A 56,393-nucleotide genomic window follows, 5' to 3' on the forward strand; every position below is an offset into this window, starting at 1 on the left:
CCTCCTGCCCCAGGCAGGAGGCCCGCCCCGCACCCACACCGTTGAACCAGCCCACCTGGGGGCCGTCCGCCCAAGCGAGCGGCCCCCAGGCGCTGTCACCTTGGTGGCGGCGAACTCGCCATGTCTGGGGCCCAGCCGGCTCTTCGTGTGCGACGACACGGTGAACACGAAGGGCTCCCGGGCTGGAGACAGTTGCCCTGGGCATGGGGCACCGCCGGGTCGCGGCCCATCTGGAGCTGTTCGGCATCGTCGGGGCCGTCGAAGGCGTCGTTGATTACAGCTGTCGGCAACGGGAGACGCCCGGAGCCGTACCAGTTGCTCTATCGCCCTGGTCTGCGGGCCGAACCCGTCGCGGTGTGCTCAGCCCCTCAGCCCTTCCCAGCAGGCAGCCCTCACCTATTGCCCGATAGCGTTCGGTTCGAATGCTTTGAAGCAGACAGCCCGGCCCGAACTGCAGATCTCAGCGTCCATCGGGAGACTCCTGCCCTCCGGGAATTCGTACGCGAGGAACGTAAACGTCCTGCCCGAGGGGAACCTCACGGTGGCTTCCTGCAGCGGGGTTGCGTGCTCCGGCGTACCGCCGGTGTAGGCGAAGGGCCCGCTGGTGTTCTCGACGACGCTGACGGTGAGCCACAACCGGTGCGGCTGGGATGAGCTGCCAAGGCCGTGCGGAGCAGCTCTTCCCACGTGCACGTATCCCTGCGGCTTCCGCTTCGCTGCAAGCCCGAAGCACTGCGTGCCGGCCGCCCCCTCGCGCATCGTCACCAGGCAGTAGGTGTTGGCGTCTGGCATCCAGACAGCATCGCCCGTATCCGCCGCCTGGCCGCGCCGGAGAACCGCCACCTCTGACGTCGCCGGAACAGGCCGACCCGTGGGAAATAGCGCTCCCTTTCTGTATGCCTTGACCAGCTCCGTGTCCTCCACGGTGAACGCCGCCGCGCCCAGTGGCGTGGCGGGACCGGGCTCGGGCGGCTCGGGAGAACTCGAGGAAGCGGGAGCAGAGGAAGGGGGAGGAGAACTGAGAGGAGGGTCAACCTCCGTGCAACCGGTCACCATCAACAGCAGTACGCCGACACTCGCAAGAAGCCCGCGCTTCATCGATCACCCCCCGGTTGCAGGGATCATAGCTGCATGCAGCCGTTGTGACTTAGCGTCAAAGATGACCAGTGCACCAAACCAATGTCGGGTCCGAACTGCCGGCTTGCCGCCACTTCAGTACTCAGGCCCGCCGGCTCATCCGCCGGCTCGCCGAGTGAAGTGCTCGGTCGCAGGCAGTTTTCATGGCGGCCTCACCACAGGCATTTGCCGGCTGGACGGGACGCCGTGGTCACGACGCAGGTGCGGCGGGGACACGCACTCCTCGGCGGCGCCCTTCAGCACCAAAACGGCGCCACCCCTTTAGCAAAGCCCCCACATCACAGCAAACATCTGGTCACGAGACACAGCGACTACTGAAGACGAAACGCCAAGCCACTGAAGAACCGCCGCCGGACATCATCCACGAGCTCGCCCGATGCCGGTGCTGGTCGCGGCGGGCCGGCTACCCCGCGGGCCTCGGGCGGCGGGGCATGGCGTCGAGGACCGCCCAGACGCGGCGGCCGTCGTCGGCGAGGTCGTCGCCGCAGCTCTCCACGGTAGCCAGGGCGTGGAGTTCGGCGAAGACGTCTCCTTCGGGGAGGGATCCGGCCTGGTGGCTGAGCGCGACCACGAGGATCTTGTCCGCCTGGTCGGCGACGTGCACGCTGACGCGGCGTCCGCCGTCCCGTACGGCCGCGTCGACGAGGAACCGTACGGCGGCCCGCAGATCGGGCTCGTCCAGTCCCGGGTAGCCCCAGCCGCGCACCGTTGTCACGGCCTGGTCGGCGGCCTTTTTCGCGGCCCACTGGTCCGCCCGATAGGTCAGGGCCGCGGTCTGCCGGTTCCGGATCTGCATCCGCGGGCGGGGCAGGCTCAGCTGGGTCGTCGATTTGGTGGCCGGCTGCGGCCTGGGAGCCTCCACCGGCTTCTTCTGCGGGGGCGGCGTCTTCGGCGGGTACGACGGCGGGACCTTGGGGCCCTTGGCCTCTGGAACGGTCAACTCGTCCTCCGGAAATCACACATGCGCGTAGCTCTGTCCCATCTTGGCAGTCCCCATGGGTGCGGGGGACGAAACGAGGCCTTCGGTGGTGCTGGCCCTGTTGCCTCTCCCCCGGCCCCTTGGGCGCATGGACGTCGTAAATGCCGGTGCAGGTGAAGCGAGGCTGCTTCTGCGCCTCACAGGGTCCAACGCAAGACGTGCAGGAAGTCGTCGTCGTCCATGGGGTGATCCGCCGAGCACCTCGGCGGCTCGGGGTTCGCGCCGTGCGCCAGCTCAGCCTGAAGCAGGAGATGATCCCTGGTCTCCGCGCATCCTCGGCACCGGTACGCAATGTAGAAGCTCGTAACGATCCCCGTGTATCGGCCGGGGGTCATGAACAGCGCCGAGGAGAGGGCTACCGGCACCTCTTCGATGGTCACTGTGGCACCACGACGCTCGTGAGCCGCGACGAAGGCGGCGAGCCCGGCAGAGCCGAGACCTTCCATCCCGCTGACCGATCGAAGGTTGATCCTGACGCTCGTGGCTCCGACCAACTCCCGTCCGCGGGGCAGCGTGGCTTCTCGGAACCCCGACCCGATGAAACCGGTGACGAAGACCACGGCCTCACCGCCGGTCCTCTCGACACTGATCCGCACAACGCGCTCCGTTCCTCCGGTCACGCCATCCAAGGCCGAGCAGGATTATCGCCAGGTCGCCGGTCCGGCCCGCGAGGGGCAGGCAAGCCAACGGGCCGCGGTGCTCCGCGCTGGCCGAGGTAGTGCGGGCGGCCATCACAATGTCTGGGTCATGACCATCGTGTCGCACTCGTCGGGATCCCCCAAGACGTGGTGCAGCCTGGGACGCTGCTTGGTTCCTGTGACCCGCAACGACATGCCCGTACTCCCCCCGTCGCGCAGCTCGAGATTGACGTGCACCTCCATCCAGTCCTTGTCGGACGGGTCCCTCTCCAGTCCCCACATGCCCTTGCCGGTTGTCGGGAGTGTGGGGTAATTGCTGATGTTTCCGACGGAGTCGTAGTCGGGGTGGTCCATGCAGTCGGCGACCGAGAGGGTCCCATCCTCTGAGAGAGTCAAAGCGCCTCTCGGAAGACCGGCGTAGGTCCCGACGACGTCGGCGGCGGCCACGTCCTTCAACGGTTTGCCCTCGCAGCCCAGATAGACGTCTGACCATGCGCACGAGGTCAGGCCGGCGGCTGCCGCCACGACCAAGGCCAGCGGCATGGCCCATCTGGCCTCGCTGAATATCGCCTTCACCGGACGACGTGACATCTCTTACCCCTCTTGTCATCGCGATTCCGCCCCAGCGGGTCGCCTCTCCATCGGTTGAACGCGTTCAACATAGCGGGTCGTCTGTTTCGCAGGTACGCGGGGTCGGCGTGCGGCGATGCACTCGGCGCCGCTGCCGAAGATGTGACTTGAACGCGTTCAAGTGATGTGTGAGCATGACCGCCGAAGGCTGCGGATCGACATGGATCCGGCCTCGCCGCCGACATCACAGCCGTCGGCAAACATGACTGCCCGTCTGGAGCCGACGCTGCCCTGCGGGCGTGAGAGGGATGAAATGATCCTGTGGCTTGCGTTGCTGCTCGTAGCGGTGGCTCTCACGATCTGGGCGCCCTTCGCCGCGGCTTGGGCCTCCATCGAGCTGACCCGCCACATGCCCGGTCTTGCTCGGATCGGCATCACGGTGCTCGCCGTGGCCGGGTCCTTGTGGTGGTTGGCGTTTCCTTCGCTCGGGTGGGCGACATTCGCAGCCCTGGTGACGTGGGTTGCGGTCGCCATGGCGACCGCCGAAGCGAGGCAGCGGCGGCGGGCTCGCCTCACCGTCGTGCCCCCCGTCTGGCAGCAGACGCAGACCTACGGCTCCCACGGCTCCAACGGCTCCCACTGAACGAATCCCGGGGGTGACGCCGTCCAAGGACGGCGTCGTCCGCGCCCTGTCATGGACTGTGACAGCGTGGTGTGGCGCGTGTGGGGCCACCGGCCCGCCGGAACGATGTCGCTCCCGGGGGCGATAACCCCCTTGGGGTGCGACGCACCGGGACTATGGTCGGGCGGGCAAGGCGAGGGCGAGGGCGAGGGAGCGGCCGTACGTGGGAAGCGGAACAGAAACGCCGGAGGAACCTTTCGGCTACGCGGTCGTGGCCAGCGTACGCCGGGAGCTCGCGTACGGGCCCGGCGCAGTGGAGACCAAGCGCGGAACAAAGCACTTCCCGCCGGGCGGGAAGGTCTGGCTCGTACTGCCCCGGTGGGACTGGGGGCACGGGCGCGTCATCGCCGTCGGCCGGCATCGCGGGTCACCGCGACAGGCGTGCGTCATCGTGCCCGTCTGGCACCTGGAGAACTTCCGCGTGCGGGGCCTCTACAGCCCGACCGTGGCGCGCCGGTTGAACGGGGCGTGGTCTTCCATGGGGTTGTGGGATTCCGCTGACGCAGCCCGCCCGTGGGTGGAGCGTTGGAGCTCCGGTGCAGGGCTGTACGAACAGGATCCCCGAGCGGCAGACCACCATTCCCCACGCTGACGTGGGCGCTTCGATCTCTGACGCGGGTCCGTCTTGACCGGAGTCGGGCCCTCACCGGGGTGCCCACGCGTCCGAAGTCGAAGCGCTGGGGATCAGCCGTTACGACCCCCACGAGAAGACATGGTCAGAACCCATGCCGTTCAATCAGTGGATCGGCCTTCCGTCGGGCGTTTGTCGGCGGACGATCTGTGCGATGGCATGGAACAGCTCGGCAGACATCGGGATCACCCTCTCCCGGTCGCTCTTGGAGGGCGCCACCACCAGGAGGGCGACGACCTCGCCGTTCGGCCGTTGGTATTGGCGGACGCTCAGGTGCGTCAATTCAGTGAGTTCCTCGACTCGGATGCCGCTGTGCGGCAGGAGTTCGACGGTTGCCCACTCCCAGAAAACGGTGTCTTCGGTCATGGTCAGGTCGAGTACGTCGGTCCGCTGCGGAGTCTGTGCGGCTGTAGCGCCGTCCGTTGACCGTGTACCAGACAGACCTCATTTCGACCGCGGAAGGGAACGAGCACTTCTTCGTCTCCTATACCAGCGGAAGCGTTCTCTCCTCGCAGGCGGTGATCGACGACCAATACCGATACGACCCAAACGCCGCCAGCGCCGCCTTCCGGCCGTGGACCACTTCCATCAAGTCGGGTTCCTTCTACTCCCAAAGCACCCTCGGGCTCAGAATGCACACGGCAGGGCGGGCACCACCCCACCGCGGTCCGCCGTGCTGGGCAAGCCGCCGTCCGGGGGCGGCTTGCCCAGGCGCCGTCGGGTCAGGTGGTGGGGGTGAGGCCGGTGGGGACTTGCCACTGGTAACGGCGGCCCTTGTTGGTCATGCGCAGACCCTGCTTGAGGACGGCCAGACCGAGTTCGTTGGACGCCTTGGCGAGGAGGGGCACGGTGTCGCCGGCCTTGCCGTAGCCGAGGCTGAGCGGGGACTGGCCCGCGAGGGCGAGTTTCGTCAGGTCGGCGGGTGGGACGGAGACCGTGTCGGCGGCCTTGTCTCCGATGATGTGGCGGATCAGGGAGGGACCCACGCCGGCGAACAGCGGGGTGGGCAGGACTTCGCGGATGAAGTCGAGTACGCCCTTGGTCAGGACGGTGCCTGCTTCGGAGGAGCGCTGGTGACGGTGCAGGACCGCCTCCACCAGGGCGGTGCCCTCCGCGAAGGACACGGGGTTGACCCGTTCGTCCACTCCGAGGACGTGCCCGACGATCCGCCACAGGTGGAAGAAGGCGTCCCGGTCCTGGACGGGGAGTTCCACGCCGAGCTTGGCCAGGCCCTGGGGGATGATGACGGAGAAGCTCATCAAGGTGGCGGCCAGGTCTTCCTGGTTGACCGGCAGGCCCCAGGCGGTGTCCCAGTCCTCCTTGCGGACGAGGTGGTAGCGCATCGTGGCGTGCAGGAGGCGGATCTTCTGCGCGGAACGCACCCCGTGCGCGGACGGCGCCAGGCTGCCGGTCTCCAGGACGTCGATGACGAACTGTGAGGTTTCCATCAGCCTGCGGTACACGCCCTGGGTCAGACGCGTGGAGCGGTAGAGGACCTGCGCGCCGTCGGCGCAGCCGTAGCAGAGCGGCAGGGAGCCGCACAGCAGGGTGGTCACGAAGTGGCCCTGGTAGCGGCCGAACAGGCCCTGGCCCCGGGTGATCAGGGCCGGGTCCGCCCAGTCGGGCAGGACCGCGCTGCGAATGAAGTACTCCTCGAGCTTCGGGGGCAGTCCGGCCGGAACCGCCTGGGCGTTCCCTTCCAGCGATAGCAGGGCCTCACGCACCTGATCCTGCCGGCCGAGTTCGTAGATCTCCTCGATCGCAGCGTCCGCCAGCGGATCGCCGGCCTTCCGCAGCGGGTCCAGCACTTCATCGGTCCACTTCGTCGTGGGCATACGCGTCTCCACACACAGATCGCGGGGAACAGAAGGGGAATGCGGCAGCACGGACGGAAGCACATCGCCGCCCGCCGCACGCAGGACCACCGTTCTATCCCCCGGCCTACCCCCGCGGCAGGGCTGCTCACCCGCACGGAGCAGGCAGAAACGACACCCCACCACCCGCACAGACGGCACCACCGCGTCCGGGGAGTCGGCGTCATACGGCTCAGCCGACAGCCTCCAGTCCGGGTCCGTCGAGTTCGTGTCCCCCATGAACCACAACAACGGCGCCGTGCCCCGCCCCAGTTCCCGTCGCCCGGTAGATCCGCAGTCTCTTGCCCTCGCTCAGCGCACCGTTCCTCTCGCACACATCCACACTGCCGCTACGCGGCTTGTCGAAGTACGAGTACGCCTCAGGGAACTCCCAGCGGCACGAGCCCGCGGCCGCGGTCAGCCCCTGCCTGCCCGCCGGGCAGCTTCCCCGGCGGGCACCTCCAGGCGCAGCCGCGGCCGTCCAGGACTCCAGCCACTCAAGCGCCTTGGCCAGGTCCGTCGTCATCGGAACGAGCGTCCACGGGCCGTCAGGGCATGGTCGGTTAACAGTGCCTCCAGCACCGTGCGCCACTCCGAGTAGGGACGCGTCAAGAGCTCTACCCCGTCCTGCTGCAAGTACGGGCAGCAGTTGGCCCCCGTAGACCTCGCGGTGGTCGATGAGGCCCACAGGACTTCGGGCTCGACGGGTAAGGCGTGGGCCGACATCCGCAACCAGAGCGTCATCCCGGTGCACCGCGCCGCTCCGGCCGGCCGGCCGGTGCTTGACCTGAACCTTGGTTGACGTACGAGAGTCGTGTCATCGAACGGCAAGACGAGGAGGTTCCGATGACACTGCCCAGGATCCTGGTGACCGGCGCGACTGGAAAGGTCGGCGGCTCGGTGGTGACCCAACTGCACGCGAGGGGCGTGCCCGTGCGGGCGCTGGTGAGAAGGGATGCGGACTTCCCGGAGGGTGTGCAGGCGGTACGCGGCGATCTCGGTGATCCCGCGTCGCTGGGCACGGCTTTGGAGGGCGTCGATGCGGTCTTCCTGGTGTGGCCGTTCCTTAGCGCGGAGGGCGCGTCGGACGTGATCGAGACGATCGGGAAGCGCGCCCGACGGGTGGTGTACCTGTCATCCGCGGGGGTCGGGAGCGAGAAGGAGAAGCCGGGCGAGGCGATCACCATGTTCCATACGGAGCTGGAGCGGCTGATCGAGGCATCGGGCCTGGAGTGGACGGCGCTGCGGCCCACCGGGTTCGCGAGCAACACGCTGGGCTGGGCGGAGGAAGTCCGTACTACCGGTGCGGTACGGGCGCCGCTGGCAAGGCTGGCTCGTCCGCTGATCCACGAGGCGGACATTGCTGCGGTAGCCGTTCAGGCGCTGACGACCGATGCCCTGCTCGGCGCCCGCCCCCTGATCACCGGCCTCGAACTGATCACCCAGGAACGGCAGGTGGCTCTGATCAGCGAGACGATTGGGCGGCCGGTCCGGTTCGAGGAGGTCGCAATGGACGAGGCCATCGAGCAGATGAAGGCCGCAGGCTACCCGGCAGAGCTGGTGGAGGCCGTATTGCCGGCCCAGGCGAAGATGCTCGACAATCCGGAGCCGGTCAACGATGAGGTGGAGCGCATCACGGGCACCCCGGCCCGATCATTCCGGGAGTGGGTGGTGGACCACGCGGCGGACTTCCGCTGAGAGGGCAGGCCAGTGGCGCCGCTGTCCGGCCATGGGGCAGCGCAGGTGAAGCCGCGTGTGTTCCCCGAGTGGCGCAAGGACGGTCAGTCGTTCAAGGTGAATGGGTGAGCCAGGTGAGCCCGCCCGGCTCAGTTTGCCGCCGCCGCGTTTGGCCACATCCGAGGGCTTGCCCGCCCTGATGTCCCAGGTCCGCCCTGTCTCTGAAGACGGCATCAGTTCCTCGCGGAGGTCACTATGCATACCTCGCCACGACGTCTGGCAGCCACAGCTGTGCTCGCGGCTGTGCTTGCCACGGGGGCGTCGACGACCGCCTCAGCACAGCCCACGCCTTCTCCGTCCCCGAAGTACAAAGTCGGCGAAGCCATCACACCTCCCGACCGGCCCCTGCCCCAGTGTGCCGCCGGCACCGGCAACGCCTACGTCATCCTCGACGAGGGACATGCGATCGTCATCGATGGCACCGCCCACTTCGTCCAAGCCGTCCTCACCCGCGGACAGACCTACACCGACGGAACCTTCAAGGTGACGTTCAACCAAGACGGCAAGACCATCACCCACACCTCCGACGGAAGCAGCGAACCCGTCACCGAGACCTGCGAGCCCGCCCGTTGACAGCCTCCCCCCGGTAGGAAACCGGCTGGATGCTGGGACCGGTTGTCGACCTCGACGAACAACAGCGGGACCTGGTCCTGCGGGGCGGGTGAGCACGATGTCGGCCTGGGCGCCGCCTTGCCTGGCGCACTCCACGTGCCGGTGGCGGTGACGGGCAGCGGGACCTCGGTCGCGTACGGGGCGATCGCGCTGACACCGGCGGGCGGCGTCGACGGGGGCCTGTGCGGCCGCCTGGGCTTCAGCCGGCTCCTCGGTGAGCAGCCGACCCAAGTCGTCCTGAATCCGCGCTCGCTCACCGCTGAACCGTGCCTGCCTCCTCAGCGCCCACTCGGGCCGTCAGCCGTTGGTCGCCTCGTCGCGGCTTCGGGAGAACAGGTCTCCGGGTCTCCGGGTGTGTAGAAGCTGAGATTGATGCGCGCTCCGGGGGCTGCGACGGGTTCGGCGAGGCAGGTCGTGAGCCGGCCGGGCCCGTGAACCGCGTGGCGGACGGGAAGCTCGGAGCCGTCGAAATAGGGGATCGGGGCCGCAGCGTGCTCTCGATAGAGCGGTCCGGACACGGGGTCGTTGAGGACGTCGTGTACGAGACGGCCGATCGCCGGGTTCTCCGGGCGCAGCTCCACGCTGTGCTTCAGGTGGGGCATCATCGCCGGCACCCAGTGGGTCTCCCAGTGCATCAGGACATCGGTGCGGGCCTCGGGGTCGAGGAGCATCCAGCGCATGATGTTGGCGGGGGCTTGGCCGCGGGGGAAGAGGCGTCGGTAGTCCTCGTTGTGGGCCACGACGTTCCATTCGGCGTCGCTGACGTACGCCAACGCACCGTGGATGTGGTTGGTGACCCGCTGCCACGCCCCGGCTATGGACGTCCCCGAGCTGCCGTGCAGGACATGAGGGGGGCTCTCCTTGCGGGTGATCAGCCACAGGAACGCCCACTCCTGCTCGTCCAGCCGCAGCGTCCTGGCGACTGCGGTGAGCAGATCAGCACCAGGGCCGGCGAGCTGACCGTTCTCGAACCGGTTGTACGTGCCCGGAGTGCGCATGAGCAGCACGTCCATCTGCTCCTGACTCAGACCGGCGGCCCGCCGACCGGGACCAGGCCCTCGCTTGGGGAAACCCATGCTCACAGGATCGATCGCGGCTCGGCGCGCCTGCAGGATCCCCTTGAGGCGGCCTCGGTCGCTGGCCGACGGCTTCATCCGGCACCTTCCACTCGGGCTGCGCCCGGGCGGCAGCCAGGGCGGCCCAATTATCTGCACTCACCGACCCTGGAAAGGATGATCACACAGCGCCATACTCACCTCGGAGCCGCCCGCCGCCCACTCCGTGGAGTGCGTTACCCCGCACGGCGGTTCGGACCGCCTGGACCAGGCAGGGCCCGAAGGTCCGGCCGGCGGCGCGACGTCCGCTCCGCTGGTGCCCGGTCCCAGAACACGTCTCACCGTCCCCGAGCGCCCCGTTCCCTGACCGGCAGGCGCCAAGGGGCCGACAGTAAACCCTCGTGGAGATCACCTTCATGCATCCAAGCCCACGCCGACGACGCCTGCTCGCCGCTGTTCCCGTGCTGCTGCTCGCCGCGCTCCTGTCACCGGCGGTGACCGCGAGCGCCTCCCCCGCAGCACCCGAGGTCCCGGAAGCTGCCCGGATCGAGCTGGTTCTCGACCTGTCCGGATCGATGAACCAGAACGACGCCGGCGGCCAGACCCGCCTCGCCGCCGCCAAGCAGGCGGTCACCCGGATCATCGAGACCGCCCCCGAACAGGCCCCGCTGGGACTGCGCGTCTACGGCGCCACGTATCCCGGAGAGGACAAGAAGCAAGGCTGCGCCGACACGCAGCAGGTCCTGCCGGTCGCTGTGATGGACCGGGCGGCGCGTGCCGACGCCAAGCAGCGGGTCGACGGCTTCAAGGCGGTCGGGTTCACACCGATCGGCGTGTCGCTGCGCGAAGCGGCCAAGGACCTCGGCACGAGCGGCAAGCGCCGCATCATCCTGGTCTCGGACGGTGACGACACGTGTGCGCCGCCGCCTCCGTGCGAGGTCGCCCGCGAGCTCAAGGCACAGGGCGTCGACCTCGCCGTGGACGTGGTCGGGTTCCGGACGCCCTCCTCGGCACGCGCGCAGTTGAAGTGCATCGCCGACGTGACCAACGGGTCGTACGCGGACGCCGACGACGCCGACTCGCTGACCGCCAATCTGGGCACCCTGTTCCGTAAGGCGTGGCGTACCTACCACGCCACCGGAAAGCCGGTCGCGGGCTCCCTCAACGGCTGCCAGGACGCTCCGCTGGTCACGCCGGGCCAGTACCTGGACAAGTTCACCGGGGGGCGCGACCTCTACTACAAGGTCAAGAAGCGGCCGGACCAGCGGCTCCAGGTGAGCGCCACCGCCGTCGCCGAGGAGGGGTACTCGCGCGGCTCCATCATCACCGTCGCCGCCGGGCCTGCGAGCGACGGCAAACCGTACCGCTGGCTCCGGGAGTTCGAGCAGTCGATGGGCTGGGCGAACATCATCTCCGCCGGTGGTCGCAGCAAGCCCGCAGCGGGCGACGAGACGCCCGCGCCGGACGACACCGGCTGCATCCTGGTCGAGAACCAGGTGACCCGGTCCGGCGACAAGCCGATGCCCGTCGAGCTTCTCGTCGGCATCGCCGACAACACGACCCAGGCGGCCGGCCCGCGGGTTCCGCAGCCCCGCACCGGGGCCGACGCGGAGGGCGGCTTCTCCTTCAACAGCGCCACCCCGATCGGACCGGGCACGCACCGGCAGTCCATCGCCGTCGGTGAGGCCCCCTTCTGGCGCGTGGAGCTGAAGGCGGGCCAGAAGTTGACGGTCAAGGCCGGCGTGGACATCCCCGGCGACTTCCCCAACTCCACCGTCACGGGGTGGGGCCTCACCGTCTACAACGCCCAGCGCAACCCGACGCAGTGCAACGGGGAGCACAGCTCCACCGAGCTCTTCGCCGGCCGGACCGGGCACATCGAGCGCGTCTGCGGTCCCTGGAACATCACCGAGCAGGACGACACGAAGAGCCCCGACTCCAAGGGATACGACGTGCCCGGTACCTACTACATCCAGGCGCAGGTCGCCGAGCCGGCCGACAAGGCGAAGGGCATCGTCGTACCGATCTCGCTGACCGTCGACGTGTCCGGCACTCCGCGTTCCGGAAACAGCCCGGTGTTCTTCTTCGGTGACGAGGCCGCCCAGGGCCCCGCGCCGTCCGGTGCGGACGGGAGCGGCGAACAGGGCGGGACCGCCGGCCCGACGGCTGCCGCGAAGGACGAGGAGTCGCCCGTGGGCAAGCTCGCGCTCCTGGCCGGCGCCGGCGCCGGGGTTCTCCTGCTCGGCGGCATCGCCTTCTACGCCCTCAGGCGCCGCGGGGCAGCCTGACACCGGCGCCGGTCGTCCGCCTCGGGCTGAGCAGTGGACCACCGTGTCGACGCCGCGGGGGCAGCCGGGATACGGCTGCCTCCGCGGTTGGCACGTACGGCGACCCGGTTGCGCATACCTGTGTCCGCTTTGACGTTGCGCCCTGCGACCCGCGCCGATCTTCCTGCGGTGCTCGCCCTGCTCGCAGACGAGGAGGACGTGGTGGATCCGGTGATGGTCACGGTCACGGAGGCGTACGAGCGCGCCTTCGCGGCGATTGACTCGGACCCGCGCAACGAGATGCTGGTCCTGCTCGATGACTCCGACGACCAGGGCGCGGGCGCGGCCGGCACCGTGGTGGGCTGCCTGCAGGCAACGTACATCCCCGGTCTCGGCAAAGGCGGCGCGGAGCGGGCCCTGATCGAGGCGGTGCGGATCCGTGCGGACCGGCGTGGTGGTGGGCTCGGCCGGATCGTGATGGAGCGCGCGGTCATCCGGGCACGCGCGAGGGGCTGGGAGCTTGTCCAGTTGACCAGCAACAAGGAGCGGGAGGACGCGCACCGTTTCTATGCGGGGCTGGGCTTCACGAGCAGTCACGAAGGGTTCAAGCTCGCGCTGTAGGCTCTGCCGCCTGCGGTGATCGTGCGGGGCGGAGGCTGCGGAGCCACATCACCGCCCCGCGCAGGTGGCGCTTGGCGAGGTAGCTCTCGAGCGTCTCGTCGTAGCTGGTGGCGAGCCCACGCCATGCCTTGATCTTGTTGATGCAGCGTTCCACACCGTTGCGTTCCTTGTAGAACTCGGTGTCGTGGGAGACCGGGCGCCCTGCCCCTGTCTCGGCGACCGCGCCCGGCCGGGTGCGCGGGCGGCCGACCGGCCTCCCTCACGCGTGCCCGGCACCGGCGGCTTCGCGCGGGCGAGGTGGCCGACCGCCGAAGCTGTCACCCGCGGCCCGACACCGCAACGAAACGCCCCCAGGGCTTCCGTCAGCCGGTCCGCCGCCCACCCCGCACCCACCGGACCCCGTGATCAGGAATCGCATCAGGGGCTCCTACGAAAGGACGGGCCCCGGGGGGCGCGCCTTGACGCCCCTCAACCGACGGGTACCTGCTGGTTCCGCCCCTGCTCCGGCTGCCCGGGATGCGGCGCCGAGCCCGGACTGAATCCTCTGACGATCAGCCACCCGGCCAGCGCCAGCTCCCAGGCGAACACCGGAAGCGCGGCGGCTGCCCCCGCCACTGACAGCTGTGCGTAGGCTCCGAACATCACCGCGACGGCCGAGGCGCAGATCAGCGGCCCGCCGACCAGCCCGAGCACGGCGATGAAGCGCGGCACGAGGCGTGCCCGGTACGCCAGGTACGCGAGCAGGACGGTGTTCAGACCGAGGGCGATGTTGGGCCCGAGCAGGAATGTCCAATCGTGCACGGCCGCCAGCGCCATGTCGGCGCCGGCCGCCGCCGCATCCGCATCCGCGTCCCGCCGAAGGGTGACGAGCGCGAGGACTGCGACGATCCCGAGGGCGATGACGGCCGCTTCCAGCAGACGCCCGAAGGCGTACCCGAGCGCGAGCCCCTCGCCGTGGCGACGCAGGACGGGGAACAGCGTCGCCCCGGTACCGGCTACCGCCACCACCAGCAGCACTTCGCAGAGCACTCCGAGCAGCGCCTGCGTGTCGGCGCCCCGCGGGAGTTGGCCGTCCGCCGCGCCCAGCAGGGGGCGGTACAGGACCGCCCCGGCTATCGCGGCGACCTCGGTCAGCAGGAACAGCGACCCTGTGGCCACTGCGGTTCTCCGGTCCGGACTCATCCTTTGGTGCTCCTCGCTCCATGGTGGTGTACGCCGTACACCTGGCAGCAACCCTAGGTGTACGGCGTACACTCGTCAAGGAGAGGGCACTGCCGCTGAGGAGAGAGGTCGAACCGCGATGACCCGCCGGGAAGCCACGCACACGCAACGGATCCCTCTGACGAGGGACCGCGTCCTGGCCGCCGCCGTCGCGCTCGCCGACGCCATCGGCATCGACGCGCTCAGCATGCGCAGGCTCGCGCAGGACTTGGACGTCGTACCGATGGCTCTCTACAAGCACGTGGCCAACAAGGAGGAGCTGCTCGACGGCATGGCCGACGCCGTCATCGGCCAGATCGACCCGCCGGCCGCGGGCCCCGACTGGCAGCCCGTGGTCCGCAGGCGGATCCTCTCGGCCCGGCAAGTGCTGCTGCGCCACCCCTGGGCGGCCCAGGTCATCCAGTCGCGGAGCGGCCCCACCCCGGCCGTGCTGGCGTACCTGGACTCGATGGCCGGGAGCTTCCGGAACGGCGGCCTCTCCGCCGACCTCACGCACCACGCCATGCACGCGATGGGCAGCCGCCTGCTCGGCTTCAGCCAGGAACTGTTCGCGCCCTCGGGCACCTCCGCCCCGCCGGACCCGGGGCTGGCGGCGCGCTACCCGCACATCGCGGAACTGGCCGCGACGGCCGCCCACGACGGGGGCTCCACGGTCGGGGGCGGCGGCTGTGACGACCAGTTCGAGTTCGAATTCGCCCTGGACCTCCTCCTGGACGGCTTCGAGGACCTCCGCCGCCAGGGCTGGACGTCCGCGCGGAAGGCGTAGGGATGCCGGGCGGGTGGGGCTGGCTGGTCTAGGTCTGGAGGGCGGTGGGCGGGGAAGCCGGCCGAGGCCGGGCCAGGGGTCGCGCGCCAGCGCCGTGCGCTCCGCCGTTCACACGAGGATACGGCCACACACAGCTCGCGGGCGGCGCGACGACCCGTAGAGCAAGTAGGCCCGTCCGCACGGCCATCCAGGGCGCACGGGTGCCCACCCGGCCTGACCCTCGCGCGGCGCACGGCCTCCACGGCCCCCGGCGGGCCGCGCTGATGTCACGGCCTGCATCGGATCGTGCAACCAGATCGGGCGGCCGGCGCCGTGCGCCGGGCGCCCCACCCCGGGCCGGAGCCACGGCCGTCTTCCTGTGGTCAGCGTGGTGGGACACCGCGCAGCCGGCCAGGACGAGTGCCGCGACAGCGAGCCGAGCGCCGGAGTCTTGTCAGTGGATGACGTCGAAGACCTGCTTCTGCAGGCCGTTGGCGTACGTCTCGTGCTCGACCAGCTTGAGCTTCTGGGTGTCCTTGTCGGTGGCGCTGAAGAGCCGCTTGCCGGCGCCGAGCAGCAGCGGGAAGACGAGCAGGTGGTAGCGGTCGATCAGGCCGGCATCCGAGAGGGCCTGGTTCAGGGAGGCGCTGCCGTGGACGATGACGGGGCCGCCCTCGGTCTCCTTGAGCGCGGCGACGTCGTCGAGCGAGCGCAGGATCGTGGTCTCGCCCCAGTTCGACACCAGGTCGTCGCCGGTGAGGGTGGTGGAGACGACGTACTTCGGCATCACCTTGTAGTCGGCGAAGTCCGCCATGTCGGGCCACACCGGGCTGAACGCCTCGTAGCTGGTCCGGCCCATCAGCATCGCGGTGGCTTCCTTCTGCTCCCGGCCCTTGATCTCGAATGCCTCGGGGAGGAACTCGATGTCTTTGAAGGTCCAGCCGGAGTTCCGGTAACCGGGCTCGCCTCCCGGGCCCTCCACGACGCCGTCGAGCGATATGAAGGCGGTGCTGATCAGGGTACGCATCTCAAGTTCCTCTGTGTCTCGTGTCTGGGTCTCGGTGTGCGGCCGGTGCATGCTGTGGCCCACCTCGTGGCTGCGGTGCAGCAACCATGATCTATGACTGTGGATCTTGGAAGAACTCATCGGTCGTCACCCAGCCTTTTTCGTGGCCTCCGTCGGGCTTACCTCGGGAGCCACACACGTGCCGATGGCGAGAACCGCCGGCACCGCAACAGCGACGGGCGGTGCATGACGGCAACCGGTGGCACGGGCGTGGTGATGTAGGCATCCTCGCTGATCCAAGCGCGACGACGTGGACGCCTGCTTGCGAAACGCTGGTCACAGCCGTCTGCGGGGGACGTTGCCCACCGCCTCCGCGGCCCACCGGCCTTCGCGCGCAGCGGAGTTGTTAGATTCAGGATCATGGGGAGAAGCGCCTGGGTGACCAGGACATTGGGTGGGGGCGCGCTGCTGTTCGCGGTGCTGGCCCTGTGGACGTTGTTGTTTCACGCCGGTATGTCGGTGTACCGGCCGGACGTGGCCGTACTCGGGGCGGTGGCACTGGCGCTGGCCGCCGGGTGGGTGTGGTGGGCCTCCCGGCCGATCCCGGTCACGCCACCGAGGCAGGTCGAGCCGGTGCCGGCACCCCCCGCGAAGCTGCCCTGGAAACGGCCGCTGCGGGACTTCGTGCCCTTGCTGCTGGCCGTGGTGGTGGTACTGCCCGCCCTGGCCGCGGTCACCGAGCTGGCGACCCGCCCGGACGGCGAGGACCTGAAGCGGATCGCGGCGATTCAGAAGGCCGGTGCCGAAGCGACGTGGGGCTCCATCGTGGAAGTCCACCGGGTGCGCCAGAAAGAGGGCAAGGTCCCTGTGGCCAGGGGAGACGCGACGGTCGAGGTGCCCCTGCGGGATGCCGGCGGCGGCAGTGCGGGCACCCGGCGTCTCAAGGTGGTGAACGGGCACTTCAAGGTCGGGTTCCCCATAGGCCGTACGCTCACGCCGGCCGAGGCACTGAGCGGCCTGCCCGGCGAGGCCGCCCTGGTGCTGCACGCCCCGACGGCCCCCGAGCTGGGGGGCGTCGTCGACGCTACCGGCCACATCGACCGGTACCTGGAGGCGGACTCGCCGCTCGCGGTCTCCCTCCCGCCCATGACCACCCAGATCGGTCTCGGCGTCGGAGCGGTCGCGACGTTCTTCGGGGGGCTGCTGTTCGTCCGGATCCGCCCCTCCGACCCCACCCTCAGGACCCTGCGCGAGGACGCGGCTTCCGGGTCGGCGCTGCCCGCTGTACGGGCTCGTCTCGTCGCGGCCCGGCGGAACGAACACACCACGTTCGGAACGGTGGACGGCACGGTCCGGGTGCGGTCCGACCACAAGCTGCGTTTCGCGCTCGAGGACGGTTCCGAGATCCTGCTCGGCCACCCGACCGTCGAGCCGGCCGGGCTGGCCCTCCTCGCGGCGCGCATGGGAGAACGGCCGGGCTGGCTGTGCGGTGCCCGGAACTGGCGACTGATCCGCCACGGTGAGCAGCCCGTCGTGTTCGTCACCGACGAGGGGGAGGTGGCGTGGCTGACGATGGACCGCGAGGAATTCCAGCGGGTCCTGGAGCCCGCCACCCCGGTGCAGCCCGACCCGCAACGCTCGGCACGGCTGTCACCGTGGCCCACCACCGTGGTGCCTGGGGCTCACTGGCCGTGGCTCGGGGGCATGGCACTGGTCTACGGGCTGGTCGTGCTCGCGCTGAGGATGCCGATGTCCTGGCTTGCCGCGTCGCTGACGACGGCGCTCGCCGCGGCCGTGGCCGTGGGGGCCTGCGTGGTATTGGTGCGCCGCCGGGCGGCCCTCTCCGACCGGACTGGCCGTTGGGAGGTCCGCGCGACCCGCGACCCGGAACTGGGCCCGGCCTGACGGCTCCCCGCCCGGGGTTCCGCGTGCGTCCTTGAGCCGCCTCGATGCGATGCCGCAGCTGCTGGTGGGTCGGGTCGGCGGGGCCGGCCAGTCCGGCCCCGCAGGGCCGGGCCGTCCTGCGGCGAAGCGGCGGCTGCGAAGAGCTGCAGCTGCGCAGAGCTGCTGCGAAGAGCTGCTGCGGCGAAGCTGCGCCGATCAGGGTGGCGATGTCGGCTCGGCCGGGAAGGTGCGCTCCGGCTTCCCGCAGCACGTGGTGGTGAGGAGTGCCAGGCTCATCCGAACCTCACGGGCCCTCGGCCCGGATCAGCAGCGACCACCGCATCCCAAACGGCTGCGGTGATGTCCTGGCTTGCCCGTCCCGTCACCGTCAGTTGTATCCGCGTGGTGTGTCGCCTGCCGTCTTGACCTGTTTGCGGTAGGCCCCCGGCGGCGACCCGAAGTGTCGTTTGAAAGCTTTGGCGAAGGCGAACTCCGACGTGTACCCCGTGCGCTGCGCGATGGTGTTCAGCGGCGCCGGCGATTGGTGCAGCAACCGCGCCGCGGTGGCCATCCGCCAGTTGGTCAGGTAGGTCAACGGAGGCTCGCCGACCACCGAGGCGAAGCGGCGGGCGAACGCCGCGCGGGACAGCCCGGCGCGGGTGCCCAGCGACTCCACCGTCCAGGGATGGCCGGGATCGTCGTGGATCGCCTTCAGGGCCGGGGCGACGGCCGGGTCGGTCAGCGCGGCCGTCCACCCCCGGGTCCGCTCCTTCGGCAATTCCGCGTACCACGATCGGAGGATGTACAGCAGCAGCAGGTCGATGAGTGCCGTGACGACCGCGTCCGAGCCCGGCTGCGGCGCGTGGAACTCGGCGCACAGCTGATCGACCGCCGAGCGCAGCACCGGGTGGCGGCCCGGAACCGCGGGGAGGTGGATGACCTCCGGCAGATCGCCGAACAGCGGATGCGGGCGATCAACGTCGATCGCGTACGCACCGCACACCAGCACCGTGTGCGACCCCGGTCCGTCCATGGTGACCTGGCCGATCGGCGAGGACCGGTCGACGCGCTCCGGTACGAAGTCCACCGGAGCGCGGCCCGGCACGTCGCACAGGATGTGTCCGCTGCCGCGCTGCAGGAACACGATGTCGCCGGGGCCGAGCGCGAGCGGTTGGCCGTGCGGTGGCAGGAGGTGGCAGTGGCCTTCCACGACCACGTGGAATCCGGCTCCCGAGATGGGTTGGAACTTCAGGGCCCACGGGGCGTGCGCGTCGGTGCGCGTCACCATCGGGCGTCCCGTGCGCAGGACTTCGAGGGTGTCGCTCAGGATGTCCATAGCGTCACTCTAGCTCCTGCACGGCGAGACGATATGACAGGGAATCGAGATCTGAAGGCATTCATCGTCTCGATGTGGAGGCGTACGTTCTTGCCATGGCGGTGGCCGAAACCCGGCACCGCACCGACGAAGGAATGGGATCCCATGTCTCTGGCCGGCAAGAAGATCGTGATCATCGGTGGAACCTCCGGCATCGGCTTCGCGGTAGCCCAACAGGCCGTGGCGGCCGGCGCGGATGTCGTGGTCGCCTCCAGCAATCAGGACCGCGTGGACGCTGCGGCGAAGCGGTTGGGCGAGCCGGCCGAAGGCCGCCGCCTGGACGTCGCCGACGGAAACGCCATCGCCGCGTTCTTCGAGCAGGTCGGGGAGTTCGACCACCTCGTCTACACCGCGGGCGAATCTCTGCTGATCAAGCCGTTGGTCGACACCACCCCTCAGGAGGCCAGGGCCGTCTTCGAGCGCCGGTTTTGGGGCGCGTTCCTCTGCGCGAAGTACGCTGCACCGCGACTGCGCGGCGGCGGCTCGATCACTTTCAGCTCCGGCGTCCTCGCGATCCGCCCCCTGTCCGGAACCGCGCTCACGGCAGGTATCACCGGCGGCATCGAGGCCCTGTCCCGGGCACTCGCCGTCGAACTCGCCCCTCTGCGCGTCAACGTGATCCAGCCCGGCGTGATCCGCACCGAGCTGTGGGACGGCAGTGTTCCGGACCCGGAGGCTTTCCTCCAGGGTGCCGGGTCCGAGCTGCTCACGCGGCGCGTCGGCACTGCCGAGGAAGCCGCGGCGGCCTATCTCTTCGTCTTGTCCAACGCCTACGTCACCGGCACCACGCTCGCGATAGACGGCGGCGCGGCACTGGTGTGACGGGGGAGGTCCTCGATCGCGTCGGTCACCGCCTGGGAGGAGAGGAGGGACTGGAGTTCGGCGGGCGGCGTGACGGTTGTGAGTCCGGCGTGACCGAGGTGCTCTTACCGAGAACCCACGGTGTCGTCGGCAGGCAGGCTCGAGAGTGCGGCGGGTTCGTCGCCTTTGATTTCGGCAGGATCCGGATCCTCATTCGCTCTCGGCGGTCTGCTCGATCTGATGCCGATCTCCACGATGGGCTCAGTGAACGGACAACCCGCCATCGACGAAGATCGCCTGCCCGGTTACGTAGCCGGAGGCGCGGCCGGCCAGGAACACTGCCGCTCCGGCGAAGTCCTCGGCCAGGCCGTTGCGCCCGACCATCGTGCGCGCGGCCAGCGCCGCCACCTTCTCCGGGTCGGACGACAGCCGCGCATTGAGCGGGGTCATGACGAAGCCCGGCACCAGCGTGTTGCAGGTGACGCCATGTGGCGACCACGCCTCGGCTTGCGAGCGGGCCAGCGACTCCAGCGCTCCCTTGGAGACCCCATAGGCACCACTCTGGACGAACGCCCGGTGCGCCTGCTGGGAGGTGATGTGGATGATCCGCCCGAAGCCCCGCTCCGCCATGCCGGGCCCGAACCGCTGGCCCAACAAGTAGGGCGCGTCCAGGTTCACCGCCATCGTGGCGTCCCACACGTTCTCGCCCAAGTCGCCCATCGGCGGCCGCAGGTTGATCCCGGCGCTGTTGACGAGAATGTCGGGCTCGCCGAACACCTCGGCGGCCTGTTCCGCCGCCGCGCGTACCCCGTCACGGGTACTCAGGTCGGCGCTCACCCAAGCCGCGCGGCAGCCGTCCGCCACCAGCTCGTCGACCGTGGCGGCCAGTTCCGACTCCTTGCGCGCCACGATCACCACGCTCGCCCCTGCTCGCGCGAGCGCCCCGGCGATGGCTCGGCCGATGCCGGAACTGCCGCCCGTCACCACGGCGACCCGGCCGTCCAGCGAGAACAGTTCGGAGAGGTAGCTACGCGAGTTCATGCCTGCACCCTAGGCGGCGCGTCCACGGCGACAGCGCCCGGGGCGGAACACACGGGTGGGGAGATCGACTGAGCAGGTGGGCCATCCCTTGAGAAGCCGGCCTTCGTGCAGGTCGCCATGCACTGGAATTCCTGGTCCCCGGGCGAGTTCCGCTCCTTCACGAACGGCACCCGCACCTCGAGGGCGGCACCCACGCAGTGGGCTTCCGTACCGCACTCACAGACGTCGTCAACGACTACGCGCGCCGACAGGAGCAGTTGACCGCAGACGACGAGGACATCACAGTCGAGGCCATCCACGAGGGCCTGACTGCAGTCGTGTGGCGCGGGAGACAGCGCGTCCGCAGGGCTCAGCCCGCCACCGGCCCGCCGCACCGCCCGTCGCGACGAGGAGGGTGCATCTCGGCAACCATTCCGCCCCCGCCTCGGTCTTTACTGCCGGGGCCCCGGGCGGGGCCGCGACGTACTCGACTGGACGCTGAGGGGGAACCCGTGGGAGTTCGCAGGGCAGCGAAGGGCGTCGCCGAGTTCCTGATGGAGACGGTGGGGGAAGCCGTCGCCGAGGTGATCCTCACTCTGCTCGCATGTGCCCTCCTCGCCGCCCTGGTTCTGGTCGCCTACCTGAGCTGGTCCTTCAGCCCGCGCTTGACCCTGGCGGCCGCCGGACTGCTCAGCCTCTTCCTCGCCCACGGAGCCTGGCGCACCTTCGGCAACCCGGCGAAGGGCCGCCGTCATCGAGGTCTCGCCGCCGTGACCACGACCGGCTTCACGCTGGCCGCCGCGACGGCCGTCTTTCTGGTGTTCTATGCCCCGGGCAGCTGCTATTGCCTGTGAAACCGTTCGCCGCCACGTGCTCCACAGTGAGCCGGCCAGCACAGGCGTGCCTACCCAGCAGCAAAAGGAGACGGCCACCAGCTCCGCGATAGCCATAGTCGACGCTCGCGCCAGGTGGCGTAGTACTCGTCGCGGCTGATGCGGTCGATCGCCTCGCCCTGGAGGACACGGACACCGTCGCCGTTGATGTCGGCGGGGCCGAACTCCTCCTCCACGGTGCTGGGGCAGGCGGAAATGAGCGCGTCGGGGACCAGCTCTGAGGTCAGCCGGTGAAGGACTCGGGGCCGAAGCGGCCCCAGGCGACGAATGCCGCCAGGACGAGGTAGATCAGGTCGCCGGTGATCGTGGCCTTCTCGCCGCGGCGCAGGCGCATGGTGAGCGCGCAGATGAACAGCACGACGAGTCCGGCGGCGGCCAGCGGCACCAGGACCGGAGCGATGTTGAGGACCGCGGGCAGGATCAAACCGGCCGCGGCCAAGAGCTCGACGGCGCCGATGGCCCTGAGGGCGGCGGGGCTGAAGTCGAGGGCCCACTGGGAGGCAGTCCCGCCCAGTGCGGCGATCTTCTCCTTCGGTACGAACATCTTGGCGCTGCCGGCGAGGCAGACGGCGGCCAGCAGTCCGGCGGTGATCCACAGCGCGACGTTCATCATCCACTCCCTGTTCGAGGTCTTCCGTACCCGAGACGAGACAGCGGCTGGTCCTGTGACATCCCCGGAGCGGGGTATCGAGGAGACGTGGGTCACATGGACCGCCGTGTCACAGGGGCGCCGTCTGTTTCGTCTCGGGAACGAACCCACTGACGAGCACGGAGGACGAACACGATGGACGCGCGACGGAACGTGCTCCCGGTCTCGTTCCTGAACACGCTGTACCGGCTGAAACATCGTGAACAAGAGGAACATCGTGACCCGGCAGCCCGTCGGCGTGTTGCCCTGGTTCGTCGCCGGGCCACATGATCACCACAGGATGCCCGCGTCGCCGAGACCGGCCGGGGCCGGGAACACAGGGGGACAAGACACGTGAGCAAGGTCGAGGAGTTCGAAGAGCTGCGGCCGCTGCTGTTCTCGATCGCGTACCGGATGCTGGGCAGCGTGGGTGAGGCGGAGGACGCGGTGCAGGAGACCTGGCTGCGCTTCGACACGTCGCCGACCCGGCCCGAGTCGGCCAAGGCGTTCCTGTCCGCCACCGTGACCCGGATCGCGATCGACGTACTGCGCTCCGCCCGGGTACGACGCGAGGAGTACGTCGGCCCATGGCTGCCCGAGCCGCTGCTGAACGATCCCTACGAGGACCCGGCGCGGGCTATGGAACTGGCCGACTCCGTGTCCATGGCGTCGCTGCTCCTCCTGGAACGGCTCAGCCCGCTGGAGCGGTCGGTGTTCGTACTGCGCGAGGTCTTCGCCTTCGGCTTCGACGAGATCGCCACAGCGGTCGGCCGCTCGGAACCTGCCTGCAGGCAGCTTCTCGTCAGAGCACGCCGTCACATGCACGAGGGTCGGCCCCGATTCGAAGCCGACCGGCGGGAACAGCAGCGACTGGCAACGCGCTTCTTGGAAGCGCTGTCGCAGGGCGACCTTGACGGTCTCCAGAGCCTGCTGACCGCAGACGTCCAGCTCGTCGGAGACGGTGGCGGCAAAGCCCCGCAGCTGGCCAAGACCATCGTCGGCGCCGAGAACGTGGCCCGCCTGCTCGCCGGCGTCTACCCGCTGATGGCCCGGATCGGCATCACCTTCCAACCGCACGAGATCAACGGACAGGCGGGGGCGCTGTTCCGTGACCGCGACGGCAAGGTCCTCCACTCCCTGGCCCTCGACGTACGCGACGGACACGTCCAGGCCATCCGCTCCGTCATCAACCCCGACAAGCTCGGCCACCTCGGCCCGGTCGCCGATGCCTGGGCCGTCGACCGGGAAGTGAAGCAGACGCGCAAGCGGACACCGTGACCTCACCTCAGGAGCAGCCTGCGAACGTGGGACCGGACGGTCTGGTCCACATACAAAGTGATCAGGGCGGCTCGAGGCCGCTGCTGCGCATCGGCGCCTGCGCGGTCGTGTGATGTGATGTCCGCGGGTGCGGGCGCGGGTGCGGGCGCAGGAACGTACGCCGAGGCGGGGACGGCGCGAAGGGGTGGCGGGGCACAGTGTCGAGCAGGCGGGACACTCCAGTGGCGATCTCCAGTGCCCCACAGCCGGCGGTCCTGGCGTTGGCTCGCGAGGCGGGCCGCGCCCGACAACTGCTGGCTGCCGGGGAATGGCGACCCGCCGCGGCGGACACCGACGCGGCGGCCAAGGTCCTTGCCCGCCTCGTCGCACCCCTGCCCGCCCGCGGGGCGGGGAGTGCGGGGGTGCGGGCGCGGGCCGTGGACCGGGACCGGCGGCTCCAGCGGATCTGGCGCACCGCAGTGCACCACCTCGACGCAGGTGCAGTCAGTCCGCCGGCCGCCGCTCTTCTCGCCGCTGTCGCGCGCGCGTTCCTGCCGTGGTTCGCCACCCCGAATCCGCCAGCCGCTGCGGCGGCTGCGCGTTACCCCACGCCGCCGGGCAAGCCGGGAAGCCTGCCGGGCCCGCCGACCGATGCGGGCGAAGCCCTCCTGCCCGACCTGATCGAGCTGTTCGCCGCGCTTGCGGCCCCGAGTCCGTTCGGGAACAGATCGCGCACGCCCGCAGCCGCCCCCTGGCAGGTCCGGTATGCGGGCCGGCTCCGGCACTACGAGAGACCTGCCCCGGGGGTGTGGACGGCCGAGACATTCCGCTGCTCCGGGTGCGGGAATGCGGACGGCCCATGGACAGTGGCCTGCGACTGGCATCTGGTAACGCTGGGGTGCCCGTGCGGGCTGATGACCGACCGTCATGGCCTCACGTTCTCCGAAGTCTTTCTCGTTCTGCCGGACATGTGAGAGTTGCGGGGGCGGTATGGCCGAAGGTGCCGCCCAAGGCAGTCCGCAAGGGCGTCCAGGCAGCCGCCGAAGTAGCCTCCCGGCCCTTTCACAGCCTCGCCGAGCGCCAGGTAGAGCCCCGGGACGTCGGTGATGTGGCGGCCGTCCAGCTCGTACGTGTGTCCGGCGGGCCGGTCGTGACGCTTGCGTAGGCAAGCCCGTTCGCGAACGAGGTCAAGCCAGGCCTGGCGCCGGCGGGTGTCGAGATCGGCCCAGGCATTAAGGGTGTCCGGCGGGCCGGTCAGCCAGCGCTCCCAGAGCGGCCGGGCGTATTCCGGTACGGGCGTGAAGACAACTCCGCCGAGCTCCAGGTCGATCAGATCCGTCCCGCGGGATGACGTATCTCCAGCCAAGCCTCACCCAGGTTGAGCGCTCGCCGCGTGCCCGTCGCCAGCGCGCGCCTCAGCTGATCCCCCGGCGCGAGCCCCTTCAGGACGAGCGGTGGTTCGACTTGTCTGAGCGGCTGGACACCGCATCTGCCTGCTCTGGCCCCTCTTCCGTGCCCGGAACCCTAGGGGTTTCCCCAATGCTGCGGCGGTCCGCCGATACGCAGACTGCTGACGTGCACAGGGGCGATCCCGTGGCCGAACCACGACGGAACCCGCGAGCGGTCTGCGCGCAAGTGAAACCCCCGGGCAGGCCGCGAAGCACGCCCTTCCATCCCACCCAGGAAAGGACATCCCCATGACCGGTGTCTCTGCTCGCGTGAACGACGTATCGCCGACCCTGTTCGGTGAGTTGACGGCAGGGGACGAGGGCGGCCAGCTGTCGGAGCTTGCGCCCGCCATGGCCACACCCGCCGCCGTCGCCGCCGGAGTGGCCCTCAGCGCCGCCGTCTTCACCGCCGGTATCGCCGTCGGGGCCAGGGCCGTGGGCGGGACCCAGCCCTCGTAACCCCCGCCCCGCGAGCGAACCGCTGGAAGTGCCGCCGAGTGCCGGGCTGCCCCCGTGGCCCGGCCCGGTTTCTTGAACCATCACCATCACCACCACCATCACCACGACACGAAGTCTGGAGCTGTCATGTCTGTACTGACCGAGCATGCGAATTCCAGTGAGGAACTGGCCGGGTTCCCGCTGGCTGCCGAACGGGCCCGGCAGATGGGTGACCTGGCACCGGTCCTCGCGACCCCCGCCACCGCGGCCGCCATCGCCGCCGGAGTGGCGGTCACTGCCCGGCTCGCCGTGGTGTTCACCGCCGGTATGGCCGTCGGGGCCCGGGCCGTGGGCGGGACCCAGCCCTCGTAGCTCCCCGCCACGCGAACCGCTGCAGTGTGACGGGAAGGCGCACCACCGCTGGTGTGCCTTCCCGTGTTCGTCAACAGAAGGAGTTCGCCCCGTGGCGCGATCTCCCCATCCATCGTCTATCGAGCGGGCGGTATGAGCGACATTCAGGACCTCGGTTATGGGCGCCAGTTCGCTGATTTCTACAACCAGATCTTTCCGCCGGGCGACGACACGGCGAAATGGCTCGCCGGTCTCCACCCCGGAGACGGTACGCCGACGCTGGAGCTCGGCGTCGGCACGGGACGTATCGCCCTGCCGCTGGCGGACCACGCCGGCGAGGTGGTCGGTGTCGACTCCTCCCCGGAGATGCTGGAGGTGCTGCGCAGCGCCCTGGCGCGCGAGCCCCGGCCGGTCACCGCGGTGCACGGCGACATCCGGACGTACAGGAGCGAGCGGAAGCACGGGCTGGTGTTCTGCGTCTGCGGAACACTGTCGATGCTGCTCGAACCCACCGAGCAGCAGCAGGTGTTGGAGACGTGCTCCGAGGCCCTGGCGCCCGGCGGTGCCGTGGTCATCGAGACCCACAACCCGGCCTTCGTGGACGGGATGCACGAGGGGCGCCTCCGCGAGAACTTCTTCATCTCCTGCGGGGAGAACGCCGGCCTCCAGTCGTACTCCCTGATCATCCCCTCGCGGCAGATCTGGCACCTTTCGCACATCTGGCACGCGGACGGCCGCACCCGGCTCGCGTCCGAGACCAGCAGGTTGACGGCACCGGCCGAAGTCGACGCGTACGCGCAACGAGCGGGACTGCGCCTGGAGGCCCGCTACGGGGACTGGCAGGGGTCGCCCTTCACGGGCGCCGAGCCCATGGTCACCTCCGTGTACCGGCGCCCGGGCGAGCAGGCCGGCTCCGCGGCCTCAGAGCAGGAGCGGTGAGGACCCGCCATGGCAAGCACTTCGCTGAGCACCGAGGCCTCGGACAGGGACACGAACACGGACACGAACACGGACACGGGCATGGACACGGGCATGGACACGGGGTTGATCACGGAGGAGCCGGAGACGGGCGCGGGTGCCTCCGCAGCCGTCGCCTCGCCGGGTGACGAGCTGTCCTTGCGCGAGACGCTCCTGGCCTTCCGGAGCTACGTGCGCCCGCATGGGCGGGAGATCGCGCTCGCCAGTCTGCTGCTGGTGGGGGCAGGGGTACTGGGCCTGCTCCAGCCGCTGGAAGTGAAGGACGTGCTCACCGCGTACGCACAGGGCAGTCCGGTGGCGCCCGGGTTGCTGAAACTGACGGCGTTGGTGCTGGTGGCCTCGGTGGCGCTGGCCTTCGGAAACTTCCTGCTGCTGCGTGCCGCCGAGCGCGTCGTGCTGGCCGGGCGCCGCGGGCTGGTGCGTCACATATTGCGCCTGCCGATGCGGGCCATGAGCGGCCAGGCGCCGGGCGATCTGCTCGCCCGGGCAGCGGGCGACACCTCGCTGCTGCGGCAGGTCGTCACGCAGACCCTGGTGCAGGCCCTCACCGGAGTGGTGATGATCATCGGCACGCTGGTGATGATGGCGATCGTCGACCCCGTGCTGCTCGCCGTCACCGTGGGTGTGATCGTGCTGCTCGGAGCCGTCGTCGGCGTCATCCTGCCCCTCATCCGGCGTGCGGCGCTGCGGGCGCAGGAGTCGGTCGGCCTGATGGGCGCCGCCCTGGAGCGCGCGCTGAGCGCTTTCACGACGGTCAAGGCGTCCGGGGCGGAGGAAGTCGAGGCCGAGCGTGTCGACGTGGCGGCGCGGGACGCGTACGACGAGGGTGTCGTGCTCGCACGCTGGGGCTCGGTGGCGGGCACCGCCGCCGGGCTGGCGATGCAGGTGGCCTTCCTCGTCGTACTGGGTGTGGGCGGGGCGCGGGTCAGCAGCGGCGCCATCTCCGTCGCCACGCTCACCGCTTTCCTGCTGTACGTGCTCTACCTCACCCAGCCGGTCATGTCGCTGACCAATGTCGGCACCTACTTCCAGGCCGCCCGGGCCGCCGTACAGCGCCTGGCCGAGGTCACCCGGCTGCCCGCCGAACTCGTGGACGAGGCGCTTCCACCGGCGCACGCCGACGATGCGGAGTGCCCGCGCGCCGCCTCCCTGGTCTTCGAGAACGTGTCCTTCACCTACCCCGGCCGGACCACCCCCGCCCTGGACCGCTTCTCCCTCCGGATCCCCGCCACGGGCCTCACCGCCCTCGTGGGTCCTTCCGGAGCCGGCAAGACCACCGCGCTGAGCCTCATGGAGCGCTTCTACGCACCGGACCGGGGCCGCGTCCTGCTCGACGGCCGCGACCTGCACGACTGGAACCTGAACGCCCTGCGCGCCGGCATCGGCTACGTGGAGCAGGACGCCCCCGTGATGGCGGGCACGCTGCGCGAGAACCTCGCCTACGCCGCCCCCTCCGCGACCGACGAGGAGCTGCGCTCGGCGCTGAAGGCGACGAGGCTCCTGCCGCTGTTCGAACGCCTCGGTGGCGACCTCGACGCCAGGATCGACCACCACGGCACCTCACTGTCCGGCGGCGAACGCCAGCGCATCGCCATCGCGCGGGCCCTGCTGCGCCGTCCCCGCCTGCTCCTCCTCGATGAGGCGACCTCACAGCTCGACGCCGTCAACGAGGCGGCGCTGCGCGAGGTGATCGCCGAGCTGTCCGCCCGGACGACGGTGGTCGTCGTCGCCCACCGCCTGTCGACCGTGCGCTCGGCCGCCCGTATCGCCGTGATCCAGGACGGCTGCTTGCGGTCCGTGGGCACCCATGCCGCGCTGATGCGCGAGGACTCCCTGTACGCCGAGCTCGTCTCGCACCAACTGCTCGGCTGAGGTCCACGAGGCTGAGGTCCACGGCCTCGGATCGGGAGCGCGCACCGCTTCCTGTGAGACACGACGAAAGCCAGAAAAGAAAGGACTTTCCCTCATGACGCGATGGCCGAAGCTGATGCGTGCCGTCCTGTCGCCGCCGTCCGTGAGCCGGGCCACGGCCCTGTCGCTCAGCGAGCGGCTGAGCGCGGCGACGCACCTCGTGGCGAGCCTGGAGTATCTGACGACGGAACGGGACCGCAGGCACGGCGGGCTGAACAACTGGGAGGTCAACCGGGAAGCCACCTTCTCGACGTGGTCGCCGGCGCTCCGCAAAGTGCTCGACCTGGCCGCCCGTCCGCGCGTCACCCGGGCGCTGCACGTCGCCCGGGTGGGCGCCGCGGCGGCGCTGCTGGCGCCGTCGCCCCGTCCGGCGCGCGTGGCGGCGAACGCCGTGCTGTCGGGTACCTCGCTCGTCCTGTACCCGCTCAACCACTACGGGACCGACGGTTCCGACCAGGTGTCCTTCCTGGTCCAGTCCGTCGCCGCGGTCGCCCGGGCGGGCGAGCGGAACCCGCGGCTCGTGGACGCCTGTCTGTGGTTCGTCGCTCTGCAGTCGACGCTTTCCTATGCGGTGTCCGGCTGGGTCAAGATGACCAGTGCCGACTGGCGCAGCGGCCGGGCGCTGGCCGGGGTGATGCGGACCCTGACCTACGGAGACCGCACCGCCTGGGAACTGGTGCGCCGTCACCCGCGTGCCGCGCACGCGCTGTGTGCCGGTGTGCTGGCCCTGGAGTGTGCCTTCCCGGCCGTGTTCCTCGCGAAGGGACGGGCGGCTCCGCTGATGCTGGGCTCGGCGGCTGCCTTCCACCTCGCCAACGCCCGGGTGATGGGGCTCGGCCGGTTCCTGTGGTCCTTCGTCTCCATGCACCCGGCCGTGCTGTACGCCGTCGGGCCGCGTGAGCGCACCGCGGCGGACGGCCGGGTGGAGCGGCGCGACGACGCCCTCCCGGTGCTCTCGCTCGGGATGCTGGCAGCCGCGCTGGCCGTCCTTCAGGTGGAGAAGAGCCGCCAGAGCCGCAAGGTGCTGCGGGGCCGGGGTGATGAGCAGGAGTTCACCGCCGATTCGGGCAACACGCTCTCGTACCGGCGCACCGGTCCGGCCGGCGCGGCGGCGGGCGACGGCACACAGCCGGTGGTCATCCTCGAGAACGGCCTCGTCGCGAGCGCCGAGCACTGGGAGTGGATCGTACGGGGGCTCTCGGAGCGGTTCCCCGTCGTGACCTACCACCGGGCGGGCTACGGCCGCAGCACCTATGCCGGGCCCGAGGACGGGGCGTACCGGCTGGACACCGCCGTGGAGGACCTCGTCGACCTGATGAGGCACACGGCGGGTGACCGTCCGGTCGTCGTGGCCGGCCACTCGCTGGGCGGTTACCTGGCGCTGAAGGCGGCCGGCCGGCTCCCGGACCGCATCGTGGGTGTCGCTCTGCTCGACTCGAGTCATCCCGCCGAGCTGCAGCGCTCGTCCCGGCAGGCACAGGGCCAGAAGATGTTCAGCGGCGCGCTCTCGTCCCTCGCCACCTCGCTGAAGATGGGCATGGGCGGACTGCTCAGCCACCCCGACTGGGTCGACCCGCTGCCCGAGGAGGTACGGACCCTGCTGACGGCGCAGTACCGCGACGCGCGGATGTGGGTGGCCGGGCGCCGCGAATGGCGGGCGGTACAGGAAGAGTTCACCTCCTTCGACGGGACACTGCCGGACCCTGGTGTTCCGCTGCTCGTCATGACGGCCGGACACACGGCCGCCCAGGACCCGGCCCAGGCGGAACTCCACGCCGAGCTCGCCGAAGCGGCTCCGTACGCCTCGCACCACGTCATCGACGGCGCCGACCACGACTCCGTGCTCACGGACCGCGACACGGCCCAGTACGTCGTCAAGCTGATATCGGACTTCGTCGCGAACCTCGGCGAAGGCGCTGCGGGGACCGAGACGAAGGGGGATTCCCATGACGTCCGTACGCGTTGACGGCGGTGCGGTACGGGCGGAGTCGCGCGGGGCTCTCACCCTGCTGATGCTCGGCGGGCTCGCGGTGTGGCTCGGTGCGACCGTCGCGGGCCAGCATCCGCACAGCGGATTCGACCGCGTACGCAGCCATGACAGGAGCGGACTGTTCCTACCGAACTGGAAGTTCTTCGCCCCCGAACCGGCCCAGCACGACTTCCACGTCCTGCACCGCGTGCTGACGGCGGACGGCACTCCGACGCCCTGGGAAGAGACCACGCGGATCACGCCGCGGGCCTGGTCCCAGCTCCTGTGGTTCCCGCAACGGCGCCGGGAGAAGGCCCTCTTCGACGTGTGCGCCGAGCTGATCACGCTGATGAACAAGCCCGGCCTGGATCTGACCTTGTTCCCCGCGTACCGGGTGCTGCGGGACTTCGTGGGCCTGACCGTGCGGGACTCCCGCGCAGGTCAGGAGCCCCCGCAGGGGTTCCAGTTCCTGATCGCCAGGCACACCGGGCATGACCAGAACCACGACCCGGACTATGTGTTCCTCTCGCCGTTCGTTGCGGTGGCCCCAGGCGGAGGTGTCCCCGCGGACGGCCGGACCGTGGCGGCGGGAGGATGAGCCCTCGGTACGCCGGGCGGAACGGGGAGGGGTCCGACGGGAAGGTGGACGCCGTCGTCGTCGGCGCCGGTCCCAACGGCCTGGCCGCCGCGCTCGTCCTCGCCGGGGCCGGTTTGGAGGTCCTGGTGTACGAGGCCGCGCCCACCATCGGCGGGGGCGCCCGCACCGCCGAGCTGACCCTGCCCGGCTTCCGCCACGACGTGTGCTCCGCCGCCCACCCCATGGGCCTGGCCTCGCCCTTCTTCCGCGCCTTCGACCTCGCGGCGCACGGGGTACGGATGCTGCGTCCCACGGTGTCGTACGCCCACCCGCTCGACGGGGGCAGGGCGGGGCTCGCCTGGCGGGACCTGGAGCGCACGGTCGACGGACTCGGACGGGACGGGCCGGCCTGGCGTTCGCTCCTCGGACCGCTGGTGGACCGCTGGCAGGGGCTGACCGGCGCCGCCCTGTCGGACCTGCGAAGCACCCCTCCGGACCTCGTCACGGCGGCCCGTCTCGCGCTGCGCGTCGCGGAGCAGGGCTCACCGCTGTGGGGAGCACGCTTCGGCGGCTCCCTCGCACCCGCGCTGCTCACCGGCGTGAGCGCGCACGCCATCGCCCCGCCGCGGGCCCTCGTGCCGGCGGGGGTCGGACTGGTCCTGGCGGCCCTGGGACACGCGGTGGGCTGGCCGATCCCCCTGGGCGGCAGCCAGACCATCGTGGACGCGATGGCCGCCGAACTGCGGCGCCGCGGTGGGCGGATCGTCACCGGCCGGCACATCGGGTCCCTCTCCGAGCTGCCGCGGGCACGCGCGGTCCTGCTGGACCTGAGCCCGGCCGGGCTGCTGCGCATCGCCGGGGACGCGCTCCCCGGCGGGTACGCCCGCCGCCTGCGGGCGTACCGGTACGGCGGGGCCGCGTGCAAGGTCGACTTCGCGCTGTCCGGACCGGTGCCGTGGAAGGCGTCCGGTTGCGAACTCGCGGGCACCGTGCACCTGGTGGGCACGCGCGAAGAGGCGCTCGGCGTCGAACGGGAGGTCGCCGCGGGCCGGCACCCGGAGCGTCCCTACGTCCTCGCCGTCCAGCCCGGCGTCGTCGACCCGACGCGCGCACCGGCCGGCCGCCACACCCTCTACACCTACGCGCACGTTCCGCACGGATCACCCCTGGACATGGGGGAAGCGGTGACCGCGCAGCTGGAACGTTTCGCGCCGGGTTTCCGCGACCTCGTGCTCGCCCGCCACGTCGTCCCCGCCGCCGGACTGGCGGAGCACAACCCCAACTACGTCGGCGGTGACATCACAGGAGGCGCGCTGTCCCTGTGGCAGACGGCGATGCGCCCGGTTCCCGGCCTGGATCCGTACGCCACCCCGCTCCCCGGGGTGTACCTGTGCTCGGCGTCGACCCCACCGGGCCCCGCCGTCCACGGCATGTGCGGGCTGTACGCCGCGGGGCGGGTACTGCGCCGGCGCTTCGGCGTCACCACCGATCCGCTGGAGCTGGTACGGGCCCCCTCCGCGGGAGCCGTACGGCGATAGGCGATCAGCCGGTGTCGGAGCGCAGGACCGCCCCGGCCGCCGCGAGGCACCGGCTATCCGGCGAGGTTGCAGCGGGTGAGCAGGGCCGAGGGATCGGCGTCTTCAGGCCTGGCGACGGTGTGGCTCGCGGGCGGGCGGTGGCCGGTGAGCCAGCCCTCCAGGGCGGTGAAGGCCGAACGGTGGCAGGGCAGGAGGGGCCGGAGCCGGTCGGGGAAGCTGTCGACGAGGGCGTCGGTGTGGGTGCCGTCCTCGATGCGGTAGTAGCGGTGCGAGCTGCCGCGGCCCGCTGCCTCGACCATGCGGGCGTAGACGTCGGAGTCCTGGCTGATGGGCAGCAGCACGTCGAGGGTGCCGTGGAGGGTGATCAGCGGCTTGCCGATACGTCCGGTCAGCGCGATGCGCTGCACGGCCCGGCGGACTTCGGCGGGCCGGGCGGCATAGTCGTAGTCGGTGTCGCAGGCAGGCGTCCCCGGAGTACAGAAGGGCGTGCCGGCTTCTGCCGGGCCGTCGAAACCGGGGTCGAGCTCCTCCCGGTAGATGCGCTGGGTGAGGTCCCAGTAGACCTGGTGGTGGAACGGCCACAGGAACTCCGAGCCGGCGGGGAAGCCGGCACGGTGCATCGCGTCACGCGCCTGGTCCGCGGCGGGCCCGCCCGCCGCGTGGACCGGGTAGTGGCGCAGGGCGGACGGCAGGAACGTGAACAGGTTCGGGCCCTGCGCGCTCCACAGTGTTCCCTCCCAGTCGACTCCTCCGTCGTACAACTCGGGGTGGTTCTCCAACTGCCAGCGCACGAGGTAGCCGCCGTTGGACATGCCCGTGACCAGAGTGCGCGCGGACTGCCGGTGGAAGCGCTGGGCGACCGCCGCGCGGGCGGCACGGGTGAGCTGGGTGAGTCGGGTGTTCCATTCGGCGATGGCGTCACCGGGCCGGGTGCCGTCACGGTAGAAGGCAAGGCCGGTGTTGCCCTTGTCGGTGGCCGCGTAGGCGTAGCCGCGGGCGAGCACCCAGTCGGCGATGGCCCGGTCATTGGCGTACTGCTCGCGGTTGCCCGGAGTTCCTGACACCACCAGGCCGCCGTTCCAGCGGTCGGGCAGCCGGATGACGAACTGGGCGTCGTGGTTCCAGCCGTGGTTGGTGTTGGTGGTCGAGGTGTCGGGAAAGTAACCGTCGATCTGGATACCGGGCACACCCCTGGGGACGGCCAGGTTCTTGGGGGTCAGGCCGGCCCAATCGGCCGGGTCGGTGTGGCCGGAGTCCACGGTTCCCGCCGTGGTCAGCTCGCCCAGGCAGTCGGCCTGCTGATGTGCGGCACCCGGTATGCGCAGCTGCGAGAGGCGGGCGCAGTGGCCGTCAGCCGGGACGGCGCCGGGCTGGGCCGAGACGGTCGACGACAGCAGGGCCAGCGATGCGCCCAGGGCGAGTGCGGCGAGCGAGGTCCGCGTGCGTGGCGGTGATGTCGTGGGCAGGGCCATGAAGCACCTCCGTGCGTGGAGGGGTGGATGGGTGGATGGCCGCACGCTAGACGTCCGAGAGGCGGGACGGGTACGGGTGTGGCCACCATGACGGGGCGCCCCGGAGGGGGGACCGCCACCATGACGGATTCGCCATGGCCGCCTGATGGACGATCTCAACCGGCGATCCGCCGACGTCGTGGGCCGCCGAGGTGGCAATCCGCCGACGTCGCGGGCCGCCGTGCAGTCATGTGACGTCGCCGTCCTGCGCGGCGCCCGTGGTGCCGAAGATCTGGGACAGTGCCCACCTGTTGCCGACCCCCAGTTTGCGGAAGGCACGGGTCAAGTGGGCCTCGACCGTCTTGACCGACACGAACATCAGCTCCGCGATGTCCCGGTTCGACATGCCCCGGCCTGCCATCTCGGCGACCGCGCGCTCCCGCCGCGAGAGCGCGGCGGTCGCGGCGGCCCGCGCGCGCGGGCCCAGCGCACCGATCCGGCGCTGAGCGTTGACCGCCTGCGTGTGCAGATGGCGGGCGCCGTACTCCGCCGCGGTCTGCTTGGCGCGCCCGGCGTTCTCCACCGCTTCGTCGAAGCTTCCCGCCCGGGACAGCACGTGGGTGAGCAACAGCCGGGCCCGGGCTTCTTCCAGGACCTGTCCGGTGGAGTGGAAGTCCGCCGACGCGGAGACCAGAAGCTCCACGGCGGCATCCGCGCCGTCGGGGCCCAGGGCGCACGCGCGAGCGACCGCCGCGTGTCCCAGCTGTCCGCGCAGCCCCACCGCCCCGGCCGCGTCCTCGGCTCGTTGCGCCCACGCGTGCGCCGCCGCCGGCCGGCCGCGCGCAGCCTCGGCCTGTGCGGCGGTGCTGTACCAGGCTGCTCGTGCGGAGTGCGTGGGCCCGGAGTGCCGGGGCCGGTCCACGATGTCCTGCATGAGCGTGAGGCAGTCGTCCAGCCGCCCCTGTTCGAAACGTACGGTGGCGAGCACTCCGGCGGTCAGCCCCCACAGACGCCCGCGGGCCCGGACGGTCCGCAGGGCGCGTTCGGCGAGCGGTGCGGCGGACGCCGGATCGTCCCGCAGCATGATCGCTGTCGCGCGCAACGCCAGCGCGCAGCCGCCCAGGTCGGGCTTCGCCAGCAGATGCGCCATCTCCTCGGCCGCCTCCGCCGATTCGACCGCCTCCGTGAGTTGGCCCACCTCACGCACCGCCCACGTGTGAGCGAGCAGGAGGTACGGCAGGACATGGCTCTGCCCGGTACGCCGGGCGATGCGGACACCGCGGCTGGTGTGGCGGACGCTGTCGTCGTAGCGTTCGGCGAGCAGCTCGGCCCAGCCGAGCTGGCTCAGCGGGTCGAGGAGAGCGGTCAGTTCCTCGTCCTCCATCGCGTCCGCGGCCGTCGCGGCCCGCGTGGCATGCGCCAGCAGAGCCGTGGTCCGTCCTCCGTAGGCCGCGCCCAGGGCCCGGCACGCGGCGGCGGCAGTGCGGGTCCCCCGGTCGCCGGTGCCTGCGGCGTGATGTGACGCCGTGTCCAGGTGCGCGGCCGGCTGGTCGTACGCTCGCTGGATCATCCGTACGGTCGCCCACTCCAGCCGCAGGGGGTGGGCGACGGCACTGGCTTCGGGCCACGCCGCCAGCTCCGCCTCCAGCACGGCGCGGGCCTCGCCGGCACTGCCGAGGATGCGTTCGACGTGCGCCTGCAGGACCACCGCTTCCACCCGCCGCGCACACCGGCCGGACGGCAGCAGCTTCATCGCCTCGCCGAGCGTTTCCCGGAAGCCGGCGAGGTCGCCGGTGAGCCCCAGGGACCGCGCCAGCGCGAGCAGTACGCCGAGCCTCGGTTCACCCGATGCGGCGGTGGGTTTCAGCAGCTGGAGCGCGGCCCGCAGCCAGGACGCGGCGGTCGCCGGGGCGGAGTACATGAGGTGCTCGGACGCCTCGCACAGCAGCCGGACCGCGGCCGGGTCGCCCGGCTGGGCCGACCGAACGACGTGGGGCGCCCGCTCCACCGGGCCGGCGCCGGCGTCGCGCAGCGCCCGGTCGGCTCTGCCCTGTGCCGCCAGCCACCAGCCCGGCGGCGACTCACCGGATATCAGCTTGCGCAGCAGCGGGTGGCGGAACTCCAGCATCCGGCCTGATCCGCCGGGGCGGACCAGGTCCATCCGGGCAAGGGTGTCCAGTGCGGCCAGAGCTGTCGCCGGCGGCAGGTCCGCGACCGGCGCGAGCAGCGCCGGCTGGAACGGGTCGCCGAGTACGGCGGCGGCCCTGAGCACGGTGAGCTGTTGTGGCTCGAGCAGGGCCACTTCCCTGACCAGCGCGGCCCGCAGCGAGCGCGGCAGGTCGGCGAAGCGCGTCGCGTCGCCTTCGCCTTCGCCTTCCCGGGGTCGCGCCGCCAACCGGGCGAGTACTTCGAGGTAGAGGGGGTTGCCGCCGCTCGCGGCGTACAGCGCGTCCCGCCGTTGCCGTGGCAGTGACGTGCCGAGCAATGCGTCTGCCTCCCTCCGGTCGAGCGGTGTGAGGCGCAGTCGTTCGGCCCGGTAGCCGTCGGCGGTCTGCGACAGGTACGTCAGCAGCCGCGGCCGCGCCTGGCGCGGCCGGTAGGCGCAAGCGAGGATCACGGGGACGTGAGGAGGATGCCGCAGCAGATGGTGCAGCAGCTCCAGCGAACCCTCGTCGGCCCAGTGGAGATCGTCGAGGCACAGGAGAACGCCTCCGGCCCGGCGTGTGCCCTCCAGCACCCGGGCCACCGCGCCGAACAGCCGGAACCGTTCGACGATGAGCGACGGCGCCGAGCCCGGGGAGGCGTCGCGTTTCGAGGGATGGGCGAATGCCAGATCCAGCAATTCCCGCGTCCGGTCGTCCACAGCCGCCTCGGCGAGCCGCTGCGGGTCTTCGAGAGGGGCGCGCAGGGCCTCGGCCATGACCCCGAAGGGGTGCTCCCGCTCGTATTCCGACGCGCGGCCGGACAGCACGGTCAGGCCGCTCTCCCGTGCTCGCGCCGCCAGTTCCGCCAAGAGCGTGGTCTTGCCCAGTCCGGGGTCGCCGGTGACTTCGACGACCGTCGACCGGCCCTCGGCACAGGCCTCGACCACGCTCCGCAGACGGTGCGACTCCCGCTCCCGGTCGGCCGGCGGCGCCACCGGACGCGGCACGGCGGCAGTTTCGCCCCCTCCGCTGAAGAGGAGCGGTGGCTCGCCCGATTCTAAGCAAGGGGTGTCACGTGACCTGACCGACCGCAAGGGAACGCGCATAGGAGTGCTCTTTCGAAGTAGAGGGCACGGCATCGCCACGGTGGCGGACGTCCAGGTCACCGCCATTCCGCCCGCACCGAATCACCCTGGGCGCTCGAGTCTAATACGATCACGGCCAGAACGAGCGTTGCTTGCGTGAACGTTTCTCGCGGATCGTGGATCGGCCCTCCACGGGGCGCCCCTGAGCGCTACCGCTCGGCGACCGTCGCTCCCCGCTGCCGACCACCCGGGGGTGGTTAGAAAATGGAGTATGACCGACCTCCTTGGACATGTCCGGCGTCGGCTGTTCGGCTCGACCACGAGCTCGTCCTCCTCCCCTCGGCGTCCCCGTTCAGGACACCAGCAGGAGTCCCCGAAGCCCCAGAAGCCCCAGGAGCACGTCCGGCTGCCCGAGGGAACGGCACGGCGGCCGAAGCGCCTGTCCCTGCTGAGCGCGCGCAGCGTGGCCGGCGAGGTGTTCCTCCTCCAGCTGGCCGTCGTGGCGCTTCTCGTCGCCGCCGCGGTGGTGACGCTCGTGGTGCAGGCTCAGAGCGCCGGCATGCTGGACGCCCGGCACCGTACGCTCGCCGCCGCCGGAGCGTTCGCGCAATCGCCGGGGATCGTCGCGGCCCTGCGCGGCCCCGATCCGAGCGCGGTGCTCCAGCCGAGCGCCGAGGCCGCCCGCAAGATCGCCGGGGTCGACGGCATCAACGTGTACACGCTCGACGGGCTCACCCTCACCCACAGCGACCCGGAACAGATCGGGCGGCACGTCGTCGGCCCCTTCGCCGGGGCGGCGGCCGGCAAGTCCTTCACCGAGACGTTCGAAGGCTCCTTGGGGCGGTCCGTGGTCTCGGTGGTCCCCGTCAAGGACGCCGACGGATCCGTCATCGCCGTGGTCTCCGCCCCGGTCACGGTCCAGAACGTCCAGAGCATGGTGAACCGGCAGCTGCCGGTCGTCCTCGGCAGCGCGGCCGCGGTGCTCGGCCTGTCCGCGGGCGGGACGGCTCTGGTGAGCCGTCGGCTGCTGCGCCGGACCCACGGCCTGGGACCGGCCGAGATGACGAGGATGTACGAGCACCACGACGCGGTGCTCCACGCGGTGCGGGAGGGCGTACTGATCTTCGGCGAGGGCGGTCGGCTGCTGCTGGCCAATGACGAGGCGCGGCGGCTGCTGGATCTGCCGGCGGACGCGGAAGGGCTCCCCGTCACGGACCTCGGTCTGGAGGAGGGGCTCGCCGAGCCGATCGCATCGGGCCGTTCCGCGAGCGACGAGCTGCACATGGCGGCCGACCGGCTGCTGGCGGTGAACATCCGTCCCACCGCCCCCTACGGCAAGGCCGGGACCGTCGTCACGCTGCGGGACACCACCGAGCTGCGGGCACTCACCGGCAGGGCCGAGGTGGCCCGCGAGCGGCTGAAACTGCTCTACGACGCGGGGGTGCGGGTCGGAACGACGCTGAACGTGGAGCGCACCGCGGAGGAACTGGCGCGGACGGCGGTCCCGCGGTTCGCCGACCTGGTCACCGTCGACCTGCTGGACCCGGTACTGCGCGGCGAGGAGCCGCCCGAATCGAGCACCGAGATGCGCCGCACCGCCGTCGCCGGCCTCCGCGGCGACCACCCGCTCTCCCCCGTCGGCGAGCTGATCCGGTTCGCTCCCACCGGTCCCGTGGCCGCCGCGCTGGCCGGCGGCCACGCGGTCCTGGAGGCGGACCTGCGCGCCACCCACCGCTGGCGGGCCCAGGACCAGGCCAACGCCCTGCAGATCCTGGACCGCGGCATCCACTCCCTGATCGTCGTACCGCTGCGGGCCCGGGGCGTGGTGCTGGGGATGGCCGGCTACTGGAGGGGACAGGACTCCCCGCCGTTCGACGAGGAGGAGGTGTCCTTCGCCGAGGAGCTGACCGCCCGGGCGGCCCTGTCCATCGACAACGCCCGCCGTTACACCCGCGAGCACCACATGGCCGTCACCCTGCAGCGCAGCCTGCTGCCCCGCGGCGTGCCGGAGCAGTCCGCCGTCGAGGTCGCGCACCGCTATCTGGCCGCCCAGGCCGGGGTGGGCGGTGACTGGTTCGATGTCATCCCCCTGCCCGGCACCCGCGTGGCCCTGGTGGTCGGCGACATCGTGGGCCACGGTCTCCACGCCGCCGCCACCATGGGCCGCCTGCGCACCGCCGTGTACAACTTCTCCACCCTCGACCTGCCCGTGGACGAACTCCTGAGCCACCTGGACGAGCTGGTCACCCACATCGACTCGGACGAGCAGGAGTGGCAGGGGATCACCGGAGCCACCTGCCTGTGCGCCATCTACGACCCCGTCTCGGGGCAGGTGACGGCCGCCACCGCCGGGCATCCGGGCCCCGCTCTGGTCCGCCCCGACGGAACCGTGTCCTTCCCCGAGGTGCCGGTCTCCCCGCCGCTGGGTTTGGGCGAGGGGCTGCCGATGGAGACCATGACGCTCACGCTGCCCGAAGGATCCCTGCTGGCGCTCTTCACCGACGGGCTGATCGAGAGCCGCGAGCGCGATCCGGACGCGGGCCTGGCAGCGCTGCGCGCCGCCCTGGCCGGGCCCGCCCGCACTCCGGAGGAGACCTGCACCGCGGTGATCGACGCGATGCTGCCCGTCAGGCCCGGCGACGACGTCGCGCTGCTGGTGGCCCGCACGCGCCGACTGGACCCCGCGAGGATCGCCGAGTGGGACGTGCGCCCCGAACCCGCGGCGGTGTCCCCGGTGCGCAGCGCCTGCGCCCGCCGGCTGGCGGACTGGGGCCTGGAGGACATCGCCTTCACCACGGAACTCATCCTCAGTGAGCTCATCACCAACGCCATCCGCTACGGCTCCGAGCCCATCCGGGTGAGACTGCTGTACGACCGCAGCCTGGTCTGCGAGGTCTCCGACGGCTCCAGCACCTCGCCGCACCTGCGCCGGGCGGAGGCCACCGACGAGGGCGGCCGCGGCTTGTTCCTCGTCGCACAGTTCGCCGAGCGCTGGGGCACCCGGTACACCGCACGCGGCAAGATCATCTGGAGTGAGCAGGCCCTCCACGACGGGGCCGCGCCGCCCGCGATGGATCTTGGGGAGGCGCTCCTGGCCGGGTGGGACGACGAGGGGCTCTGAGACACGCCGGTACGGCGGGCGGTAGGACAGCCGTAGGGCAGGCGGTAGGGCAGACGGCGGACACTCCGGTCCGGGGCTGCCCTGCCGAGGCCGCCGACCGTACGCTGGCCTCGATCAGTACGCGACTGACCGTTATGGAGCCTTTGTGCCCGTACCCCGTCTCCGGACAGCCTCCGTCGCCGTCTGCCTGGCCGTCGCGGCGGCGCCCCTCGGCGCCTGCGGAGACGAGCCCCCCGCCGCGCCCCGAGCACCCGCGGTGGCCACCTCCGCCGCGGACGCCGGCGGCATGGCGGCGCTGACCGCGGCGGCGAAGAAGGAGGGCTCCCTCAACACGATCGCGCTCCCGCGCGACTGGGCCGGCTACGGCGCCCTGATCGACGGCTTCGAGAAGAAGTACGGGATCAAGGTCCTGGTGGAGAACCCGGAAGGCACCAGCCAGGAGGAGATCGACGCCCTGAAGGAGCACAGGGGCGAAGGCCGCGCCCCCGATGTGGTGGACATGGGGGATTCGTTCGCACAGTCCGCGGCACGGCAGGGCTTGCTCGCTCCGTACGAGGTCGCGGCGTACGACGAGATCCCCGAGGAACAGAAGGACGAGCGGGCCCGCTGGTACAACAACTACGGCGGCTACATCTCGATCGGCTGTGACGCCAAGCGCGTCAAGACCTGCCCGTCGACGTTCGCGGACCTGCGCAAGCCCGAGTACAAGGGCAAGGTCGCGCTCAACGGCAACCCCACCCGGTCCGGCTCCGCCTTCGCCGGGGTGTACGCGGCGGCCCTGGCGAACGGCGGTTCCTTCGACGACATCCGGCCCGGCATCGACTTCTTCGGCGAGCTCAGCGAGAACGGCAACTTCATCCCGGTCGAATCCACCCCGGCCACGATCGCGAACGGCCGGACGCCGATCAGCATCGACTGGGACTTCCTCAACCTCGGATACGCCGACGAATTCCGCGCGAGGGGCACGGACGTCGACTGGCGGACCGCCATCCCCTTCGACGGGAGCTTCGCCCAGTACTACGCGACCGCGGTGAACAAGGACGCCCCGCACCCCGCGGCGGCCCGCCTGTGGCAGGAGTACCTCTTCAGCCCGGAGGGTCAGAACCTGCGGCTCGGCGCCTACGCCCGCCCCGTCCTCATGGACGCCATGGAGAAGGACGGCACCCTCGACGAGGCCTCCGCGAAGAAGCTGCCGACGGTCGAGGGCACGCCGGCGTTCCCGACGGAGGCTCAGACCGAAAAGGCGAGGGAGACCGTCGACCGCGGCTGGGCCCAGGCCGTCCCGGGCTGAGGACGGGGGCCATGCCGTGGCTCCGCCACCGGTGGTCGGGAACGCATCAAGCGGCGCGGCGGACGCGCGCGAGGACGAGAACCGTGTCGTCGGACGGCGGGGAGGGGCGCAGGCTCGCGAGGATGCGGTCCGCCGTCGCTTCCAGCGTCCCCGGCGCCCTGCCCAGCTCGGCACGCAATGCCTTCAGGCCGACGTCGAGGTCCCCGCCGCGCGTCTCGATCAGGCCGTCGGTATAGAGGGCGAGGATCGCGTTCGCGGGGAGTTCGACCTCGATCGTCCGGAACGGACAGCCGCCGACGCCGAGAGGGACGCCCAGGACGTCGCCGAGGGTCTCCACCGCGCCGTCCGGCCGGAGCACCAGGGGCGGCGGGTGACCGGCGCTGGCGATGCGGGCGCGTCCGCTCCTCGGGTCGTAGACGATGTACAGGCACGTCGCCAGCTCGATGCCCGCCTCCTGGGCGCACGCGTCCAGCTCGGTGAGGAGGGCGTCGGGCTCGCTGTCGTGCCTGGCCAGGGCCTTGGTGGTGATACGAAGGCGGCCCATGGCCGCGGCGGCGGACACCCCGTGCCCCATCACATCGCCCACCACGAGGGCGAGCCGGCCGCCCGGCAGGTCGATCACGTCGTACCAGTCGCCGCCGACCTCGGTGATCCGGCTGCCTGGTACGTACCGGTGGGCCACGTCCACGTACGGGCTGGTCGCCAGCGCGCTCGGCAACAACGCCCGCTGCAGGGTGAGGGCGATGTCCTGGACACGGCTGTAGAGGCGGGCGTTGTCCAGGCAGATCGCGGCGCGTGACGCGAGCTCCCCGGCCAGGCTGACGTCTTCCCGGGTGAAGGCCGGCCGGCTCGCGGACCGGCCGAACATGGCGATGCCCTGGACCGTGCCCCTGGCGATGAGCGGGGCGACGAGAACACAGGCCAGACCGCTCTCGGCCATCAGTCGTGCGCGTGACTCGATGAGGACGGTCCGGGCCACGAACTCCTCGTCCACCACTGCGGAGATGGCGCGACCGGTCCTCAGCATGTCGTGGATGACGGAGCCGGGCGGATACCGCACCTTCTCCACTCCGCTCACGAGCTCGGTGGCCGGAGGGGGCAGGATCGTTCCGGAGGCGATCCGGCGGGTGAACAGCGGCCGCCCCGGATCAAAATCCTCCGTCTCGTCCATCCACTCCACGACTTCCACCACGGCGCCGTCGCAGAAATCCGGCATGGACGCGTCCACCAGCTCCTGGGCGGTGACGTTCACGTCCAGGGTGGTCCCGATCCGCGTGGAGGCCCCGTCCAGCAGGGCCAGCCGCCGACGGTTGGCGGTGGCTTCCAGGATGGCCTGTTCCCGGTCGGTCACGTCCAGCATCAGACCGCCCACTCCGGGACGCGAGCCGACCGCCTGGCTCAGGGGGAAGAAACTCACCGACCGCACCTGGTCACGGTCCGGATGTCCCCGTGTGCGCATGCCCACCAGCGCGCCCACGACCGGCGCACCGCCCAGGGCGACGCCGCGGAGCATGCGCTGGTACTCGCCGCCGTCGGACATGATCATGATTTCGTCCATGCGCCGTCCGAGGTGCGCCTCGATCGGGAGGCCGTCCATGTCGGCGAGCGCCTGGTTGAGGTGGACGTACCGCAGGTCCGGGTCGAGCATGACCAGGCCGATGGGGCAGGTCTCGAAGAGGGCGTCGAGGAAGGCGAGGTTGGTTTTGACCCGATCGAGCTCGTCGCTACGGCTCGCCAGGACCATCACCATCGAAGGCCCTCCGGTTCCGGTCATGGAGAAGACCCGGAAGCCGCAGTCGAAGACCGTGCCGTCCCGGTGCCGTGCCGTCAGCCGGCCCCGCCAGTACCCCTGGGTCCGGCCCCGCTCCGTCAGCGAGGCGCACGGATCGGGGGCGCCCCGGGGCGCTTCGGCGAAGAGGAGGGCGCCCGGCTTCGACAGGATCGCGGCGGAGTCGTACCCGAAGAGGTCCCTCGCGCCGGGACCCCAGTAGCAGACGCGGTCGCCGTCATCGATGCCGAGGACGGCCACGGGCACGTGCTCGAGCAGGACTCCCGGCTCGGACCAGAACGGGCCGTGAGCCTTCTCGCCCCCCGGCCGCGCCGATCGCACGGGATGTCCCCTTCCACTCGCCGCTCCATCCATTATCCGGACACCCTGGGCATTCTGCGGCGTGAAGTGCGCCGCGGCGAGGAGAACGGAGCCGAAAAGGGACGCCCCCCGGCCGCCGGTGGAGGGCTTCCCGGGCCGGGTCCGGCCGGGCAGCCTGCCCACCGCTGCGGGTGACCCGCGTGGCACCGCCCACGGGCGGTGCCACGCGGTGGCTTGCGGCCGGTCAGCGGTTGTCGCCGAGTTCCTGGTGCATCTGCGGCTGGTCGTCCTGGCCCTGGGTGAGCGCGGCCTTCTCCATGTCGCGGAACGCGGTCGAGGCGACACCGAGAATGTCCTTGTAGGGGTTCACGCCCGCGGCCTTCTCCGCGCGATCGCCGAGAAGGCCGCCGCCGATGCCGCTGACGACCTTGTGGCCGGCCGCGATCGGCTTGCCGGCCGCCGAGAGCAGCCCCTTGGGCAGGCCGGCCATGTCGGCGTACTTGTCGCCCAGGCCTGTGCGGACCATGGCGATGAACGCGTCATGCGACGGGCCGGGGAAGAACTTCTTGTAGTAGTCGACGGCCTGCTTGGTCATGAAGACGCCGTCGTCGGTCTTCTTCCACTCCTTGTCGCGCTCCTGGTTCCACAGCCGGTCGACCTCTTCGGCATCCTTCGGCAGAACCCACTTCTCGGGGGTGCCCAGGTAGTGGTTGACGTAGTGCCACGCACACATGAACCCGTGGGCGTCGTCCTTGGAGACGTCCAGGCCGAGGTTGCGCATGGCCTGGAGGATCTGCACGGAGAAGACGCAGGCGGCGCCGGTGGTGTACTTCTGCGAGACCGGCTCACCCCACTTGCCGTAGTCCCACTCGCCGGACTTCTTGTGGAGCTGGCGGACGGAGGCGTGGACCAGGCGGACCTTGGTGACGTTCGCCTTCAGCGTGCCGTCGGTCAGCGCGTTCTTCTTGTCCATGTCGACGAACAGGCGCGAGGACTGGGACAGCCGGCGGCCCGGGCCCTCTACTCCACCGAGGCGGCCGGTGGAGCGCAGGGTGAACGCCCCGGTCGGGGACAGGTAGGTGCCGATCAGGCCGACCGTGCCCTGGAGCATGGCGACCTCGCCGCGGTGCCGGTCGAAGAACTTCTCCGCGGCCTTGACGTCCGCGGCCGTCCACCCCGGCGGGTCGGCCTCCGCGCTCTTGAGGAACGCGCCCAACTTCGGGGGGAGAGGGGAGTGGTCCTGGCCGGGCTTGAGGGTGGCGATGGTACGGAACAGGGCGTTGACCCCGTCGATCTCCTTGTTGTCGATCAGCTCCGAGACCAGCTCGTCGGCTTCCGGGTCACCGACCTTGCTCGCGGCCTCGAGCTCTTGGGCAACGTACTGCGCGGTCAACGGCATACGGGGGCTTCGCTTTCGTGTTGAGGGGCGTGAGCCGACCGTCGGCCCTGCAGGGCGGGGGTCGGCACCACGGCTGGCAGCTTTGCCACAAGAGCTACCAGCACGCTCACCACCGGGGATCGGCCACACGAGTGGCGCGCGGAGGCGCCCGTCCGGCTCACAGCGCACGCCCGCGCCCTGAACTCCGATCCGCCCGTTCGGGCACTCCGGCCAACTGGACCAGGCATGATCGTTTCCCCGGTGGAGCCCGTCCCCCGCACGGGTGAGAGCCTGCCCCCACCATGCCGAGATCCTGCTCGGTGGGGCACTATGCGCAGCCCATCCCAACACGCTGGGCAGGGTACAAAGACACCGGCCAGTGGGACTCGTGTCGCGGCCAGCCAAGGGCGCGGATGGGAAACGGTGTTGCGTCCCGTGTGGTCGGCACGGATGCTGGCCGGCTGGAGGCGGTTGGGATGATCAACGTTGTGTTGAAGCTGCATGCGCGCGATCTGGTGCATGGGGATCTGGCGTCGTGCGGGTGGTCAGGGACTGAAGACCACTTGATGAGCGTCGCGGAGCAGTTGCGGCGTGTACGGCTGGGCGAGGTCGACTACCTTGCGGTGTGCCCTCCGACGGGCATTCCCGTAGCGAAAGGCGGGGTCGACTACCGCGTCAAGGAGGGCGTCGGCACGCTGTGGCAGCTTGCAGTCCATCCCGCATTGCAGTCGTGCGGGATCGGCACGTTCCTGGTCGACGCGGCGGAGCAACGCATCAGGAACCGGGGTTTGTGGCGGGCCGAGCTCGGTGTGGAGGAAGGCAATCACCGGGCCCGGGCGCTCTACGAACGACTGGGCTATGTCGCATTCGACTGTCAGCCGGATTCGTGGGACGAGCGCGCGCCGGACGGGTCGTTGCGCCGCTACGAAACGATGTGCACCTTGATGGGGAAGGACCTCTCCTGAGGGCAGTCCCGTGATGTCGTCGTGCGCCCGCCGGGGATTACGGGGACAGCCCTTGGGTTCGGCTGCCGCTCGCGCCGAGTGGCCCTCGTGGATATTCCCTTGCATGGGGGCTCTGAAGAGCCAAGAGTCCATCCATGGATGATGCGAAGCTGTCGGACGGCGTAGTCACCCTGTCCCCTCTGCGCGTGGATGACGCTGACGCGCACGTGGCGGGTGAGGATGAACTTCTGGTGAGGTGGCTGAACGGTGGGCCAGGAACACGAGCCGGCACTGAGGCGTACTTCCGCCAGTGCGTGGAACAGTGGGACATCGGTGGGCCGTTGCGTGCCTTCGGAATACGAGTCGGCTCCCAGTCCACTCTGGCCGGCACGATCGACGTTCGATTCGAGAGTGCGGGGCTCGCGCCCGGGCAGGTCAACATTGCCTACGGGCTCTACCCGGCCTGGCGCGGCCAGGGGTTGGCCACACGTGCGGTCAACCTGGTCTGCCAGTACGCGGCAGCAGAAGGAGCAGCTCAAGCGGTCATCCAGGTGGCCGCGGAGAACCCTGGGTCGGCAGCTGTCGCTCGACGTTCGGGCTTCACCTACACCAAGCAGCTTCCTGATGCGGACGGAACACGATTCGACTGGTACGTCCGCGACATCTGAGCAGTCCGCCGGATCAGTCTCTCTTTCAGGGGGCGCCTCCCTCTCAGAAGCGCTTCTCGATCCTCTTCGAGTGCTGCGCGTCAGCGGCGTTGAATGATCAACCGGTTGGTGCTTGTTCACGAGGAGGAGTGGCACGGTGGCGAGGGGGGGTGTCGTCTCTGTCACGTCAGGACGACGCACCCCCGCCGCTCCAGCTCGCCGAGGAGCGGTAGCGAGGGGTCGATCTCGTTCCACCGCAGATCCAGCTTCTCCAGCGAGGGCATCTGGGCGAGCCACTCCGGCAGCCGGCCAAGGTGGTTGCTCCGCAGGTCGATCTGACGCAGGCGCGGGAGGCCGGCCAGTGACTCCGGCACCCCGATCAGAGCGTTCTCGCGCAGGTCCAGGTGGCGTAGTTCGCGCAAGCCGGCTACCGACATCGGCATGTGCTCGATCTCGTTCCCGCGTAGCCAGAGTTCGCGCAGGTTGCGGAGCCGGCCGATGGCAGCGGGCAGGTGGGTGAGCCGATTGTGCTGGGCCCTGAGCTCGATGAGGCCGCCCATCCCACCGATCATCTCCGGCAGGGTGGTGAGGGAGTTCTCACCGACATTGAGGTAGCGCAACCGGGTCAGGTTCCCCAGAGAATCCGGAAGCCGTGTCAGCTGATTGTCGTGGAGGTAGAGGCAGCCGCTGAGTTCGGTCAGCTCTCCGAGTTCTTCGGGCACCGACGTCAGCGCGTTGTGGCCCAGGTCCAGGGTGTTCAGCTGGTGAAGCTGACCGATGGCCGGAGGGATGGCCGTAAGCGCGTTGTCCGCGAGGATCAGCACGCGCAGCTCGGTCTGGCGCCAGACCGACTCGGGGACCTCTCCGAGCTCTTGACGCCACAAGTTCAGCGTGTGCCTCACGGCCATCTCCCTTCACCAGTCCTCCGGGGCTCCGATTCTTGTACAGATCTCGGGCCGACAGGCCGGCGCCTGCCGCGTGCGGATCCGGCCAAAGATGACCCGGTCGGACGTCCACACGACACTTCGGTCCCCGTACACCAGTTGTGCCGCGCGTAACGACTCCTACGCAACGGCAGGAATCACACGGATGACCACCCCCCGTACCGTCACCCGGGCCGCGATCACAGCCGCGATCACGGCCGCGCTGACCACCGCACTGTCCGCCGGAATCGCCTCCACCGCCATGGCCGTCCCCGCCGGTCCGGACAAGGCCGGCACCTCCCGGACGGCTGCCGCCGAGCAGCCGCAGGACGGATGGACCGGGGAAGGCGGGCTCTCGCTCAGCCCGGCCGACAACGAACGGGTCGACGCGTACGTCGAGAACGCCAAGCGGGCCGAGCGGAACATCAGCCCGCAGGTACGGGCCGCGGCCTGGATCGCCGGCGCTGAGGTGATCGGCTTCGACAACCGGCTCAAGTCCCCGGACTCCCTCAAGCGGAAGGTCGCCACCTCTCTCAAGGAAAACCCGGGGCAGAGCGCCGAGGCGGCCCTCGCCACCCTCAGCGACGCCGTCCGCTACACCCTCCAGTGGCGCGATGACCAGTACACCGACGGCGTCACAACCGCCGCGCGGGTGCTGTCCGCGTGGGGCAACGACAGCACGAAGTGGTCCAACACCTGGGGCCGCACCCAGGGATACAAGGGGCTCAACACCGGCTGGCGCGCCCCCCGCTCAGGGCAGCTCTTCGAAGTTCAGTTCCACACGCCCGCCAGCAAGGCGGCTCAGGAAGCCACCCACAAGCTGTACGAGGAGCAGCGCCTTCCCGGCACCAGTCCCGAGCGGAAGAAGGAACTCCAGGAACAGCAGAACGCTCTCTTCGCCGCCGTGCCCGTCCCAGCCGGCGCGGACCGGCTGACCGCGCCCCTCCCGGCCCGGGAACCCGCGCCCCTGGGGTAAACGGTCAGAACTCCATCAGCCGGAGGCGCCCGGCCGACTCCCGCGGCCCCGTCACACGCGGTCGAGTCCGTCCTCACGGACCCGCAGGGCCAGGTCGATCTTGGTGTGGGCCGGGCGTCCCGCCGCCAGGTACTTGGCCTTCACCCGGCTCAGGTAGTACTTGGCGGTGTTCGGGGCGATGCCGGCGCGGCGGGCGGCGGAGTCGAGGGTCAGGCCCGAGGTGTATTCGAGCAGGACCCGCAACTCCTTGGGGGCCAGGTGCGGCACCTCGGCCGACGGCCCGCCCGGGGATCCTTCGCCGCTGCCGACCCGCTCCAGCCAGCCGGGTAGATCGGGGGCGCCGAGGTCGTTGCTGAAGACCTGCGGACGGTGGCCGCAGCGGTAGACGTCGTCGTGGACGGCGCCGTGCGCGCGAAAGCCCAGGCCGCGGACCAATTCCTGGTAGTCCGGGCTCGCGGTGGACACCACGAGGCGCCCGGCCGCGACCCCCTGGCGCAGGACGTACCGCAGGAGCAGGGCGCGCGCGGCGGGGTCGTCGCTGTGGGCCGCGCCCAGGAACAGCCCGCCGCCGGCCAGCGTCCCGCTGTGCTGCTGGAGCAGCGGTTCCGCGCAGTCTGCGCTCTGCGCGCCGATCGGCAGCAGGTTGGCCACGCCGATCGGCCGGCCGTCGCGGTCGTGGGCGAGGTGGAAGGTGGAAATGTCGTGGCCGGCCCAGCGCTCGGTCAGACGCGCGCTCCGCCGGCGGTCGAAGCCGCTGTGCCGGGCCCACCGGTCCATCAGCCGTGCGATGTCGTCCCCGTCCGCCGCGCAGGCGCGGCGGAAGCCCACCGCGCGTTCGCCGGCGGGGAAGAGCTCGCGGCGCACCAGTGGGTCACCTGTGAGGAAGAGCGCCTGATCGGCGAGCGCGGCGCGCTCCTGGCCGTCGCCGGCACGCCTGAGCAGGGCCAGCCGGTAGTCACGGGCCCGGTTCCGGGCGTCCTCGTACGCTTCCGGCCGGCGCCAGCGGTAGGCGAGTTCGAAGACCGTCCGGTACGGCTCGGCGATCCGCAGGCCGAGGGCGTCGCGGTCGACGATGCTGAGCGCGGCGAGCCTGGTGAACTGGTCGGGCCCGCCCGGCAGCAGCCGCTCGTCCGCGGTGCGCACGGTGGCGAGCATCCGCAGGGCGTGCTGCCACCGCCGGCCCGGCAGTTCGCGGCCGAGCCGCTCCAGCACCACCTCCGCGAGGCGGTCGGCGACCGCGCCGGCCGGTTCGCACTCCGTCCCGCCGGCGAGGGCGCGTCGGGCGGTGTCCGCGAGCAGCGGGATGCCCCCGGCGAGCCGGTGCAGCAGGGCTCGGAGGCCGGGCTCCCGGATGTCGGCGGTCATGGCCGTGATGCGCTCCTCGCAGGCGGGTGCGACGGCGACGGCGGCAACGGGGTGCGTCCAGCGTCGGTCCGTGGCGACCGGTCGGCGGCTGACCACGACCAGGCTGCCGGGCTGCCGGTGCCGGGCGTCGTGCAGGGCCGCGCTGACGGCCGCCACCCGCTGCGGGCCGTCGACGCTGTCGACCACCAGGGTGCACCGGGCGGCGGCCGGCTCGGCCAGGTGCCGGCGCAGCGCATGGAGCGCACCGGGCGGGTCGGGGTCGAGATCGACCCTCGTGGCGCCGTCCAGGTGCGCGAGGAGGTGTGACTTTCCCACCCCAAGCGGGCCGGTCAGGTTGACCTGCCGACACCTCGCTAACTCCGCCCGTACGTCCTGCAGTATCTGCGAGCCGTTCCCCCCGGAGCCGCCCACGAACACCCCCCTCATTCGGTCGTGCACGTGGTGTGACGCACTGCGGCGCGAGCGGGTTGCGTCCCTGGCTGACTGACTCTTCGTCATGTGCTGCGGGAGGACGGCGAGCAGCCTGCCGTCGGGGCGGCAACCCGCCCGAACGGGCGGGTGCCCCAGGCCCGGAGTGCCGACCTAGCCTCGATGACGAGGGGCCGCCACCGTACGGACCCCGGGTCGGTGCACGGATCGCCCGTGACCACCGAAGCGAACCGTGAGGAGAATCCGTGAGCCGCTCGTCCGTCCTGCCTCTGCGCGTTGCCGCCGTGGCCCTGGCCGCCTCGGCGTGCATCGCCGCCGGCATCACCTCCGCCCATGCGGCCCCGGCAGGTGCCGCCCGCACCTCCGTCACCGACGCGTGCCCGCTCGGGCCCGTCAGCTCCTACGACCCGGGCGCCGCCGCGGCCGGGCGGTCCGACTGCGGCGGCGGCTCCCCGAACAAGGCGGCCGCCGTGCCGGAGGTACGGACGTTCACCGGTAGTGGGGTGGGCTCAGGGCCGTCCCAGGCGGTGGACGGCGCGGTCCGGATGGCGTACATGCACGCCCAGTGGGCCGAGTGGCAGGCCACCCAGTGCCACGTCCGCGGCACCGACGTCCGGTGGGCCGGCCTCGGCGTGTACGCCGCGGTCGCCGAACTGTTCTGCCAGCGCTGAATCCCGGCGCTTCCATCACCGAGTCATCACCGAGAAAGGAAACACTGACATGACCTCCAGGTTCATCCGCGGCGGTGCCGCCGTCACCCTCGCCGCCCTCGCCGGCCTCGCCGCGCTCGTTCCGACCGCCGCCCACGCCGGCACCGGCGGCAGCGTCAGCGCCCCCGCCGCCGTGCAGGAGCGGCAGGTCTTCACGGGCTGGGCGTACGAGAACAGCCCCAAGGAAGCCAAGCGCGAGGCCGAGAACATGGCCCGTCGACACGCCCTGATCAGCGGGTTCACCCCTGAGCAGTGCGCGCTGCTCTACGCCGACTCCTACCGGCTCGGGCCCGGCTACTACGGCGCCAACGCCGGGATCGCCTGCACCCGCTGAACCTGCTTGATCCCGGCCGCACCCCGCTGAACCAGCCCGCCCCGCTCGTCCCGCCGGTGCGCACCGGCGGGACGAGCGGCCCTTCTGTGCGGAAGGGCCGAGCGGGACTCAGTGCCCCAGGTATCAGGGGTGCCTGGTCACACGCGTGCCGCCGGGTTCCCCCAAATGAAGGACAGGCGGGGTATGTCCCTTGGCTTCTTCACCGGACGCCGATATCAAGATCGGGCCCCCCTCGTCTGCTCTGAACGGACCCACATGTTCTCCACCCCCGTACGGGTTGCGGCCTGCACCGCCCTCGCTGCCGGTCTCCTCACCGGTGCCGGCCCCTCCGAGGCGGCGGCGCCCCCCGCTCGGAAGGCCGGTGAGTGCCTGTACAACCCCGCCCAGGAAGCGGGGGCACCCAAGAACCTGGGAACGCCACCTGCCAAACCCGCTTACAGGGACACCGTGAAGGCCGTGCTCAAAACCAACCGGGGCGACATCAGCCTGGACCTGGACGGCAAGAAGGCGCCTTGCACCGTGAACTCCTTCGTCTTCCTGGCCGAGAAGAACTTCTTCGACAAGACCGACTGCCATCGCCTGAGTGCCGTTACCGGTCTGAAGATGTTGCAGTGCGGGGATCCAACGGGCAGCGGCTCGGGTGGACCGGGCTACCAGTTCGCCAACGAGAACACGGAAGGGGCCACATACCCGAAGGGGACCCTCGCGATGGCCAACTCGGGCCCGGACACCAACGGGAGCCAGTTCTTCCTGGTCTTCGGCGACTCGCGGCTCTCTCCCGACTACACCGTGTTCGGCAAGATCACCGGTGGCATCGACCTGTTGGAGAAGGTCGGGCAGGCCGGAGATGACGGTTCCAGCCCCGCAGGCGGCGGGAAGCCCAAGATGAAGGTCGAGATCGAGGACGCGGTGATCGCGCACGGGTAGACGGTCCCTGTCTGCCGCCGGCCGCTGTCCACAGTCGGATTCCTTCAGCGTCGCGGAGCCGCCGTGATGCCCGCGCCGGCCGACAGGTGAGAAGACCTCCTTGCCGTACCTGAACGATGCGCACCCGGGCAGGACGAGTGGCTCCTTGTGATTCCGCCAACCTGAAGTGTCAGATCAAAGGCTGGTGTTCCGGTCCGTCGGGGGGTCGCTCACGCTGGTGGAGGGAGGAAGCCGGCGGAGAAGATCGTCTGGTGGAGCGGTCGGTCCGCCGGTTCCTGTGCTGGGACCGCTGCGCGAGGGGCTGGTCAGACTGACCGCTTCCTGCTCCAAAGCGGCGAGGTCGTGTCGGTTGCCGACGACCGCTCGCCCGCACCCGGGAGGCAAGCGCCCCGCCACCATCTTGACGGCTGCTTCGGCTGCGTCAGCCTCACCGACGTACTCCGCCCTGGACGGCCCCGCCACGACGAAGCCCCCGCCTTGTCGGGGGGCGATGTAGGGCACGTCCCACGTACAGGGATGCTCGGTACATCGGCTGAAGTGCAGCTCCCACATCCCAACCCACGGGAAGAGCCGGCGCAGTCGGGGCTCGGCATAGGCAGCTCGCACCACAGCACCATCCACGCGGTCCGAAGCGAGAAGCCGCGCCCACGCCGCCTCGGTGATCTCCTCTGCTGCACTCGCTGTGTCCATGGGGACAGGGTGTCAGGTTCAGATGTCAGGTGTCAGAACACGGCACGCCTGATACAGCCTGCGGTTGGAGAACATGCGCCCGGAACCGGGGCCGGCCCAACTCGGGTGAGGCTGCCTCAGCCAGGGGCGGCCTGGTATGAGTGGATCATGAATGCGGACACTCTTGACCCGATGGAGCGCCTGCTCGCAGAGCGGGCTTGTGAGCGACTGGTCGTCGAGTTCGTCCACCGGCTCGACCTCGGGGACCCGGGCTCGGTGGCGGACCTCTTCACGCAGGACGGCACCTGGGAATGGCCCGCCGGCGACCGTCGCATTGCGGGTCACGACGCCCTGCGCATCTACTTCGGCAACCGGCCCGCAGACCGACTGTCACGCCGTATATGCACCAACATCCTGGTTACCGTGACCTCTGCGGACACCGCCGCCGCCACCACCTACTTCACCACGTACCGTGTCGACGGCTACAGCGAGGGCCTCGTACCGCCGCGGCCCCCTGTCCAAGTGGGGCACTACGAAGCCACGTTCCGCAAGGTGGACGACACCTGGCTGCTCACCACGCGGACTCTCTTCCTCTCCTTCGCCGGTCCCACGGAACGCCTTGACGGCCCCGGCCAGTCATGAGAACGGCTCGGTGAAGGGCGCGTAGTGGACCTGGAAGGCGACGTCCGGGACCTCGGGTCATGCGTGTCGACGCGGCCGCCAGCCAGCTCCGTATGCTGCATAGCCTCCACCCCGGCCGGCGGCGGCCTGGCAGACCCAGGCCGGGACGCAGGGCCAGAGGACGGTGTCCCAGGCCTAGCAGGGCCGTTGCCCAGTACAAGGCCACCCGGGACGCCTTCCGGATCGAGTGAGGACCTGTTCGACGCCCTGGGCTTCCTGGCGGACGAAGCCCAGACAGCCGTGGGCCGCGGACTGACCGCCGCTCGCACGCACTGTTCGAAGGCGTGGACTCCGTCCGCGACTGGTGACCGCCGCCCGTCCAGGAGCAGATCGGGCGTCGGGGTCACCGCCCGTCGGGCGCAGTCCGGGGGGCTGAACCGTGTTGTCCTGCCGCCCGACTTCCCCGGATGCGGATACTGATCGCCTCCCCGCCCGGTGAACTCCGGCGCGCCGAACAAGCCTTGACCACCGCTGAAGGGGCCGAGGCCCCGCCGCACCCCGGCGGCTGCTGGGGCGCCGGGAAGCACTGCACGGCCGTAACCATGGAGGGACGACTCCAGCAGTCGTTCGACTTCTGCCCGGATCGGCAGCGGATGAAGTTTCAGGAGGCCCACGCGAAAAACCCCTTGCTCAATGGTCAAGAATCGTTGACCATTGCTCGCATGCCTACCGATGATCTTCCCGGGACGTTTCATGTCACCACGGACGAGCAGCTGCGCGCCGTCTCCAATCTCACACGCCACCGGATCATGGCCGTGCTCCGCTTCGAGCCGGCGACCATTACGCAGATCGCCGAGCGGGTGGGCCTTGCGAAGGGGAGCTCGAGCTATCACGTACGGCTGCTGGAGCGGGCCGGCTTGGTGAAGGTGGTCCGGACGCGGAAGGTGCGGGGGGTCACCGAGCGGTACTACGCGATGGCCGCGCGGGCGATCGTGCTGCCGGATCCGGGCGAGGGAGGGCCGGATGTGCTGATGCGGCATGCGGTGGCGGACCTTGAGTCCTCGCCGGTGGGTGAGCGGCACGTACGGATGGCGCATCTGCGGCTCACCGAGGAGCAGTTCACGGAGCTGGGGGCGCGGTTGCAGGCACTGGCGGACGAGTACCGGGAGCTGTCCGATCCGTCGCTGCCGGACGCGTCACTCGTCTTCGCTCTGTTCCACCCGGCATCGCGGCAGCAGGCCGAGGGGGGCGCCAAGTGACCTCAAGTGAAAAGAAGTTGCCGACCGGGTTCGGACGGCTGTGGACTGCGCAGACGGTGTCCTCGCTCGGTGACGGCGTGTCCCATGCCGCGCTGCCGCTGCTCGCGTTGACGTTGACGCGGGATCCGATCGCGCTCGCCGTCGTCACGGCCGCCGGGACGCTGCCGTGGCTGCTCTTCGGGGTGCTCGGCGGTGCGCTGGTGGACCGCTGGGACCGCCGACGCACGATGTGGGTCATGGACGCGGCCCGTGCGGTGCTGCTCGCGATACCGGCGGCAGCGGCCGCGCTCGACGTACTGAGCATTCCGCTGCTCGCGGCCGTCGCCTTCTTGCTCGGCCTCGGCGGACTCTTCTTCGACACGGCCGCCACGGCCTATCTGCCGGACCTGCTCGGCCGAGACCCCGCACTCCTGGAACGCGCCAACTCTCGCTTGCGCGGAGCCCAGACCGCCATGTCCGGCTTCGCGGGGCCGCCTGCGGGCAGTGCGCTGCTCGCACTCGGACGGGCGGTGCCGCTGCTCGCCGACGCGGTGTCGTTCACGCTCTCCGCACTGCTCGTACGGTCGCTTCCCTCCATGCCCCGGCCCGTACCGGAGGTCCGCGAGTCGCTGCTCCGGCAGGCGCGGGCAGGGGCGTCGTACGTCTTCCGGGACCGGTTGCTGCTCGGGCTCGCGCTCCGTCCTGCCGTCGGGAACATCGCCTTCCTCGCTGTGGAGACCGTCCTGGCCCTCTTCGCCCACGACCGCCTGGGCATCGACACCTACGGCTTCGGCCTGCTCCTCACGGCCGAGGCCACCGGCGGTCTGCTCGGTGCAGGCATCGCCTCCTACCTCGGCCGACGACTCGGCACCGGCACCGCACTGACCTGCACGGCCGTCGTCGAAGGGCTTGCCATCCTCGGCTTGGCCGCCGCCCCGAACCCGTACGTGGCCGGGCTGGCGCTCGCCGTCTGCGGGGCAGGCATGGGCGCCACGATGGTGCTCGGGCCCTCGCTCCGGCAGGCGATCGTCCCGGCCCACCTCATGGGCCGGGTCGCCTCCACCTCCCGCATGCTGGCCATGTGCGCCGCGCCGTTCGGGGCCTTCCTCGGCGGCTGGCTGGCCACTACGTACGACATCCGCACCCCGCTCTACGCCGCCGCCGTTCTCCTCCTGGCGATGACGGCCGTCACGGCATCCATGACCAGCAACCGCCGGGTCGAAGCGGCG

Annotated in this window: 48 protein-coding genes and 2 pseudogenes (1 of these 50 running past the window's edge); 30 read left to right on the forward strand and 20 right to left on the reverse strand. The window is 70.6% G+C overall.

Translation table 11 applies throughout. The annotated features are described in order from the left end of the window. Window positions 1–396 precede the first annotated feature (396 nt). The 4 genes from ACZ6I1_RS29315 to ACZ6I1_RS29330 all read right to left on the reverse strand — a co-directional run bounded on the left by ACZ6I1_RS29315 (window position 397) and on the right by ACZ6I1_RS29330 (window position 3,345). A complete protein-coding gene (locus ACZ6I1_RS29315; RefSeq protein ID WP_469291910.1) occupies window positions 397–792 on the reverse strand; it encodes a hypothetical protein in 396 nt (131 codons plus the stop codon). 748 nt (window positions 793–1,540) lie between these two features. Then, on the reverse strand, window positions 1,541–2,077 hold the full coding sequence (locus ACZ6I1_RS29320) for a hypothetical protein (RefSeq protein WP_469291911.1): 537 nt from the start codon (window positions 2,075–2,077) through the stop codon (window positions 1,541–1,543). A 176-nt stretch (window positions 2,078–2,253) separates the two neighbouring features. Next, on the reverse strand, window positions 2,254–2,712 hold the full coding sequence (locus tag ACZ6I1_RS29325; protein WP_469291912.1) for a hypothetical protein: 459 nt from the start codon (window positions 2,710–2,712) through the stop codon (window positions 2,254–2,256). A 135-nt stretch (window positions 2,713–2,847) separates the two neighbouring features. After that, window positions 2,848–3,345: a hypothetical protein gene (locus tag ACZ6I1_RS29330; protein ID WP_469291913.1), complete on the reverse strand. Its 498-nt coding sequence runs from the start codon at window positions 3,343–3,345 to the stop codon at window positions 2,848–2,850. 292 nt (window positions 3,346–3,637) lie between these two features. On the opposite strand from ACZ6I1_RS29330, the gene ACZ6I1_RS29335 reads away from it, so the two are divergent. Beyond that, on the forward strand, window positions 3,638–3,967 hold the full coding sequence (locus ACZ6I1_RS29335; RefSeq protein ID WP_469291914.1) for a hypothetical protein: 330 nt from the start codon (window positions 3,638–3,640) through the stop codon (window positions 3,965–3,967). 775 nt (window positions 3,968–4,742) lie between these two features. On the opposite strand, the gene ACZ6I1_RS29340 is transcribed toward ACZ6I1_RS29335, so the two are convergent. Together ACZ6I1_RS29340 and ACZ6I1_RS29345 are read right to left on the reverse strand one after the other, a co-directional pair. After that, window positions 4,743–5,003 carry a hypothetical protein gene (locus ACZ6I1_RS29340; RefSeq protein WP_469291915.1) on the reverse strand — a complete coding sequence of 87 codons (261 nt, stop codon included), beginning with the start codon at window positions 5,001–5,003 and terminating at the stop codon, window positions 4,743–4,745. A gap of 356 nt (window positions 5,004–5,359) precedes the next feature. Continuing rightward, the gene (locus ACZ6I1_RS29345) at window positions 5,360–6,472 is read right to left on the reverse strand and encodes an oxygenase MpaB family protein (protein ID WP_469291916.1); all 1,113 of its coding nucleotides are present in this window, start codon (window positions 6,470–6,472) and stop codon (window positions 5,360–5,362) included. Between the two features lie 864 nt (window positions 6,473–7,336). Between ACZ6I1_RS29345 and ACZ6I1_RS29350 the strand changes: the two genes are divergently transcribed. Further along, window positions 7,337–8,188 carry an NAD(P)H-binding protein gene (locus ACZ6I1_RS29350; RefSeq protein WP_469291917.1) on the forward strand — a complete coding sequence of 284 codons (852 nt, stop codon included), beginning with the start codon at window positions 7,337–7,339 and terminating at the stop codon, window positions 8,186–8,188. A gap of 282 nt (window positions 8,189–8,470) precedes the next feature. After that, window positions 8,471–8,800, forward strand: a complete 330-nt coding sequence (locus ACZ6I1_RS29355; protein WP_469291918.1) for a hypothetical protein — start codon at window positions 8,471–8,473, stop codon at window positions 8,798–8,800. A gap of 317 nt (window positions 8,801–9,117) precedes the next feature. Here ACZ6I1_RS29355 and ACZ6I1_RS29360 read toward each other — a convergent pair whose 3' ends face one another. Then, window positions 9,118–9,993 (reverse strand): MmyB family transcriptional regulator, encoded by an 876-nt coding sequence (locus ACZ6I1_RS29360; RefSeq protein ID WP_469291919.1) that lies wholly within the window; start codon window positions 9,991–9,993, stop codon window positions 9,118–9,120. Window positions 9,994–10,310: 317 nt separating this feature from the next. Between ACZ6I1_RS29360 and ACZ6I1_RS29365 the strand changes: the two genes are divergently transcribed. Both ACZ6I1_RS29365 and ACZ6I1_RS29370 read left to right on the forward strand, forming a co-directional pair. After that, window positions 10,311–12,182 (forward strand): vWA domain-containing protein, encoded by a 1,872-nt coding sequence (locus ACZ6I1_RS29365; protein ID WP_469291920.1) that lies wholly within the window; start codon window positions 10,311–10,313, stop codon window positions 12,180–12,182. A 129-nt stretch (window positions 12,183–12,311) separates the two neighbouring features. Beyond that, on the forward strand, window positions 12,312–12,782 hold the full coding sequence (locus ACZ6I1_RS29370) for a GNAT family N-acetyltransferase (RefSeq protein ID WP_469291969.1): 471 nt from the start codon (window positions 12,312–12,314) through the stop codon (window positions 12,780–12,782). Window positions 12,783–13,250: 468 nt separating this feature from the next. Here the strand turns inward: ACZ6I1_RS29370 and ACZ6I1_RS29375 are convergent, their stop codons facing one another. Next, on the reverse strand, window positions 13,251–13,940 hold the full coding sequence (locus ACZ6I1_RS29375) for a DUF4386 domain-containing protein (protein ID WP_469291921.1): 690 nt from the start codon (window positions 13,938–13,940) through the stop codon (window positions 13,251–13,253). A gap of 142 nt (window positions 13,941–14,082) precedes the next feature. Between ACZ6I1_RS29375 and ACZ6I1_RS29380 the strand changes: the two genes are divergently transcribed. Continuing rightward, on the forward strand, window positions 14,083–14,769 hold the full coding sequence (locus ACZ6I1_RS29380; RefSeq protein WP_469291922.1) for a TetR/AcrR family transcriptional regulator C-terminal domain-containing protein: 687 nt from the start codon (window positions 14,083–14,085) through the stop codon (window positions 14,767–14,769). A gap of 433 nt (window positions 14,770–15,202) precedes the next feature. On the opposite strand, the gene ACZ6I1_RS29385 is transcribed toward ACZ6I1_RS29380, so the two are convergent. Beyond that, the gene (locus ACZ6I1_RS29385; RefSeq protein ID WP_469291923.1) at window positions 15,203–15,775 is read right to left on the reverse strand and encodes a dihydrofolate reductase family protein; all 573 of its coding nucleotides are present in this window, start codon (window positions 15,773–15,775) and stop codon (window positions 15,203–15,205) included. Window positions 15,776–16,174: 399 nt separating this feature from the next. Between ACZ6I1_RS29385 and ACZ6I1_RS29390 the strand changes: the two genes are divergently transcribed. Further along, window positions 16,175–17,659, forward strand: coding sequence for a hypothetical protein (locus ACZ6I1_RS29390; RefSeq protein ID WP_469291924.1), 1,485 nt, complete (start codon window positions 16,175–16,177; stop codon window positions 17,657–17,659). A 367-nt stretch (window positions 17,660–18,026) separates the two neighbouring features. On the opposite strand, the gene ACZ6I1_RS29395 is transcribed toward ACZ6I1_RS29390, so the two are convergent. Further along, entirely contained in the window at window positions 18,027–18,974 is a 948-nt protein-coding gene (locus tag ACZ6I1_RS29395; RefSeq protein WP_469291925.1) for an AraC family transcriptional regulator, read from the reverse strand. 144 nt (window positions 18,975–19,118) lie between these two features. Here ACZ6I1_RS29395 and ACZ6I1_RS29400 point away from each other — a divergent pair, with 144 nt between their 5' ends. Further along, on the forward strand, window positions 19,119–19,835 hold the full coding sequence (locus ACZ6I1_RS29400) for an SDR family oxidoreductase (protein WP_469291926.1): 717 nt from the start codon (window positions 19,119–19,121) through the stop codon (window positions 19,833–19,835). A 240-nt stretch (window positions 19,836–20,075) separates the two neighbouring features. Here ACZ6I1_RS29400 and ACZ6I1_RS29405 read toward each other — a convergent pair whose 3' ends face one another. Continuing rightward, the gene (locus tag ACZ6I1_RS29405; protein WP_469291927.1) at window positions 20,076–20,855 is read right to left on the reverse strand and encodes an SDR family NAD(P)-dependent oxidoreductase; all 780 of its coding nucleotides are present in this window, start codon (window positions 20,853–20,855) and stop codon (window positions 20,076–20,078) included. Between the two features lie 131 nt (window positions 20,856–20,986). On the opposite strand from ACZ6I1_RS29405, the pseudogene ACZ6I1_RS29410 reads away from it, so the two are divergent. Further along, window positions 20,987–21,163, forward strand: a pseudogene (locus ACZ6I1_RS29410) (hypothetical protein); the annotation flags it as partial. A gap of 183 nt (window positions 21,164–21,346) precedes the next feature. Continuing rightward, a complete protein-coding gene (locus ACZ6I1_RS29415; RefSeq protein ID WP_469291928.1) occupies window positions 21,347–21,688 on the forward strand; it encodes a lysine transporter LysE in 342 nt (113 codons plus the stop codon). Between the two features lie 262 nt (window positions 21,689–21,950). On the opposite strand, the gene ACZ6I1_RS29420 is transcribed toward ACZ6I1_RS29415, so the two are convergent. Continuing rightward, window positions 21,951–22,337, reverse strand: coding sequence for a DoxX family protein (locus ACZ6I1_RS29420; protein WP_469291929.1), 387 nt, complete (start codon window positions 22,335–22,337; stop codon window positions 21,951–21,953). 372 nt (window positions 22,338–22,709) lie between these two features. Here ACZ6I1_RS29420 and ACZ6I1_RS29425 point away from each other — a divergent pair, with 372 nt between their 5' ends. Together ACZ6I1_RS29425 and ACZ6I1_RS29430 are read left to right on the forward strand one after the other, a co-directional pair. Next, window positions 22,710–23,633, forward strand: coding sequence for an RNA polymerase sigma-70 factor (locus ACZ6I1_RS29425; protein ID WP_469291930.1), 924 nt, complete (start codon window positions 22,710–22,712; stop codon window positions 23,631–23,633). 221 nt (window positions 23,634–23,854) lie between these two features. Beyond that, complete coding sequence (locus ACZ6I1_RS29430; protein WP_469291931.1) at window positions 23,855–24,586, forward strand: hypothetical protein; 732 nt, start codon at window positions 23,855–23,857, stop codon at window positions 24,584–24,586. Here ACZ6I1_RS29430 and ACZ6I1_RS29435 read toward each other — a convergent pair. Further along, window positions 24,585–25,094 (reverse strand): annotated as a pseudogene (locus tag ACZ6I1_RS29435) (barstar family protein); the annotation flags it as partial. The gene ACZ6I1_RS29430 and the pseudogene ACZ6I1_RS29435 sit on opposite strands and share 2 nt — an antisense overlap. Before the next feature lie 215 nt (window positions 25,095–25,309). On the opposite strand from ACZ6I1_RS29435, the gene ACZ6I1_RS29440 reads away from it, so the two are divergent. The 7 genes from ACZ6I1_RS29440 to ACZ6I1_RS29470 all read left to right on the forward strand — a co-directional run bounded on the left by ACZ6I1_RS29440 (window position 25,310) and on the right by ACZ6I1_RS29470 (window position 32,822). Next, on the forward strand, window positions 25,310–25,519 hold the full coding sequence (locus tag ACZ6I1_RS29440) for a hypothetical protein (RefSeq protein WP_469291932.1): 210 nt from the start codon (window positions 25,310–25,312) through the stop codon (window positions 25,517–25,519). Between the two features lie 126 nt (window positions 25,520–25,645). Continuing rightward, the gene (locus ACZ6I1_RS29445) at window positions 25,646–25,870 is read left to right on the forward strand and encodes a hypothetical protein (RefSeq protein ID WP_469291933.1); all 225 of its coding nucleotides are present in this window, start codon (window positions 25,646–25,648) and stop codon (window positions 25,868–25,870) included. 132 nt (window positions 25,871–26,002) lie between these two features. Further along, a complete protein-coding gene (locus ACZ6I1_RS29450) occupies window positions 26,003–26,788 on the forward strand; it encodes a class I SAM-dependent DNA methyltransferase (protein ID WP_469291934.1) in 786 nt (261 codons plus the stop codon). Window positions 26,789–26,797: 9 nt separating this feature from the next. Further along, window positions 26,798–28,699 (forward strand): ABC transporter ATP-binding protein, encoded by a 1,902-nt coding sequence (locus tag ACZ6I1_RS29455; protein ID WP_469291935.1) that lies wholly within the window; start codon window positions 26,798–26,800, stop codon window positions 28,697–28,699. A 94-nt stretch (window positions 28,700–28,793) separates the two neighbouring features. Further along, window positions 28,794–30,704, forward strand: coding sequence for an alpha/beta fold hydrolase (locus ACZ6I1_RS29460; protein WP_469291936.1), 1,911 nt, complete (start codon window positions 28,794–28,796; stop codon window positions 30,702–30,704). Next, a complete protein-coding gene (locus ACZ6I1_RS29465) occupies window positions 30,685–31,305 on the forward strand; it encodes a hypothetical protein (protein WP_469291937.1) in 621 nt (206 codons plus the stop codon). Before ACZ6I1_RS29460 ends, ACZ6I1_RS29465 begins: the two co-directional genes overlap by 20 nt. Then, window positions 31,302–32,822: a phytoene desaturase family protein gene (locus tag ACZ6I1_RS29470; RefSeq protein WP_469291938.1), complete on the forward strand. Its 1,521-nt coding sequence runs from the start codon at window positions 31,302–31,304 to the stop codon at window positions 32,820–32,822. Before ACZ6I1_RS29465 ends, ACZ6I1_RS29470 begins: the two co-directional genes overlap by 4 nt. Before the next feature lie 53 nt (window positions 32,823–32,875). Here ACZ6I1_RS29470 and ACZ6I1_RS29475 read toward each other — a convergent pair whose 3' ends face one another. Beyond that, a complete protein-coding gene (locus tag ACZ6I1_RS29475) occupies window positions 32,876–34,294 on the reverse strand; it encodes a 3-hydroxybutyrate oligomer hydrolase family protein (RefSeq protein ID WP_469291939.1) in 1,419 nt (472 codons plus the stop codon). 226 nt (window positions 34,295–34,520) lie between these two features. Further along, the gene (locus ACZ6I1_RS29480) at window positions 34,521–37,424 is read right to left on the reverse strand and encodes a helix-turn-helix transcriptional regulator (RefSeq protein ID WP_469291940.1); all 2,904 of its coding nucleotides are present in this window, start codon (window positions 37,422–37,424) and stop codon (window positions 34,521–34,523) included. 349 nt (window positions 37,425–37,773) lie between these two features. On the opposite strand from ACZ6I1_RS29480, the gene ACZ6I1_RS29485 reads away from it, so the two are divergent. Continuing rightward, complete coding sequence (locus ACZ6I1_RS29485) at window positions 37,774–40,623, forward strand: SpoIIE family protein phosphatase (protein ID WP_469291941.1); 2,850 nt, start codon at window positions 37,774–37,776, stop codon at window positions 40,621–40,623. A gap of 145 nt (window positions 40,624–40,768) precedes the next feature. Continuing rightward, window positions 40,769–41,914, forward strand: a complete 1,146-nt coding sequence (locus ACZ6I1_RS29490) for an ABC transporter substrate-binding protein (protein ID WP_469291942.1) — start codon at window positions 40,769–40,771, stop codon at window positions 41,912–41,914. A gap of 46 nt (window positions 41,915–41,960) precedes the next feature. Here ACZ6I1_RS29490 and ACZ6I1_RS29495 read toward each other — a convergent pair whose 3' ends face one another. Both ACZ6I1_RS29495 and ACZ6I1_RS29500 read right to left on the reverse strand, forming a co-directional pair. Continuing rightward, window positions 41,961–44,024, reverse strand: coding sequence for a SpoIIE family protein phosphatase (locus ACZ6I1_RS29495; protein WP_469291943.1), 2,064 nt, complete (start codon window positions 44,022–44,024; stop codon window positions 41,961–41,963). Between the two features lie 223 nt (window positions 44,025–44,247). Continuing rightward, window positions 44,248–45,402, reverse strand: coding sequence for an oxygenase MpaB family protein (locus ACZ6I1_RS29500; protein WP_469291944.1), 1,155 nt, complete (start codon window positions 45,400–45,402; stop codon window positions 44,248–44,250). A gap of 455 nt (window positions 45,403–45,857) precedes the next feature. Between ACZ6I1_RS29500 and ACZ6I1_RS29505 the strand changes: the two genes are divergently transcribed. Beyond that, window positions 45,858–46,346: a GNAT family N-acetyltransferase gene (locus tag ACZ6I1_RS29505; RefSeq protein WP_469291945.1), complete on the forward strand. Its 489-nt coding sequence runs from the start codon at window positions 45,858–45,860 to the stop codon at window positions 46,344–46,346. A 134-nt stretch (window positions 46,347–46,480) separates the two neighbouring features. After that, entirely contained in the window at window positions 46,481–46,993 is a 513-nt protein-coding gene (locus ACZ6I1_RS29510) for a GNAT family N-acetyltransferase (protein ID WP_469291946.1), read from the forward strand. Window positions 46,994–47,154: 161 nt separating this feature from the next. On the opposite strand, the gene ACZ6I1_RS29515 is transcribed toward ACZ6I1_RS29510, so the two are convergent. After that, a complete protein-coding gene (locus tag ACZ6I1_RS29515) occupies window positions 47,155–47,880 on the reverse strand; it encodes a leucine-rich repeat domain-containing protein (RefSeq protein WP_469291947.1) in 726 nt (241 codons plus the stop codon). 181 nt (window positions 47,881–48,061) lie between these two features. Between ACZ6I1_RS29515 and ACZ6I1_RS29520 the strand changes: the two genes are divergently transcribed. After that, the gene (locus ACZ6I1_RS29520) at window positions 48,062–48,871 is read left to right on the forward strand and encodes an ATP nucleotide 3'-pyrophosphokinase (RefSeq protein WP_469291948.1); all 810 of its coding nucleotides are present in this window, start codon (window positions 48,062–48,064) and stop codon (window positions 48,869–48,871) included. Between the two features lie 51 nt (window positions 48,872–48,922). On the opposite strand, the gene ACZ6I1_RS29525 is transcribed toward ACZ6I1_RS29520, so the two are convergent. After that, a complete protein-coding gene (locus ACZ6I1_RS29525) occupies window positions 48,923–50,551 on the reverse strand; it encodes a helix-turn-helix domain-containing protein (RefSeq protein WP_469291949.1) in 1,629 nt (542 codons plus the stop codon). 359 nt (window positions 50,552–50,910) lie between these two features. On the opposite strand from ACZ6I1_RS29525, the gene ACZ6I1_RS29530 reads away from it, so the two are divergent. The 3 genes from ACZ6I1_RS29530 to ACZ6I1_RS29540 all read left to right on the forward strand — a co-directional run bounded on the left by ACZ6I1_RS29530 (window position 50,911) and on the right by ACZ6I1_RS29540 (window position 52,636). Further along, window positions 50,911–51,336 (forward strand): hypothetical protein, encoded by a 426-nt coding sequence (locus ACZ6I1_RS29530; RefSeq protein WP_469291950.1) that lies wholly within the window; start codon window positions 50,911–50,913, stop codon window positions 51,334–51,336. Window positions 51,337–51,385: 49 nt separating this feature from the next. Then, complete coding sequence (locus ACZ6I1_RS29535) at window positions 51,386–51,709, forward strand: hypothetical protein (RefSeq protein ID WP_469291951.1); 324 nt, start codon at window positions 51,386–51,388, stop codon at window positions 51,707–51,709. A 456-nt stretch (window positions 51,710–52,165) separates the two neighbouring features. Then, the gene (locus ACZ6I1_RS29540; protein WP_469291952.1) at window positions 52,166–52,636 is read left to right on the forward strand and encodes a peptidylprolyl isomerase; all 471 of its coding nucleotides are present in this window, start codon (window positions 52,166–52,168) and stop codon (window positions 52,634–52,636) included. Between the two features lie 174 nt (window positions 52,637–52,810). Here the strand turns inward: ACZ6I1_RS29540 and ACZ6I1_RS29545 are convergent, their stop codons facing one another. Next, the gene (locus ACZ6I1_RS29545) at window positions 52,811–53,326 is read right to left on the reverse strand and encodes a DUF6193 family natural product biosynthesis protein (protein ID WP_469291953.1); all 516 of its coding nucleotides are present in this window, start codon (window positions 53,324–53,326) and stop codon (window positions 52,811–52,813) included. 147 nt (window positions 53,327–53,473) lie between these two features. On the opposite strand from ACZ6I1_RS29545, the gene ACZ6I1_RS29550 reads away from it, so the two are divergent. The 3 genes from ACZ6I1_RS29550 to ACZ6I1_RS29560 form a co-directional block, all read left to right on the forward strand. Continuing rightward, complete coding sequence (locus ACZ6I1_RS29550; RefSeq protein WP_469291954.1) at window positions 53,474–53,947, forward strand: nuclear transport factor 2 family protein; 474 nt, start codon at window positions 53,474–53,476, stop codon at window positions 53,945–53,947. Window positions 53,948–54,648: 701 nt separating this feature from the next. Beyond that, window positions 54,649–55,185, forward strand: a complete 537-nt coding sequence (locus ACZ6I1_RS29555; RefSeq protein WP_469291970.1) for an ArsR/SmtB family transcription factor — start codon at window positions 54,649–54,651, stop codon at window positions 55,183–55,185. Further along, window positions 55,182–56,393, forward strand: the 5' portion of a protein-coding gene (locus ACZ6I1_RS29560) for an MFS transporter (RefSeq protein WP_469291955.1). 84 nt of this gene lie beyond the right edge of the window; the window shows 1,212 of its 1,296 coding nt (coding positions 1–1,212); its start codon is at window positions 55,182–55,184; its stop codon lies off the right edge, out of view. Before ACZ6I1_RS29555 ends, ACZ6I1_RS29560 begins: the two co-directional genes overlap by 4 nt.

Source organism: Streptomyces sp. NPDC046303 (genome assembly GCF_055588085.1).

Excerpts from the sequence above, each read along its gene's own strand:
- ACZ6I1_RS29315 (WP_469291910.1), bottom strand. The coding sequence starts at position 792 with ATGCCAGACGCCAACACCTACTGCCTGGTGACGATGCGCGAGGGGGCG.
- ACZ6I1_RS29330 (WP_469291913.1), bottom strand. The coding sequence starts at position 3,345 with ATGTCACGTCGTCCGGTGAAGGCGATATTCAGCGAGGCCAGATGGGCC.
- ACZ6I1_RS29335 (WP_469291914.1), top strand. The coding sequence starts at position 3,638 with ATGATCCTGTGGCTTGCGTTGCTGCTCGTAGCGGTGGCTCTCACGATC.
- ACZ6I1_RS29340 (WP_469291915.1), bottom strand. The coding sequence starts at position 5,003 with ATGACCGAAGACACCGTTTTCTGGGAGTGGGCAACCGTCGAACTCCTG.
- ACZ6I1_RS29345 (WP_469291916.1), bottom strand. The coding sequence starts at position 6,472 with ATGCCCACGACGAAGTGGACCGATGAAGTGCTGGACCCGCTGCGGAAG.
- ACZ6I1_RS29350 (WP_469291917.1), top strand. The coding sequence starts at position 7,337 with ATGACACTGCCCAGGATCCTGGTGACCGGCGCGACTGGAAAGGTCGGC.
- ACZ6I1_RS29360 (WP_469291919.1), bottom strand. The coding sequence starts at position 9,993 with ATGAAGCCGTCGGCCAGCGACCGAGGCCGCCTCAAGGGGATCCTGCAG.
- ACZ6I1_RS29365 (WP_469291920.1), top strand. The coding sequence starts at position 10,311 with ATGCATCCAAGCCCACGCCGACGACGCCTGCTCGCCGCTGTTCCCGTG.
- ACZ6I1_RS29380 (WP_469291922.1), top strand. The coding sequence starts at position 14,083 with ATGACCCGCCGGGAAGCCACGCACACGCAACGGATCCCTCTGACGAGG.
- ACZ6I1_RS29385 (WP_469291923.1), bottom strand. The coding sequence starts at position 15,775 with ATGCGTACCCTGATCAGCACCGCCTTCATATCGCTCGACGGCGTCGTG.
- ACZ6I1_RS29390 (WP_469291924.1), top strand. The coding sequence starts at position 16,175 with ATGGGGAGAAGCGCCTGGGTGACCAGGACATTGGGTGGGGGCGCGCTG.
- ACZ6I1_RS29395 (WP_469291925.1), bottom strand. The coding sequence starts at position 18,974 with ATGGACATCCTGAGCGACACCCTCGAAGTCCTGCGCACGGGACGCCCG.
- ACZ6I1_RS29400 (WP_469291926.1), top strand. The coding sequence starts at position 19,119 with ATGTCTCTGGCCGGCAAGAAGATCGTGATCATCGGTGGAACCTCCGGC.
- ACZ6I1_RS29405 (WP_469291927.1), bottom strand. The coding sequence starts at position 20,855 with ATGAACTCGCGTAGCTACCTCTCCGAACTGTTCTCGCTGGACGGCCGG.
- ACZ6I1_RS29420 (WP_469291929.1), bottom strand. The coding sequence starts at position 22,337 with ATGAACGTCGCGCTGTGGATCACCGCCGGACTGCTGGCCGCCGTCTGC.
- ACZ6I1_RS29440 (WP_469291932.1), top strand. The coding sequence starts at position 25,310 with ATGACCGGTGTCTCTGCTCGCGTGAACGACGTATCGCCGACCCTGTTC.
- ACZ6I1_RS29445 (WP_469291933.1), top strand. The coding sequence starts at position 25,646 with ATGTCTGTACTGACCGAGCATGCGAATTCCAGTGAGGAACTGGCCGGG.
- ACZ6I1_RS29450 (WP_469291934.1), top strand. The coding sequence starts at position 26,003 with ATGAGCGACATTCAGGACCTCGGTTATGGGCGCCAGTTCGCTGATTTC.
- ACZ6I1_RS29455 (WP_469291935.1), top strand. The coding sequence starts at position 26,798 with ATGGCAAGCACTTCGCTGAGCACCGAGGCCTCGGACAGGGACACGAAC.
- ACZ6I1_RS29460 (WP_469291936.1), top strand. The coding sequence starts at position 28,794 with ATGACGCGATGGCCGAAGCTGATGCGTGCCGTCCTGTCGCCGCCGTCC.
- ACZ6I1_RS29465 (WP_469291937.1), top strand. The coding sequence starts at position 30,685 with ATGACGTCCGTACGCGTTGACGGCGGTGCGGTACGGGCGGAGTCGCGC.
- ACZ6I1_RS29470 (WP_469291938.1), top strand. The coding sequence starts at position 31,302 with ATGAGCCCTCGGTACGCCGGGCGGAACGGGGAGGGGTCCGACGGGAAG.
- ACZ6I1_RS29475 (WP_469291939.1), bottom strand. The coding sequence starts at position 34,294 with ATGGCCCTGCCCACGACATCACCGCCACGCACGCGGACCTCGCTCGCC.
- ACZ6I1_RS29485 (WP_469291941.1), top strand. The coding sequence starts at position 37,774 with ATGACCGACCTCCTTGGACATGTCCGGCGTCGGCTGTTCGGCTCGACC.
- ACZ6I1_RS29500 (WP_469291944.1), bottom strand. The coding sequence starts at position 45,402 with ATGCCGTTGACCGCGCAGTACGTTGCCCAAGAGCTCGAGGCCGCGAGC.
- ACZ6I1_RS29505 (WP_469291945.1), top strand. The coding sequence starts at position 45,858 with ATGATCAACGTTGTGTTGAAGCTGCATGCGCGCGATCTGGTGCATGGG.
- ACZ6I1_RS29510 (WP_469291946.1), top strand. The coding sequence starts at position 46,481 with ATGGATGATGCGAAGCTGTCGGACGGCGTAGTCACCCTGTCCCCTCTG.
- ACZ6I1_RS29515 (WP_469291947.1), bottom strand. The coding sequence starts at position 47,880 with ATGGCCGTGAGGCACACGCTGAACTTGTGGCGTCAAGAGCTCGGAGAG.
- ACZ6I1_RS29520 (WP_469291948.1), top strand. The coding sequence starts at position 48,062 with ATGACCACCCCCCGTACCGTCACCCGGGCCGCGATCACAGCCGCGATC.
- ACZ6I1_RS29535 (WP_469291951.1), top strand. The coding sequence starts at position 51,386 with ATGACCTCCAGGTTCATCCGCGGCGGTGCCGCCGTCACCCTCGCCGCC.
- ACZ6I1_RS29545 (WP_469291953.1), bottom strand. The coding sequence starts at position 53,326 with ATGGACACAGCGAGTGCAGCAGAGGAGATCACCGAGGCGGCGTGGGCG.
- ACZ6I1_RS29550 (WP_469291954.1), top strand. The coding sequence starts at position 53,474 with ATGAATGCGGACACTCTTGACCCGATGGAGCGCCTGCTCGCAGAGCGG.
- ACZ6I1_RS29555 (WP_469291970.1), top strand. The coding sequence starts at position 54,649 with ATGCCTACCGATGATCTTCCCGGGACGTTTCATGTCACCACGGACGAG.